Raw genomic sequence first — 55,012 nt, 5'->3', positions numbered from 1 at the left:
GCGAGGACCGAGTCGTAGAGCGTAAAGGCGCCGTCGAGCAGCACCATGTCGATGTCACCGCCGACGCCCGGTTTAAGGGTCTCGCGTGCATCGCCGATCCGGAACTGGACAAGATCGGCGAGACCGGCCGCAGCGACGTTCGCTTGCGCCCGCTCGGCTTTAGCGGGCTCGAGTTCGGTGCCGATGAGGACGCCGCCGCCCATGTCGCGCAGGGCTGCGGCCATGTAGATGGCGGAAATCCCCATGGACGAGCCGAACTCGACGATCCGCTTTGCCTGGCAGGACCGCGCCAGCATGTAGAGAAAGCGCCCGAACTCTGGATCGACGCTCAGGAAGTTGCCCGCGTAGCCGCGATACAGTCCGGTCAGGTCCTTGATCTCGGCGTCGACCACCCGTTGCATCGCTTGCTCGAAAGTGATCGCCTCGTCGACGACCGCCTGTATCAGCGGCGCATCCGCGGCGTCCGCTTCCCGATGGAGACGGCGGAGAACCTCCGCGATCGGGCCGCTGCTGAGTGAATCCATGTCCTAGCTCCCCGGAACTCGCCGGCCCGCCGCGCGGCGAGCTGGCGACACCATACGAAATTGCCAGGCCGCTAGCACCCGCCCAGCCGCTTCGATAGCACGACGACTTCGCTTGGCTCATAACCCAGGCACTCATAGAAGCCGCGCGCGCCCAGATTGCCGGTCCGCACCATGACATTGAGCTTTGGCACGCCGCGATCCTGCAGCCACTGTTCGGCCGCGGCCATCAGCGCCGCGCCGATCCCCAGCTTCCGGTGGTCGGGAAGCACGCCCACGTAATAGACCGCCCCGCGATGGCCGTCATGGCCGACCATGATGGCGCCGATCAGGACGCCGCCCTGCCGCCCTGCCAGGATGGTCGAGCCGGGACCACCCAGCGCGAACCGGGCGTCGGCATGGGGATCGTTCCAGGGCCGGGTGAGATTGCAGGCTTGCCATAAGGCCACGGCCTGCGGGATTTCGCTCTCGGCGAGCGTATCGATGACGAAGCCTGCCGGCATCACAACAGCCCCAACGACTTGAAACTGGAATGGGTGCCGCGGCCGATGATCAAATGGTCGTGGACGACGATGCCCAGCGCCGCGGCCGCCGCCACCACCTTCTTGGTCATCTCGATGTCCGCGCGGCTGGGATTGGGGTCGCCGGACGGGTGGTTGTGCACCAGGATCACCGCCGTCGCATCCAGCTCCAGCGCCCGCTTGGCCACCTCGCGCGGATAGACCGGCGTATGGTCGATGGTGCCGGTCTGCTGCACCTCGTCGGCGATCAGCGTGTTCTTGCGGTCGAGGAACAGGATGCGGAACTGCTCCCTGTTCTCATAGGCCATGGCCGCCTGGCAATATTCCAGCACGGCGGCCCAGGAACTCAGGGCAGGGCGGTTGAGTGCCTTGGCGCGGGTCAGGCGCAGGCCGGCTTCGCGCACCAGCTTGAGGGCCGCGACAATGCCGTCGCCCACGCCCTTGACCTCGGCCAGCCGCTCGGGCGGCGCGCTCAGTACGTCGGCGAGGCTGCCGAAGCGGTCGATCAGCGCCTTGGCGAGCGGCTTGGTGTCGCCGCGGGGGAGGGCGCTGAACAGCAGCATCTCCAGCACTTCGTAGTCGGGCATGGACGCGGCGCCGCCGCTCATGAAACGCTCGCGTAGGCGCTGCCGGTGTCCCAGATGGTGTGGTTTTTCGTCCGTCACGGCCCCCAACCCGACGGCGCCGGCGTCAGACGGCGTAGGGCGGCTTGTCCAGGCCGCGCGCCGAGGCGGTGAACACCTCGTAGCCGTCATCGGTCACGGCGATGGAATGCTCGAACTGGGCCGACAGCGACCGGTCGCGGGTCACGGCGGTCCAGCCGTCCGCCAGGATCTTCACGTCATAGCGGCCCAGATTGACCATGGGCTCGATGGTGAAGAACATACCGGGCCGCAGGATCACGCCCGAATGAGGCTCGCCGTAGTGCAGCACGTTGGGTGCGTCATGGAAGACCTTTCCCAGACCGTGGCCGCAGAAATCGCGCACCACCGAACAACGCTCGCCCTCGGCATATGTCTGGATGGCATGGCCGATGTCGCCCAGGGTGGCGCCCGGCTTGACCTGCCGGATGCCGTGCCACATGGCCTCGAAGGTGATGTCGCACAGCCTGCGCGCCTTCACCGAGACATCACCCACCAGATACATGCGGCTTGTATCGCCATGCCAGCCGTCGACCGTCGGCGTCACGTCGATGTTGAGGATGTCGCCATCCTTGAGCGCCTTGTCGCCCGGGATGCCGTGGCACACCACATGGTTGATGGAGGTGCAGATGCTCTTGGGAAAACCGCGATAGCCGAGCGGCGCCGGGATGCCGCCGCGCTCGATGATGAAGTCGTGGCACAACTGGTCGAGATGACCGGTGGTGACGCCCGGCTGCACATGCGGCGTGATGAAGTCGAGCGTCTCCGCTGCCAGCCGTCCGGCCGCGCGCATGCCGTCGTAGCCCTCGCGCCCGTGAATCTTGATGCCGCCGGCGTGCATCTCGCCAACTTTCTGATCGTTCATTGTGTGCCCTTCAAACCCGGCGCTTAGATAGCGAGGACCAGCTTCCGGTCAACGGTGATTTCTTCGGTGGTCAGTCTACAGGCGTAGCAAAGGACTTCAACGCCGCGCTCGCGGGCCACCCGCAAACCTTTATCATACGCGGCGTCCACGTCCCCGGCGATTGCAAATCGGTCGCAGTCCATGCGCTGAACCAGATAGAGCATGACCGCCCGGTGTCCAGCCTCGACCATGTCGCCGAGTTCGAGCAGATGCTTGGCGCCGCGCGCGGTGACCGCGTCGGGGAACTCCGCCAGGCTGCCGTCGCGGCGCAGATGGACGTTCTTCACCTCCACGTAGCACATCGGCCTGTCCGGATCCTCGAGCAGGATGTCGATGCGCGAGTTGCGGCCATATTTCACTTCCTGACGCAGGGTCGCATAGCCGGCAAGCGGTTCGATGGCGCCCGCGCGGATCGCCTCGGCGACGATGTGGTTGGGATGGGCGGTGTTGATGCCGACCAGGGCGCCGTCGGCCTCGATCAGCTCCCACGAATATTTCAGCTTGCGGTCCGGATTGGCGGCGGGCGACAGCCAGACGACGGAGCCGGGCGCCTTCAGTCCGGCCATGGCGCCCGAATTGGCGCAGTGCGCGGTGATGGTCTCGCCGGTGTCGAGCACCACGTCGGCCATGAACCTTTTGTAACGTTGAACCAGGGTGCCGCGCACCAGGGGAGCGTGAAATTTCATGTCCGGACCCTATAAGTGCCTGATGCGGCACGCAATCCCGGCATGAACGCGAATTAATCCGGATTCGGCTTCCATGAACCCGAGTTAACGGGAGTTTGCCGCTGGCAGGCGTAACATTTTCAACAGGTTAACTCGGCAATGACTCCTGGGGAGGAGATTCGATGCAGAGACTTTCAAAAGCTCGCCGCGCATGCCAGCCCGTCGCTCCTGCGGCCGCCTTCCGGGTGAACCCGATCATCACACCACAGACCGACAGGCTGCGCGGCGGCACCCTGTTCTCCGCTGCCGCAACAGCCGGTGCGGCGGGCTCGTTAGGGAACCCATTCGGCGGCGGCTTTCGCCACGGCGCCTATCTGGGCGATTTCGGCTACGAGCGCATCGCGGCGCTGGCCTCGGAAGGGCGCGGCGCCGACGCCCAGGGCTACCGCGTCGAGTTCGTCAATCTGGTGAAGACAGCCGCCGCGCTCGATGGCGGCGTCAGAACCAGCGAGGCGCCGCCAGCTGACTGAGGTTCAGCGCGCCTCTGTTTCCCCCTCCCTCGGGGGCGCGCGGCGAAACGGCCGGAAGTGAATTCTTCCGGCCGTTTTGCCGTGCCCCGCTGCGGGCGGATTGGTATAAAGACAGGCATGACAGAACAGAAAACCGTCACCGCCTGCCTGATCATCATCGGCAATGAAATCCTGTCCGGCCGGACCCAGGACGCCAATCTGGCGTATCTGGCCAAATGGCTGAACGACCAATGCGGCATCCAGCTGACCGAAACCCGCGTGATCCCCGATGTCGAGGATACTATCGTGGGCACGGTGAACGAGGTGCGGCCCAGATTCGACTACGTGTTCACCACCGGCGGCATCGGCCCTACCCATGACGACATTACCGCCGAATCGATCGCCAAGGCGTTCGGCGTGCCGTGGGAGTTGCATCCCGAGGCGCACGAGATCCTAAAGGAATATTACGGACCCGAAGGCCTGACCTCGGCGCGTGCACGCATGGCGTGTACCCCGCGCGGCGCCAGGCTGGTCGACAATCCGATTTCCAAGGCGCCCGGCTTCCAGATGGAGAATGTCTTCGTCCTCGCCGGCATTCCGCTGATCATGCAGACCATGCTGGAAAGCCTGAAACATCGGCTGACCGGCGGATTGCCGGTCAGATCGCGGTCGGTATTGCTGCATCTGGCGGAAAGCGCGATCGCCACGGGCCTCAGGGACATGCAGAATCGCAATCCCACGGCGGACATCGGATCGTATCCGTTCTATCGCCAGGGCAAGGGCGGCACCAGCATCGTCATTCGCTCTACGGACGAGGCGCTCAACGCCAGGTTGGCCCAGGAAGTGTTTGAAATGGCTGAAACATTGGGTGGAACACCCCAATTTGAGGAATCTGCCTGATTTCGAACACAATTTGAAGTTGCATAAAATTTGAAACGCTCGTAAATCTGATCCCCGGAGCCACCCTCGGCCAACACCATCGGGGTTCCGAAGATGCCGGATCGTTCATATGGGGGATGGATCCGGTATCACCCGAGTTTCTCGCCTGTTTCGGGCTTGGGCCGATGCTACGGCATCGGACTGGGACAGGGATGAAATCCATCTGAAATCGCCCGCCGGGACATCCGGCTGCGAGTTGGTCGAAAGGCGTGGCGCCTGTTCGCACAGCGCGGACATGGCGGGGTCAACATTCCCGTCTCACGCAACCGAAACGGCCAACAGCGGACAGGCGCGGCCTGCCCGCAACAGACGAGGACAACATCATGAAGTCGATCATCCCCGCCCTCGCGGCGGTTAGCCTCCTTGCGGCCTGCGCCGAAACGCCGGCGTCCAGCCACATCGCCGAAATGCAGGCGCTGACCACAAAGGTCACCGGGCTGCAATGCCCTTCGGCCCAGCCGACCGTCGTGTATGGCGACCGCGAAGGCGCCGCCTACACGCCCGCCGGCCCCATGAAGGGCGGCACGGTGATCATGCCGGCCCGCTTCGACCCGACCAGCGCCGAGGGCCGCAAGGCGCAGACCGGCCCGCAGGCGCACTGGCGCATGGCCGAGGAAGTGGCGCACACCTGCGGCGCCAACGAGACCCAGGCCCGCGCGGTCAAGTGCCAGTGGTGGATCTGCGGCTGACGCCGGCACCAGCCAAAGGATACCGGGACGGACCCAGCGCCGGCCCGGATACGGCAAAGGGACCGGACATCGTTCCGGTCCCGGTTGTCCCGCGAGGCCTCACGGGCAGAACGTTCGGCCTGCCGCGGTCTGCCCTGAATATGCCGCGTGGCACGCGCCGGATGGAGAGCCGACCCGCTCATACTCTCCGACCGCTCGCGGCACCGTTCAGGGCAGACCACGGCAAGTTCGCGATGATGCGGCCTGCGCTTTACGGAACCGCGCCGCTCGCATAGGTTTGCCGCATCGCGAGCGTGGTGGAACTGGTAGACACAAGGGACTTAAAATCCCTCGCCCGTCAGGGCTTGCGGGTTCGATTCCCGCCGCTCGCACCAGCCAATCTTGAGCAGCCTCATGACAGGCCGCAGAAACCGGCTGGCCCGGATCGATGACCCGGCAGATCGACAGCGCTGCTTTCGCGGGAGCGCGAGGTGCATGCGCTGCGGCATGTCCAGCCCAATTGACCTGAAAAGATTCTGCGCCTGTGCATGTGCTGGGCTATCCTGCCGCCAATGCGGCCTGGCGCCGCCGGTCAGAAACGGGAGAGACACATGGATCTTGGCGTAAAGGGCAAGAAGGCGATCATCCTGGGCGGCAGCCGTGGCATGGGCTGGTACACCGGCGAGCTGCTGCGCAGGGAAGGCGCCGATGTGGCGTTCTGCGCGCGCGGCGCCGACGGCGTCAATCAAGCTGCCGAGAAGCTGAAGGCGATCGGGCCGGGAACGGTGTTCGGCGCCGCGGCGAATCTGGAGAACGGCGAGGAAACCCGCCAGTTCTGCCGCGACGCCCTGAAGGCGCTGGGCGGCTGCGACATCCTCATTCACAATGCCAGCGGCTTCGACCTGACCGGCGGCGAGGCCGGCTGGGAGCGCAGCTTCCAGGTGGATATGATGGCCGGCGTGCGCGCGGTCGAGGAATGCGAGGCGGCGCTGATCGAATCAGACGCGGCCAGCATCACCTTCATCGGGTCGATGGCGTCGAAATATTATTTCGGCCGCTCGTCGTCCTACGGTCCGGCCAAGGGCGCCATGCGCGTCTATGCCAACGAGCTGGCGCAGAAATACGGCAAGCACAGGATTCGCGCCAATGCCATCTCGCCGGGCGCGGTGTGGTTTCCCGGCGGCTCGTGGGACAAGCGCAAGAAGGAGATGCCCGACTTCTATGCATCGGTGGAGAAGTCGATACCGCTGGGCCGCCTCGGCACCGGCGAGGAACTGGCACGGGTGATCTCGTTCGTCGCCAGCCCGGCCGGCTGCTGGATCAACGCCGCCCATATCGTCGTCGACGGCGGGCAGGTCGCCGCGGTCGACTGAGGCTACCTTGCCGGCGGGAACTCGCCGGGAAAGCCTTCCTTCACCTCGCGGGTGGGCCAGAAGAAATAGAGGCTGCTGCGCTGGATCTTCCAGCTGCCGTCAAGCTTGCGGTAGTCTTCGTCATACAGGCCCAGATAGTTGATCGGCGACTGGTCCGTCTCCTTGAAGCTGGCGCCGTTGAGCAGGTAGCGGCGGCCCACGGCGGTGTCCGGGCCGGTCATCTCGACCCAGTGATTGGTGTTGGCGCGGAGCACCTTCATGGGCATCCAGCCATTGCCCTCGGCGCGGGCGCGGAAGCCTTCGTAGATCGCCTCCCGACCTTCCCAGACGCCGTAATGGCCGAACTCGCAGCGGGCGTCGGGCAGGAACAGCTCGATCATCCGGTCCAGCTGGTTGGCGTCCATCAGCTGGGTGAACTTCACCATCAGCTTGCGGACGGCCTCGACCTCCAGCAGCTCCCGCACCAGGCCGATTTCCTCGGCCGTCAGTTCCGTCATGCCAACCTCCCCGTTGAATGCATCACGCCATGACCTTGCCCTGGGAGATTTCCAGGTCCTCGCGGTAATGGCGTCCGGCCAGATAGTAATGCCAGGCGCCCCACAGCCCCAGCATGGACACGATGAGCAGGGAATAGCGCAGCGAATCGGTGCCGTAATAGGGCAGCAGCAGGTCGCTGATGATGCCCACCGCGACCGGGCCGAGGCCCAGGCCGATCAGGTTGATCACGAACAGCAGGATCGCCGAGGCCTGCGCCCGCATCCGCAGCGGCGACAGGGTCTGCACCATGGCGAAGGTCGAGCCCTGATAGGTGGCGGCGAGCGCGATCATCGGGATGAACGCCAGCATGGCGATCCACAGATTGTCCGGCAGGTAGAACAGGAACACCAGCGGGATGGCTGCCACCTTCGAGACCGAGACCACCCACGGCGTCCAGCGCGGATCCTTCTCGCTCAGGCGGTCCGCCAGCCTGCCGGCGACGATGGCGCCGATGATCCCCATGAGGCCGCCCGCGGGCCCCATCAACAGGCCGACTTCCTTGCCGGTGAGGCCGTGCGAGCGCATCAGGAACGCCGCACCCCACGCCGAGATGCCATAGCCGACGAAGGCGACCAGGGTGCAGCCGGCGATGGTGTGGCGCAGGCTGCGGATACGCCACAAATGCACGAAGGCATCCGCCAGCCCCTGTTTGTCCGGCGCCGCGTGGACCGTGTCGGCCATACCGCGCGCCGGCTCGCGGATGGTGAAGCGCACCAGCAGCGCCAGCACCAGGCCAGGGATGCCGACGACCAGGAAGGCGGCGCGCCAGCCATAGGCGTCCTCGACCATGCCGCCGATCAACGCGCCGAACATCAGGCCGATATGGATGCCCCAGGAATAGATCGCCATCGCCGATGTCCGCTCGCGCAACGGATACATGTCCGCGATCATGGAATGCGATGGCGGGCCGGCGCCCGCTTCGCCGATGCCGACGCCGATACGCGCGGCCGCCAGCTGCCAGAAATTCTGCGCCGCACCGCACAGCGCGGTCATGCCCGACCAGATGGCGATCGCCCACGCAATGATGTTCCGGCGGTTGGAGCGGTCGGCCAGCATGGCGACGGGCAGGCCGAGACCCGCATAGAAGATGGCGAAAGAGAAGCCCGTCAGGAAGCCCATCGCCGTGTCGGAGACGCCGAACTCTTCCTTGATGGGCTGCACCAGGATGTTGATGATGCTGCGGTCGATGAAGCTCGACGTATAGACAACAACGAGCAGAAACAACGTATAGCGCCGCGACGATGCGTCGATCGGCTCTCCCTGGGCTCCAGCGTGAGCCATGCATCCCCTCCCGTTTTCCGGCTTGTTTGTTGTGCCCAGAAAAGCATCACCCGTGCTCGGGCGCCACCGGTTTCGTGCATAATATCTTGGCAGATACGAAAAATTCGCTATGGCGTCGATGAACGCGGGCCCATATAACCGCGCGTTCACAATACCCGGATAAGTATATCCCATGACTGACACGATCCGCCGCCTGCGTAACATTGCCATTATTGCCCATGTCGATCATGGCAAGACGACTCTTGTCGACAAGTTGCTCCGCCAGTCCGGCACGCTCGAAACGCGTGGCGAGCAGGAAGAGCGAGTCATGGACTCCAACGATATCGAGAAAGAGCGCGGCATCACCATCCTGGCCAAGAACACGGCCATCAGCTGGGAAGGCTGGCGCATCAATATCGTCGACACGCCGGGTCACGCTGATTTCGGCGGCGAGGTCGAGCGCGTGCTGTCCATGGTGGATTCGGTGCTGCTGCTGGTCGATGCGGTCGACGGTCCGATGCCGCAGACCCGCTTCGTCACCAACAAGGCGCTGCAGCGCGGCCTGTGCCCGATCGTCGTCATCAACAAGGTCGATCGGCCCGGCGCGCGCCCCGATTGGGTTGTCGACCAGACGTTCGAGCTGTTCGACCGCCTCGGCGCGACCGACGAGCAGCTCGATTTCCCGGTGATCTACGCCTCGGCTCTTGAAGGCTATGCGACCAAGGATCTGGACAAGCCGTCCGACGACATGCGCGCCCTGTTCGAGACCATCGTCGAGCACGTGCCCGAGCCCGATGTCAGCATCGAAGGCTCGTTGCAGCTTCAGGTCAGCGCATTGTCCTACTCGTCCTATGTGGGCGTCATCGGCATCGGCCGTATCCAGCGCGGCAAGATCAAGCGCAATACCCGCGTCACCGTGATTGGCGCCGACGGGGAGACCCGCAGCGGGCGCGTGCTGCAGATCCTGGGTTTCCATGGCCTGGAGAAGATCGAGGTCGAGGAGGCCGAGGCCGGCGCGATCATCGCCTTTACCGGTCTCGAGAAGCTGCACATCTCCGACACCATCTGCGACCCCGACAATGTCGAGGCGCTGCCGGCGCTGGTCGTCGACGAGCCGACCATCACTATGACCTTCCAGGTCAACGATTCGCCCTTCGCCGGCCGCGAGGGCAAATACGTCACCAGCCGCAACATCGCCGCGCGCCTGGAAGAGGAACTGATTCACAACGTGGCGCTGCGAGTCGAGCAGACCGACGATTCGAACCGCTTCAAGGTTTCGGGCCGTGGCGAGCTGCATCTGTCGATCCTGATCGAGAACATGCGCCGCGAAGGCTACGAGCTGGCCATCTCGCGTCCCGAGGTGATTCTGAAGACCATCGACGGCGAGGTCTGCGAGCCCTGGGAGTCGCTGACCATCGACGTCGAGGAAGAGCATCAGGGCGCGGTGATGGAGAAGATCGGCGAGCGCCGGGGCGAAATGCGCGACATGGTGCCCGACGGGCGCGGCCGCGTGCGCCTGGACTATTATATTCCCAGCCGCGGCCTGATCGGCTTCCGCTCGGAATTCATGGCGACGACGGCGGGCGACGGCCTGATCTATCACACCTTCGAACGCTACGCGCCGCGGGTGAACGCGACCATCGGCGGGCGCCACAACGGCGTGCTGGTATCCATGGCCTCGGGCAAGGCGCTGGCCTATGCCATCTTCAACCTGCAGGAACGTGGCCGCATGTTCATCGGCCACGCTACCGAGGTCTATGAAGGCATGGTCATCGGCATCCACGTGCGCGACAACGATCTGGTGGTCAACCCGTTGAAGGCCAAGCAGCTCACCAACATCCGCGCCGCCGGCACGGACGAGGCGCTGATCCTGGTGACGCCGATCCAGACCACGCTGGAATACGCGCTTGAGTTCATCAACGATGACGAGCTGGTCGAGGTGACTCCCAAGTCCATCCGTATCCGCAAGAAGCAGCTTCTCGAGCACGAGCGCAAGAAGGCGTCGCGGGCGGCCTGATCCCGGGCTTCGGCCCGTCCATCAGGCGACTAGTTTATAATAGTTCTAAAAAGAGATTGATCGAAGAGGCGGCACGGGACTACCCTTGCAGTGGGACTCACTGCAACTGGAGAGGAACCATGTCGACCGAATCCGCTTGCCCGGTAATGGGCGGAAAACGTGCATTTTCAAACCGCGACTGGTGGCCTGAACAGCTCAGCCTTCAGGCGTTGCACCAGGGCTCGAGCCTGTCCGATCCGATGGGCGAGGCGTTCGATTACGCCAAGGAATTCAAGAATCTCGACCTGAATGAAGTGATCAAGGACCTGCATGGCTTGATGACCGACTCGCAGGATTGGTGGCCCGCCGACTTTGGCCATTATGGCGGTCTTTTCATCCGGCTGGCATGGCACAGCGCGGGCACCTACCGGATTTCAGACGGACGCGGCGGCGCCGGGGCGGGGCAGCAGCGATTCGCGCCGCTGAACAGCTGGCCGGACAATGCCAACCTCGACAAGGCGCGCCGGCTGCTCTGGCCCATCAAGCAGAAATATGGCCGCAGGATTTCGTGGGCCGACCTGTTTGTTCTCGTCGGCAATGTCGCCCTGGAATCCATGGGCTTCAAGACGTTCGGCTTCGCCGGCGGCCGCGCCGACACCTGGGAGCCCGAGGAACTCTACTGGGGTCCCGAGAATACGTGGCTGGGCGACGAACGCTACAGCGGCGAGCGCCAGCTCGACAATCCGCTGGGCGCGGTGCAGATGGGCCTGATCTACGTCAACCCGGAAGGGCCGAACGGCAACCCGGACCCGGTCGCGGCCGCCAGGGACATTCGCGAAACATTTGCGCGCATGGCGATGAATGACGAAGAGACGGTCGCGCTCATTGCCGGTGGTCACAGTTTCGGCAAGACCCATGGCGCCGGCGATCCCTCGTTCCTGGGACCCGAGCCCGAAGGCGCGGTCATCGAGGACCAGGGCCTGGGTTGGCGCAGCAAGCACGGCGCGGGTTTTGGCGCCGACGCCATCACCGGCGGACCGGAGGTGATCTGGACGCAGACGCCAACGAAGTGGAGCAACCACTTCTTCGACAACCTGTTCAAGTACGAATGGGAGCTGGAAACGAGCCCGGCGGGCGCCAAGCAATGGCGGGCGAAGAACGCCGAGGCCTCGGTGCCCGACCCGTTCGATCCGTCGAAGAAGCGGGTGCCGACCATGCTCACCACCGATCTGTCGCTGCGCTTCGACCCTGCCTATGAAAAGATTTCGCGGCGCTTCTACGAAAACCCGGACCAGTTCGCCGACGCGTTTGCCCGCGCCTGGTTCAAGCTGACCCACCGGGACATGGGACCGGTCGCCCGTTATCTCGGTCCGCTGGTGCCGAAAGAGACGCTGATCTGGCAGGATCCGGTTCCGGCCGTGGATCATCCGCTGATCGACGATCACGATACCGCCGAGCTGAAGGCGAAGATCCTCGCCTCCGGTCTTTCGGTGTCGCAGCTGGTCTCGGCCGCCTGGGCGTCGGCGTCCACGTTCCGCGGCTCGGACAAGCGCGGCGGCGCGAACGGCGCACGCGTCCGCCTCGCCCCGCAGAAGGACTGGGAGGTCAACCAGCCGGCCCAGCTGGCGGCGGTTTTGCAAAAGCTCGAGCAGATCCAGCAGGCGTTCAATGCTTCTGCCTCCGGCGGCAAGAAGGTCTCGCTCGCCGACCTGATCGTTCTGGCCGGCGGCGCCGCGGTCGAGAAGGCGGCGAAGGATGCCGGGTCCGAAGTAACGGTGCGGTTCACCCCCGGGCGCATGGACGCGTCTCAGGAGCAGACCGACGCTGAGTCCTTCGCCCCGCTGGAGCCCACGGCCGACGGTTTCAGGAACTATTACCGTGCCCGTTCCATCATGGCGCCCGAGGAGGCCCTGGTCGACAAGGCGTCGCTGTTGAAGCTCTCCGGCCCCGAGATGACGGCGCTTCTCGGCGGGTTGCGGGTGCTCGGCACCAATGTTGGGCAGTCCACCCATGGTGTCTTCACCGACCGCCCGGAGACGCTGACGAACGACTTCTTCGTCAATCTGCTGTCCATGGCTACCACCTGGCAGCAGTCCGCCGGTATCGAGGGCGTCTATGAGGGACGCGACCGCAAGACGGGTGAACTCCGGTGGACCGGCACCAGGGTCGACCTCATCTTCGGGTCCCATTCCCAGTTGCGGGCCTTTGCCGAAGTCTATGCCTGCGCCGATTCGCAGGAGAAATTCGTGAAGGACTTCGCGGCGGCCTGGACCAAGGTGATGGAAGCCGATCGCTTCGATCTCCGCTGACCCGGCGCCAGTCCGGCAAATGCCCCAGTCCGGCAAATGCCAAAGCCAGGGCCGGCCCTTGACGGGGCCGGCCTATGGCGGGCTGGCCGTCAGGGCGCCATCCTGGGCGCAGGCTGGTAAAGCCGCCGGATCGAGAGCCACACCGAGAACAGGGCAACGGCGATGCCGGCAAATTCCTGGGCCGTCGGCACTTCGCCTACCGCGACGAACACATAGATCATGCCGAACACCGCCTCGAAGATGATCATCTGACCCAGGATGGTCAGGTCGAGCACCTTCGACGCCATGTTGAACAGCACCGTGCCCAGCCAGGTGGAGCCGCCGCCCAGCAGCAGGCTCCACAGCGCCAGCATGGCCAATTCCCCGCCGCCGATCTCGCCGGGCAGCCGGGCCAGCCCGGTCGCCCAGGCAACGGGCAGCGCCACCAGCGCGGCGGCCAGCGATACGATGCCGATCACCGAGCTCCATTCCTGCGGCGTCACCAGGCGGGTTTCCTGCAGGAAGCGGGCGTTGACCACCGCGTACCAGGTCCACATCACCAGCGCGAGAAAGATGGCGGCCACGCCCAGCGGCGCCAGGTCGTCCGAGGCGCCCGAAAAGTCGGTCTTGGCCGTATTGGCCAGCATCAGGCCGCCGCAGAACAGCGCCAGCGGGACGGCGATGGGCTTCAGCGCGCCAAAACCCTGCTGCAGCCGGCCGGCCAGGGTCACCGTCACCGGCGCCATGCCGATGACCAGCACACCCATGGACGCGCCCGCCCATTGCATGCCGAGGACCAGCAGGAAGTAATACAGCACGTTGCCGGTCAAGGCATAGACCAGCGCCCGCCACAGGACGCCGCGGGGCAGCCGGATCGCGCGGCGCAGGTCGAACAGCATCAGCGAGATCGCGCCATAGGCCATGGTGCGCCCCAATGTCACCTCGATGGCCGAGGCGTCCGGCAGTGCAATGGGCGCAACGAACGCCAGCCCCCAGACGGCGCAGGTGGCGATCATCAGCAGGATGCCGAGCAGGAACGGGTTCATGGGACCGGGGCGCGTGGCTCGTGGGAACAGGATCATAGCCGCGCGCGCCCCTCGGCGTCATGCCCGCACCGCGCCCTAGAGGCTGACCCTGATCCCGAAATACATCGTGATCGGCGGCCCCGGGCTCAGGCTTCGGGGGTTGTCCGCGTCCGGCGCCTGGATGATGGGCACCTCGTCGGTTGGCGAGAACGTGCCGAAGGTCTCGTATTTCGTGTTCAGCAGGTTCTCCGCCCGCAGGAACAGTTCCAGGTGGCTGCCGATGCGGTAGCTGGCGCTGGCGCCCACCACCACATAGGACGAGGTCTTCGGCGCGTTGTTGGCTTCGTCGCCGAACAGGAACTGCCCGCTGGAAAAGCGCGCATCGAGACCCAGCCGCAACCGGTCGCTGGCATCATAATCCAGCCGCGCCTTCAGCCGGTGGCGCGGGATGCCGGGCAAATTGTCGCCGCGATCGACGAATATCTGGCCGTCATTGTCGGCGAACGGGTTGTCCGGGCTGTTCAGCACCAGCGGGTTGCGAAAGGTCGCGTCCATATAGGCATAATCCACCGACGCCTGCAGCGCGCCATAACCCAGCGAGGCCGCCGCCTCGATGCCCTGGCGGCGGGTGCGTCCCACATTCATGAAGAAGGCGCGGCCCGGTATGTCGCTGGCGACGAAGCTGATGTCGTTCCGGTTGGTGGTGGTGAACAGGCCCAGCTTCCCCGACACGAAATAGCGCGGCGAGATCTGGAGCCGCCCGCGCAGCCCGGCCTCGACGGTGCGGGTCGTCACCTGTTCCAGCGGCGGGTCGCCCACGAAGAAGTTGGTCAGGCTGCAGGGCGCCTCCGGATCGGCGCAAGACAATTCCGCCGGGGTCGGTGCGCGGTTTGCCTCGGCATAACCCGCATAGGCGGTGATGATCGGCGTGAGTTTCCAGGTGATCCCGGCCTGCGGATTGAACCGGTTGTAGCGGTGGCGTCCGTTGAGCGCCGTACCGATCTGGTCGACGAGGTCGATGGCGGCGTGGTTGTAGCGGCCGCCCACCGACAGCGACACCGCATTGGTGATGTCCAGCGTGTCACGTAAGAACACGCCCAGATAATCCGCCGAGGTATGCACGGAAACCGGCGCGATGACGCCGTCCGGCTGGACGATGACGATTCCGGGTCCCTCGAAGCCCCGGTCCAGGCCCAGCGCGCCGATCTCGGATGTTGCCGAGAAGCGGGTGCGGCCGCCGTCATAGCCGAGTCCGGCAAGGAACTGGTTGGTCATGCCGCCGACCTTGCCCTGCCACGTGACCTGCGCCGACACGCCGAAGGAGTCCGTATTGGTCGCCGTTCGATTGAGCTGGGCGTAAGGGCCGCCCTCTTCGAACCGCTCGGCGAATGCCGGGAGCCCGGCATAGGGACTGTCGGTGATGAAGTTGCCGATGGCGCCGCCGCCCAGGGCGGTCAGCGCATCGCCGTCCTCGAGGCACAGCAATGCCTCGTCATCCTCGCACGGCTCCACGTCGGCGGCGTCGCCGTTGCGGGTACGCTGGCGCAGATGGCCGACATAGCCGCCGGCCTGCACCGACCACGCGTCGCTGAGCCGGAGGCTGGCATTGAGGTTGATGCGTCCGAACCGGTTCCTGGTTTCGTCCGGATGAGTAAAGACAGCCTTGCGCGAGGCCGCCAGCAGATCCACCGGCGCTGTGCCATTGCCGATCAGGGTATTGTCCGCGCCCAGCACACCCAGATGAATCTCGGCCCTGTCGCCGCGCCAGCCGAGGTCGGCGAACATCTGCCGCAGGTCCGACGGCGAATGGTCGCGCCAGCCCTTGTCGTGCAGGCCGCGCACGGCCAGATAGGCGGCGAACGGGCCGCTCTGCGCGCCATATTGCAGCGCGCCTTCGATGCTGCCCCGGCTGCCGCCGGTCAGTTCCGTCTCGGCGCCCCGATACGAGAACCCGTCCTTCAGCCCTACCGACAGGGCGCCGCCCAGCGCGTTGAGGCCAAACGCCGGGTTCGAGGTCTGCAGCACGGCGGCGTCGATGGCCTGCTCGGGTATCAGGTCCCAGTTGACCGTGTCGCCGAACGGCTGATTGAACCGGCCGCCCTCCACATAGACCGCCAGGCCCTGCGCATTGCCGGCGAGGGGCGATGCCTCGAAGCCGCGATAGACCAGGTTGGGCTGGAACGGATTGCCCTGAGCGTGGCCCAGGCCGATGCCGCCGATACCGCCGTTGAGCGCCTCGAGCAGACTGCCGGCTCGGCGGATGTCGTCGCCGGTCACCGTCTCGGTATTGGCCGGAATCTTGTCGCGGTCGATGCCCGGTCCGATGATCGGCGAGGTGCCGATGACCACGACCTCGTTTTCGGCAGGCATGTCGCCGTCACGCGGTGCGGCGGCCGACGGCGCGGTGTGAATGACGAGCGCGGCGGCGCACAGCAGGAGGGATCGGGACATGAACGGCAACGCTTCGCGGCGGAAATTGACGGGTCCGCGTGCATAGCATCAATCGAGAACGATTGTCACAGGGAGGTGTGCTGAGCGACATCACCCCGAACTCCGTGAATATGCCGTCCATCCGTGTGCGCCGAGCGCGTCACGCGGGAAAAGCGCGTCGGCCTGTCAGGCAAGCCATCGCGCCTGACTTTCCTTTTGGGCACGACTGACCATTGTGTTAGCGTTCGGGACCGCCGGATGCCTTGGGGAAAGGCCGTCCGCCACTGACGATCACCACGGGGAAGACCGATGAACATCTACGATCCGCAGCCGAACATGAAGCCGGGCGAGGCCCGTTGTCCGGGTCCGAGCACCAGGGACCTGGTCCTCTCGGACGGCTGGGAGCTGCCGGCGCAACTGCTCGCCGAGAACTACGTCTATATGGGCGACGAGGACATTCCGTTCGAACGCTACACCTCGAAGGAATTCTTCGACCTCGAGATGACGAAGATGTGGAACAAGACGTGGCAATGGACCTGCCGCGACGAGCACATCCCGGAAGTGGGCGACTATTACACCTACGATATCGGCAATTATTCGATCATCGTCGTGCGCGCGGCGCCGGACGAGGTGAAGGCCTATGTCAATTCGTGCCTGCATCGCGGCACCCAGCTGCGCCCCTCGGATTCGACCGGCAGCGTCCAGCATTTCCGCTGCCCGTTCCATGGCTGGACCTGGAACCTGGACGGCTCGCTGAAGGAAATCCCCTGCCGCTGGGATTTCCCCAAGGTCACCGACGAGGAGTTCAAGCTGCCCGAGGTGAAGATCGCCAAGTGGGGCGGCTTCTACTTCATCAACATGGACGAAAACGCCATGCCGCTCGAGGAGTGGATCGGGCCGCTGGCCGAGCACTTCGCCAACTGGCCGCTCGACAATCGTTACGTGCGGCTGCACATCCAGAAGATCCTGCCGGCCAACTGGAAGGCGTCGCAGGAGGCCTTCGTCGAGGCCTATCACAGCCTGGAGACGCACGCCCACGCCATGCCGTTCTCGGCCAATCTCAATGCCCAGTACGACATCTTCAGCGAACGGGTCACACGGTTCTTCCACACCTTCGGGTTCCCCGATCCGAGCTATACCAAGTCGCAGACCGAGCAGGAGCTGCTCGACGCCATGGGCATGCTGCCGCCGGGCACCAAGGTGCCGGACGGCGTGACGGCCCGGTCGTTCCTCGCCGCCCATTTCCGCAAGACGCTGGGCGAGGATCGGGGTATCGACCTGTCGACGCGGTCCGACAGCGAAATGCTCGATTCCATCGAGTATCACCTGTTCCCGAACATGTTCCTGTTCCCCGGCGTATCGCTGCCCATGGTCTACCGGTTCCGGCCCAACGGCATGGACCCGGACAGCGCCATCTTCGACCTGCTGTTTCTTGAGGAACTGGCGCCCGGTCAGGAGCGTCCCGAGGCGCCCGAGCCCTACAAGATCGACATCGGCACCTCCTATGAGACGGTACCCGGCATCGGCCCGTTCCTCGGCCATGTCTACGATCAGGACACGGGCAATCTCGAGATGCAGCAGAAGGGTTTCAAGGCCGCCCGGAAGACTGCTCAAACCCTTGGAAACTACCAAGAAATCCGAGTCCGGCGGCTGCACAAGACGCTGGATAGCTACCTGAACGCCTGAGGCCCGCCGCGTTCCTGGAGCGCGCGTGATACGATCGGCCTACCCAGTAACAAGCACTGGCAATCCTCCGCGCGCCCGGCGTAAAGTCGGGCGCGACCATTTTTTGGGGAAACGATGGCGCCCGATTGCGGGTTGCTTCAGGGAGAAGACCAGATGGCATGGGAATTTGAAACCGATCCGGAATTCCAGAAGGAACTCGACTGGATCGCCGATTTCGTGAAGAACGAAGTCGAGCCGCTCGAGTATGTGATCAAGCATCCGAACGACATGAAGGATCCGCTGCGCAACAAGCTGATCAAGCCGCTGCAGGCCGAAGTGCAGAAGCGCAAGCTGTGGGCCTGTCACCTGGGTCCTGACCTTGGCGGTCAGGGCTACGGCCAGGTGAAGCTGGGCCTGATGAACGAGATTCTCGGCCGCGCCAAATTCGCGCCGATCATCTTCGGCGCCCAGGCGCCCGATACCGGCAACTCGGAGATTCTCGCCCATTTCGGCACGCCCGAACAGAAGAAGAAATATCTGGAGCCGTTGCTCAACAACGAGATCGTCTCCTGCTATTCCATGACCGAGCCGCAGGGCGGCGCCGATCCCAAGGTGTTCCAGACCCGCGCGGTGCTGGACGGCAACGAGTGGGTCATCAACGGCGAGAAGTGGTTCTCGTCCAATGCCCGCTATGCCGAGTTCCTGATCGTCATGGTGGTGACCGACCCTGACGCCAAGCCCTACGAGCGCATGTCCATGATCCTTGTGCCGAAGGATCACCCCGGCGTGAACATCATCCGCAATGTCGGCATCGGCGGCGAGGAGCACGGCACTCACGCCTATATCCGCTATGAGAATGTGCGTGTGCCGAAGGAGAATCTCCTGGGCGAGCGCGGCAAGGCGTTCGCGGTGGCGCAGACCCGTCTCGGCGGCGGCCGCATCCACCATGCCATGCGCACCATCGGCAAGGCCAAGCTGGCCTTCGACATGATGTGCGAGCGCGTGCTGTCCCGCGAGACCCAGGGCGAGTTGCTGGCCAACAAGCAGATGATGCAGGAGAAGATCTCGGATTCGTGGACCGACATCCAGACCTTCCGTTTGCTGGTGCTGCAGACCGCCTGGAAGATCGACCGGTACAAGGACTACATGATGGTCCGCAAGGATATCGCCGCCGTGAAGGCGATGATGCCGCGCGTCCTTCATGATGTCGCCTCCCGCGCCCTTCAGGTGCACGGCTCGCTCGGCGTGTCGTCGGAAATGCCGTTCTCGTACCTCATCACCGAGAGCTTCCACATGGGGCTCGCCGATGGCCCGACAGAGGTCCACAAGATCACGGTCGCCCGTCAGGTGCTGCGCGAATACAACGGCACCAACGGTATGTTCCCGACCGCCCATATCCCGTCGAAGCGCGCCGAGGCGCTGAGCCGTTATGCCGATGTGATCGAGCGGGAAGTCGAGCACGTCTGAGACTTGAGCCGCTGATACGGCGCCTCTCGCCCCGAGCCTCTCTCCTGGGAGAGGATTCCGCGAAGCGGGTGGGTGAGGGGCGCTCGATCAGCCGCACCAATCGGGGGAAACATCGATGACGCAAATGCCGGCGATCACGCTCGTCGCCACGCCGGGTAGGCGTGTGAAGATGGTTGAACTGGCCCGGGAGGCCGAAAAGCGTGGCTTCACGGGCATCTATGTGCCCAGCCTGGCGGCGGCCATGCAGTTCTGCCAGTCGGTGCTGGAGGCGACCTCGACCATCGAGGTGGCGACGTCGATCCAGCCGATCTACTACATCAACCCGCGCGAGATGGCGCGCATCGCCAATTATCTGCACGAGATCGGCAATGGCCGTTTCCGGCTGGGACTTGGGGTCAGCCACGAGGTGTCCCGTGTTCAGTTCGGGGTCGAGGGGCGCAATCAGCCGGTCAGCGATACCCGCGACTACGTGGCCGCCATGCGTGCGGCCGAGGCGGATTCCGGGACGCTGCCGCCGATCATCCTCGCCACTCTGCGCTCGAAGATGCTGGCACTCGCCGCCGAAGTGGCGCAGGGCGCCGTCTGGGCAAATGCCGCGCGCAGCTACACGCCCACCCAGATAGCCGAGATTCCGCAATCGGCGCGTATCGCCGGGTTTACGACCGCGGTGATGATCCCGACCGTGATCAGCGACGACAAGGAAGCAGCGAAGGAAGTCCATCGCCGCACGCTGCGCATGTATCTGACCCTGCCCAACTACCGGAACTACTGGCGGGCGGCGGGTTACGAAGCGGAAATGTCCGCGGTCGAGCAGGCAATCGCCGACGGCAAGGGTGATACGCTCGCCCATGTGGCCGGCGACCGCTGGCTGTCCGACGTGACGCTGTTCGGCAGTGCCGCCGAGGTGCGCGAGGGCGTTGAGGCCCGGCGCGAGGCGGGCATCACCACACCCATCCTGGTGCCGTCGTCGACCTCCGGCGGCATGACCAAGGCGGCGGACGAGTTGTTCGCGGCGTTCGCCTGAGATCTGAAGGAGCTACCATGGCCGAAATGAAAGTATCCCAGGGCGAGACTGTCGACGTCGCCGAGCGCCACCGCTTCGATGCGAAGAAGCTGGAGCGCTACATGGAAGAGCATGTCGAGGGCTTTCGCGGGCCGCTGACCGTCGGCCAGTTCGCCGGTGGCCAGTCCAACCCCACTTACCGCCTCGATGCGCCGTCGGGCTCGTATGTCATGCGCCGCAAACCGCCGGGGAAGCTGTTGCCGTCGGCCCACGCCGTCGACCGCGAGTTCCGGGTTATCAAGGCGCTCAACCAGACCGACTTTCCGGTGCCGCGCGCCTATGTGCTGTGCGAGGACGAAACCGTCACCGGCACACCATTCTACATCATGAGCTTCATGCCGGGCCGGGTGTTCTGGGATCCGAGCATGCCCGACGTCAGCAAGTCCGACCGCTCGAAGATGTATGACAGCATGAACGCCACGATGGCCAAGCTGCATTCCTACGATCCGGTTGCGCTGGGTCTAGAGGATTTCGGCCGTCCGGGTAATTACTTCGCCCGGCAGATTTCGCGTTGGTCCAAGCAGTACGTGGCCTCCGAGACGGAGACCGTCGAGGCCATGAACAAGCTGATGGCCTGGCTGCCCGAAAACATCCCGGCAGGCGACGAGACCACGATCGTCCACGGCGATTACGCGCTCCACAACATCATGTTTCACCCGACCGAGCCCAGGGTAATGGCTGTGCTCGACTGGGAAATCAGCACCCTCGGCCATCCGCTGGGCGACCTGACCTACAACACGTTGAACTATTATGGGCCCAAGCCGAAGTCCGGCCGGCCCAACCTGGCGGGTGTCGATCTCGAGGCGCTCGGCATTCCGTCATTCGAGGACTATATCGCCCTCTACTGCGAGCGTGCCGGCCGTCCGCCGCTGGAGAACGTTCACTTCTACAAGGCCTACAACCTGTTCCGCATCGCGGCCATCGTGCAGGGGATTGTCGGGCGCGCCCGCGACGGCACGGCCAACGATCCCAACGCTGCCGCCAACGCGGCCCGCGTTCGTCCGCTGTCGGAAGCCGGCTGGGAAGAGGCGCGCAAGGCCGGCGCGGCCGGGTGAGGGATGCCGCCGCTCGCCTGCGCGAGCGGCAACGGCTGTCAGTCTGATGGAACCAGGGGCTTGTGGGCTGGCTTGGCCAGCCATTCGCGGCCCTTGAGCATGCCTCGCCAGTACAGGGCGGGCAGGATCCGGTCCTTCAGGAACCAGGCGGCCCGGCTCGGGCGGGTGCCGTCGATCAGCCATTTCGGGAAGCTGGGCAGGAGCTTGCCCCCATAACCGAACTCGGCCAGCACGATCCGACCGCGCTCGACGGTCAGCGGACAGCTGCCATATCCGTCGTAGACGGCGATCGGCGGTGCGCCATCAAGCACGGCGAGTGCGTTTTCGGCGACGACCGGGGCCTGCTTGCGTGCGGCGGCGGCGGTCTTTGCGTTGGGGGCGGAGCAGGCATCGCCAAGGCCAAAGACATTCGGGTAGCGCGCATGCTGCAGGGTCGCGTCATCGACCTCCACGAATCCGCTGGCGCCCGCGAGCGCGCTGGACCGGATGAAGTCCGGGGCCAGTTGAGGCGGCACGGCGTGCAGCATGTCGAACGGCTGTTCGGTGTGTGCGACGGCGCCGTCAGGACCCTTGTGCTCGAAGGTCGCGACCCTGGCGTTGCCGTCGACAGCAGTCAGACGTGATTCCAGGTTCAGCGTGATTCCGTACCGTTGAACATAGTCGTTCAATGCGGGCACGTAGGCCGCCACGCCGAACAGCACGGCGCCGGCCGTATGGAACTGGACATCGATGTTCCCGAGTTTCCCGGCGCGGCGCCAGAGATCGCAGCTCAGATACATCGCCTTCTGCGGCGCACCCGCGCACTTGATGGGCATGGGCGGTTGGGTAAACAGGGCGCGGCCCGAGGAAAGCTCGCAGGCAAGCTTGTAGGTATAGGGCGCGAGGTCGTACCTGTAATTGGACGTGACGCCGTTTTTGCCCAGCGTTTCGCTGAGTCCGGGGATGGCGTCCCAGTCCAGCTTCAGGCCCGGCGCTGCGACGAGAATCCGGTATTTGACCCGTGTTCCGTCCGCAAGCCGCACCGCGTTGGATTCCGGCTCGAATGAGGCTGCGGATTCCCTGATCCAGGTGCAACCGTCCGGAATCACGGTCGCGGTCGCGCGCCTTGTAACCTCCGGGGTGAAGACGCCGGCGCCGACGAGAGTCCAGCCGGGCTGGTAATAGTGAACATCGGAGGGTTCGATGATGGCGATGCTCAGGCCGGGCCTGCGCCGGAGCAGGCTGGCCGCCGACGCAATGCCGGCGCTGCCCCCGCCCACGATCACAACGTCGTACTGCGCCGGGGGATTCTTGTCCTGCGCCAGTTCCCACAGTTTCGCGGAGCGTGCGCCGGATCTGCAATAGGCCAGGATGGGACGGGGAAGTTCGGCCAGGGCCGCGGCCATCCGGGCCACGTCGGCGTCGCCAATGGCGCCGCCGACAACCGGGATCGCCGTGAACTGGAGACCGGCGGCTTCGGCGGCGGCCCGCATCGTCTCCGCGCTCGGCTGCCCCGGCTCCTCGCCGTCGGGCCGATTGCAGATGACCGATCGGAATCCGCGACTGGCAAGCTCCGCCAGGCGGTCGGGCGGCAACTGGGGCGAGACATTAAAGCCTGGTTCGACTTCTTTGTACTTCATCGGGTTTCTCCTGCCGGTATTGCCGTCCTGCCTTCGCCGCTATGTCTCACACCGCGTCCAGCGGGATCTTGAGATACCTCACGCCATTTTCCTCCACCGGCGGCAGATGCCCGCCACGCATGTTGACCTGCACGGATGGCAGGATCAGGCGCGGCATGCCCAGCGCCGCATCGCGGGTGGCCCGCATCTCGGCAAAGCTATCCTCGCTGATGCCCTCATGGACGTGGACATTGCCCGCACGCTGTTCGGCCACCGTCGTCTGCCACTCGTAATGGTCGCGGCCGGGCGCCTTGTAATCGTGGCACATGAACAGGCGCGTGTGATCGGGCAGGGACAGCAACAGCCGGATCGAACGGTAGAGCTGCCGCGCGTCGCCGCCGGGAAAGTCGGCGCGGGCGGTGCCATAATCGGGCATGAACAGGGTGTCGCCGACGAAGGCCGCGTCACCGATCACATAGGCCATGTCAGCCGGCGTGTGACCCGGCACATGCAGCGCGATGGCGTCGAGCCCGCCAATCCTGAATTGCTCGCCGTCGGTGAACAGCTTGTCGAAATCCGAGCCGTCCCGGGCGAATTCGGTCCCCGCGTTGAACAGCTTGCCGAACGTTTCCTGGACGACGGTTATCTGCGCCCCGATGGCCAGCTTGCCGCCCAGCACCTGCTGCAGATAGGGCGCGGCCGACAGATGGTCGGCATGGGCATGCGTCTCGAGCAGCCATTCGACTTCCAGGCCATGCCCGGTCACATAGGCGATGATGGCATCGGCGGAGGTGTGCGCGGTGTGGCCGGAAGCGGGATCATAATCGAGCACGCTGTCGATGATCGCCGCGCGCTTGGTCGCTGCGTCGTGCACGACATAGGAAACCGTGAATGTGGCGTCGTCGAAGAACGCCTTGATGACGGGAGTTCGCGCCTGGGCTTCCTTGATCTGGGCAGCGGCGCGACGGAGAGCATTGTCGATCATGGTTGATCTGCCTTGATGATTCCAATAATTACAGTATATATGTAACTATGAAATAGAGTTATGTCAAGGTGGTGGCTGTCGCAGACAGGCCGAGATGAACGGAGCACCGATGGACGAGCACAAACACACCATGAGCGAGCAGGCCGGCCCGCTGCGAATCGGGATGGCCGCACCCGGTTTTAGCGCCCGCACAACCATGGGCGACGTCACTCTCTCGGATTACCAGGGGCGCTGGCTGGTATTCTTTTCGCACCCCGCCGACTTCACGCCGGTGTGCACCACCGAGTTCGTCGCGCTCGCCAACGCCAGGGAACAGTTTCTGGCGCTGGATTGCGATCTTCTCGGGCTTTCGGTGGACAGCCTGTATTCCCACCTTGCCTGGACCCGTGCGATCCGCGACCTGTTCGGCGTAACGGTGCCGTTCCCCGTGGTGGAGGATCCGAGCATGGCGGTCGCGCGGGCCTATGGCATGGTCGACGAAAATGCCCGAGATTCCGCCTCCATCCGCGCCAGCTACTTCATCGATCCGGGCGGCATCATCCGGGCGTTGACCTGGTACCCTCATAATGTCGGGCGTTCGGTCGCCGAGATGCTGCGCATGGTCGCGGCGCTGCAGCGGGCCGAGGGCGATCGGGTCCTGACCCCGGAAGGATGGCAACCCGGACAGCCGGTGTTGCTGCCGCCTGCGACCAGCCTGGCCGCCGGGGATGGTTCGAAGGACTGGTTCTGCCGGTTGGCGGAGGAAGCATGACGGCGCTGTACCAGGACCGCGACCGGGCAGAGGCGGCGGCAAACACGCTGAAGGTCTACGCGCAGACGCAGCGGCTGATGATCCTGTCATGCCTGTTGCGCGGCGAGCGCACGGTCGGTGACATCGATTCGCTGACCGGCATCGGGCAGCCCGCGCTTAGCCAGCAACTGGCCGGACTCCGCCAGGCCGAACTGGTCAGGAGCCGCCGCGAAGCCAAGCAGGTCTATTACGACCTCGCCGGCGACCGCGTTCGCCTGTGCGTCCGGGCGCTGGAAGCGATCATGGGTGGCGACGACGTCGCCGCTGCGATGGAGGCGCTGCAGCCTGCCGCCGGCGACGATACGGCGGAGGCGACGCCGGCCGGATCGGCAGCCTTTGCGCGGGTCGGCTGAGCGCGATTATACCCTTTTCATCCCCGCCCGATCATGGCATCCACACTGGTCATGAAAGCCCATGACCTTCTGGACAAACTCCGCGCCGGCGAGCGCCGGGCACTGGCCCGGGCCATCACGCTGGTTGAATCGACTCGCGCCGACCATCGTCACGAAGCGCAGAAACTGCTCGACGCCGTCATGCCGGATACCGGCAAGGCCATCCGCCTTGGCCTGTCGGGTGCGCCCGGTGTCGGCAAATCGACTTTCATCGAGGCGCTGGGCAAGCATGTGACCGGACTGGGACACAAGGTGGCCGTGCTGGCGGTTGACCCGTCCTCGGCCCGCTCAGGCGGCTCCATCCTGGGTGACAAGACCCGCATGGAAGAGTTGTCGCGAGATCCCGACGCGTTCATCCGGCCGTCGCCCGCCGGCGTCACCCTGGGCGGCGTCGCCCGCCGGACCCGCGAGGCCATGCTGCTGGTGGAAGCAGCCGGTTTCGACGTGGTGCTGATTGAAACCGTCGGCGTGGGCCAGTCCGAGACAGCGGTCGCCGACATGGTCGACATGTTCGTGCTGCTGCAGTCGCCCGGCGGCGGCGACGACCTGCAGGGCATCAAGCGCGGCATCATGGAACTGGCCGACCTGATCGTGGTCAACAAGGCCGATGGCGCGCTGGAGCAGCCCGCCAAACTGGCGCAGTCCCAGCTGATCTCGGCGCTCCACCTGATGCGCCCGCGCAGCGCCAACTGGAAGCCGCATGTGCTGCTCACCTCGGCGCTGACCAACAAGGGCATCGGCGAGGTGTGGGACGCGGTCACCAATTTCGAGACCGTCATGCTGGAGACCGGCGAGCTGGAAGCCAGCCGCGCCGACCAGGCCCGGGCCTGGATGTGGAACGAGATTCGCGAGGGCCTGATCGAGGCCTTCAAGGCCGAGCCGGCCATCGCCGCCAAGGTGCACAAATACGAGGCCGATGTGGCGGCGGGCAAGATCACGCCGGGCGCCGCCGCCGACAAGCTGCTCAAGCGTTTCCGGCACGAATCCGATTGAGGATTTCGGGGTTTTCCCGCCTTGACGCCATCCCATGCCTGTCCTATACACCACGCCCTGACCCGGCGCGCGGATGTGTGCCGCAATCGTTTCTAGAGGATTGACCGATGTCGCGAGTTTGCGAATTGACCGGTAAGGGCGTTCAGACGGGTAACAACGTCAGCCACGCCAACAACAGGAGCCGTCGCCGGTTCCTGCCGAACCTGCGCAATGTTTCGCTGATCAGCGACGCACTGAACGAAACCGTTCGCCTGCGCATCTCGGCTAACGCCCTGCGCACCGTCGAGCATCGCGGCGGCCTGGATTCGTTTCTGCTGAAGGCGAAAGTTGACGAATTGTCGGCTGGCGCGCAGCTGCTGAAGCGCCGCCTGCGCAAGAAGCTGGAAGAAACCGCCTAGGTCTTTCGTTTCTCGGCCAAGATTTATCGGGGTCCGCGTGCGAACGCGGGCCCCGATTTCGTTCAGGCGCCCCTAATGGCCGGTTGCCGCCTCGGGCTCCAGCCGGAATACCAGCAGCACGGTGCGCTGCAGGCGTGAGAAGTTGTCGTCCGAAATCAGATAGACGATGGTCTCGCCCTTCTCGTTCTGACGCACCGCCAGGCCCTCCATGTTGTCGATGGGCTGGGGCGGTTGCAACTCGGCCACCGTCCGGCACTCCAGTCTGGCGCCGGGCTTGATGGTGGCGCCGGATATGACGCACAGCCGCGCGCCCAATCCCCCCAGCATGCTGAACCGGCGTTCCAGCACCAGCATGTCGCCGTCGGGCAGTTGCTTGGCGTCGGTCACGTCATAGGGCTCGGTGCGTTTGTACTCGAACGGCGCCCAGTTCTGATCCCGCACCAGCCAGCCGCGGTTATAGCCCGGTTCCGCCTGATAGCTTTCGGTCAGGGCGAACAATGTGCCATCCGCCATCAGGGCCAAGGCTTCGAGGCCGGCATTGTTCGGCGCGTGCGCCAGATCGGGCGGCGAGGGCAGGGTTTCCGGCGGCGCGCGCCTGAGCGAGGTGATGTCGGCGGGATCCGGCGCGGTATAGCGCACGATCCTGTGGTGGCGCTCAAACGACACATATACCGTGCCGGTGGCACTTGTGGCCATGCCCTCGGAATCCTGATCGCTCTCGGCCAGCGTCTGGCCCTGGGCGTCGGGCATGTCGATCAGCGCGTTGGCGCCGATCGCCTCGGGGATGCCGTCCTTGAGCTTCAGGCTCGCCGTCCACCACGTGCCGCGGTCGCTGGCAGTCAGCAGCCGGCTGCCGTCGGGGCTGATGTCCAGGCTCGAAAATCCGCCGAACAACCAGTGCTTGGACCACAGCCGGACGCCGTTCAGCCAGGTCAGCCGGCCCACCCGTGTTTCGGCCATGTTGTCCGGGTTGAGAATGAGCTGCTCGACCAGAACCTCGGGCTTTCTTGTCCTGGCTTCCTTGGCGGCGGCGGGGGCGGCGGCGCATGCCGCAGCCACGGCTGCACCCAGGATCAGGTGTCGCATCGGGATCAAGGGAATGTCTCGTTTGTGGCCTGTACCAAGCGGCGGCTATTATGGGGCGGCTGGGGGAAAAGGGAAGGAGCTTCAAATGGGATCAGACCAGTTGGACGGCCGGCCGAGCCGCCGCGACCTGCTGAAGACCGCGGCGGCTTTGCCGCTTGCCGCGGTGCTCGCCAATCCCGCGCTGGCCGGGATGGCTGCCGCGACAACCGCCCAGCAGACACTAAAGACCCATGTGCTGGGCAAGCAGGTGACGGCGAGTCTCGCTGTCCCGGCTGTGACGCCCGCGCCGGCCTTGATCGTGATTCACGAGTTCTGGGGGCTGAACGACTACATCAGGTCCATGGCCGTGGAGTTCTCCAAGCTAGGCTTCCTGGCCTTGGCCATCGATCTCTACGGCGGGAAGGTGGGCAGCACCCAGAAAGAGGCCAGCGGCTATATGAGCCAGGTGAAGCCCGATGAGGCGACAGACACGCTGGTGAGCTGGGCCCGCTGGCTGGCGGCGCACAAGCAGTCCACCGGGCGTGTCGGATCCGTCGGCTGGTGCTTCGGGGGCGGCTGGTCCATGGAAACCGGTATCGAGGCCGGCACCGACGCGACCGTTGTCTATTATGGCAAGGTGGACCAGCCGGTCGAGCGGCTGAAGAAACTGCGCGGGCCGATACTGGGGCATTTCGCCAGCCGGGATGCCTTCATCAACCCGGCCATGGTGAACGGTTTCGAGACCAACATGACGGCGGCGGGCAAGGACGCGATTGTGTACCGCTATGAGGCCGACCACGCTTTCGCCAACCCCACCTCGGCGCGCTATGACGAGGCGGATGCCAGGCTGGCCTGGGAGCGCACCACGTCGTTTCTCGGCGAGGTGCTGTTCGCCCCGAAGGGCTAGGCGATGCTAGGGAAGCCGCGTGGCCGGCGAACAGGTAGCCGGTTTCTCGTCATCGGCGCCATGCCGGCACACCACCACCCGGCCGTCGTCGCGGTTATAGAACCAGGCGACGCTGGGCAGGGCGGGATCGCCTGTGGTGTTCATGCCGACGGGGATCCAGCCGCCTGAAAACGCCAGCGCGGCGCCAGACGAACCTGGCGATTGGGCATTGCCCGGTGTCCACAGCATCGCCGCGCCGATGGCAACGGCCAGCGCCAGCCCTGCGCCTGCAAGTTTCAAGTGCCTGTGCCCCATATTTCATCCTCCGAAGGTTGAACGGGGACCATAGCGCGAATTGCCTGCACGGGCGAGGCGGCCCACTGGGCCGGCGCGGGTGCGCGCCATCGGCGCTTGCCGATCTTCAGACCCGGCGATAGTCTCGAAAAATCCAGAACCGTTGGGCCGGTGGGGAGTAAAATCCCGGGATTTTATTCTCATTGGAATGTTGTCCGAGGGTTGGATTGATGTCGGTGGCAAAATGAGCCGCATTATAAGTGTGTTCTTGGGGGCCGTTGTTGGGCAACGGGCTTATTTTTTTGGGAGGAAACCATGCGTATCAAATATCTGGCTGTCGTTCTGTGTGTGCTGTCCATCGGCATTACTCCGGGAGTAGCAAGTGCCGAAGAGCCGCCTGCGCCGGTGTCGGCCGATTCCGTCAGCAAGGCGACCGAGGCATTCTACGCCGCGCTGAACCAGATGTTCGTCGGCGAGCTCGCCCCGATGGAGGCCGTGTGGTCCCACAAGGACGACGTGGTCTATGTCGGTCCCTCGGGCGGCATGCACACCGGCTGGGCCAATATCCTGCCGATCTGGAAGGAACAGGCCGACCTGAAGCTTGGTGGTGAAATCAAGATCAAGAATATGCATGTCATCAATGGCGAGGACATTGCCGTAGTCACGAACTACGAGGTTGGCGAGAACACGATCAATGGCGAAGTCCAGAAGGTCGAGCTGCGCGCCACCAACATTTTCCGCAAGGAAGACGGCGAGTGGAAAATGATCGGCCACCACACCGATCTGCTGCCCTGGCTGGTCAAGAAATAGGTCGATGGCCTGGGCCGGCTGAATGCCGGCTCAGGCCGCCGCCCGGCGCTTGGCCTTGTCCCTGGGACGCTTGCCGTCTTCCTCGAACAACGAGGCGAGCTGGTCGGTCATCGCGCCGCCCAGCTGCTCGGCGTCGGTGATGGTGACGGCGCGTTTGTAATATCGGGTCACGTCGTGGCCGATGCCGATGGCGATCAGCTCCACCGGCGACTTGGTCTCGATCCAGTTCACCACATGGCGCAGATGCTGCTCCAGATAGTTGGCCGGATTGGCCGACAGGGTGCAGTCGTCGACTGGCGCACCGTCCGAGATCACCATCAGCACACGGCGATTTTCCGAGCGGGCGACCAGACGGTTGTGCGCCCACAGCAGCGCCTCGCCATCGATATTTTCCTTCAGCAGGCCTTCCTTGAGCATCAGGCCCAGATTCTTGCGTGCCCGTCGCCACGGCGCGTCGGCGCTCTTGTAGACCACGTGGCGCAGATCGTTGAGCCGTCCCGGATTGGCGGGCTTGCCGTTCGCCAGCCATTTCTCGCGTGACTGGCCGCCCTTCCAGGCGCGGGTGGTGAAGCCCAGGATCTCGACCTTGACGTGGCAGCGCTCCAGTGTGCGTGCCAGGATGTCGGCGCAGATCGCTGCGATGGTGATCGGCCGGCCACGCATGGAGCCCGAATTGTCGAGCAGCAGCGTCACCACCGTATCGCGGAAATCGGTGTCCTTCTCCCGCTTGAACGACAACGGGTAATACGGGTCGATGATGATGCGGGTGAGCCGGGACGTATCGAGCATGCCTTCCTCGATATCGAACTCCCACGACCGATTCTGTTGCGCCATCAGCCGGCGTTGCAGCCGGTTGGCCAGCTTGGCGACGGCGCCCTGCAACGCGTCGAGCTGGCGGTCCAGCTGGGTGCGCAGGCGGTGCAGCTCCTCGGGATCGGCCAGTTCCTCGGCGGCGATGACCTCGTCGAATTCCTCGGTAAAGGTGGTGTAGGCGCGGTCGCGCTTGTCATTGCGGCCGTGTTCGGGACGATAGGGCGCCTCGCCCTGGTTTTCCTGGTCGCCCTGCTCGCCGTCGGTCTGCTGTTCGGACTCGATGGTGACCGTTTCCAGCGACTCATCGTCGGTCAGCTGCTCGCGCATCTCGACGTCGGACACGGACTTGCCGTCGGGGCTCGAATCCTCGGAGTTGTCGCCCTCTCCGTCCTTCTGCATCTGCTGGGACTCGGTTTGCTCCTCGCCCTCGGCATCCTGTTCCCGATCTTCGCCAAGCTCGTCGCCCAGGTCCAGATCGGCGATGATCTGACGGGTGATGCGGGCGAACCGCTTCTGGTCCTCGAACGAACCGTCAAGCTCGTCCAGGTCCTTGCCTGCCTTGACCTCGATCATGGCACGCAGCAGGTCGACCATCTCGCGCGCACCTTCGGGCGGCGTTGCGCCGGTCAGCCGCTCGCGCACCATGAAGCCGACCACGTCCGCAAGCGGCACGTCGTCAGTAGTCCTGATCTGGTCATAGCCCTTGATCCGCGAACGCTCGACCAGCGCCGCCTCGAGGTTCATGGCGACGCCGTCCATGGTCTTGGCGCCGATCGCCTCGATGCGCGCCTGTTCCGCGGCATCGAAAATGGCGCGCGCCGTGCCGCCCACAGGCAGCAGGGTCGAGTGCACGTCGCGGTCATGGTGTTTGATACGCAGGGCGAGGGCGTCGGCCGCGCCGCGCACCAGTGCTGCGTCACGCGCAGTCAGGTCGCGCGACGGCGTGGGCAGGCGGCCGGGACCGGGACTATTCTGGGCGCTGAAGGTCAGCTCCAGCTCGCGGTCCTCGGAAATCGCCCGCGCCGCGCCGACAACGGCCCGCTTGAACGGTTCTACGGGGCTTTCTGGAGCGGCCATTGGGTCCCCTTAGGCGTTGACCACCTTCTTGGCCGCGCCGGCGGCCTGGGCCACGGCGGACTCGGGCAGTTCGACGCCGAACACCCGTTGGTAGTACTCGGCGACCAGCGGGCGCTCCAGCTCGTCGCATTTGTTAAGGAAGCTGACGCGGAACGAGAAGGCGAGATCCTTGAAAATCTCGTCGTTCTGCGCCCAGGTGATCACCGTCCGCGGCGACATGACCGTCGACAGGTCGCCGGCCATGAAGCCGGCGCGGGTCAGATCGGCGATACGCACCATGCGGTTGATGACATCGCGGCCTTCGGCGGTGTTGTAGGCGGGCGACTTGGCCAGCACGATGCCGACCTCGGCCTCGTGGGACAGATAATTCAGCGTGGCGACGATGTTCCAGCGGTCCATCTGGCCCTGGTTGATCTGCTGCGTGCCGTGATAGAGGCCTGTCGTATCGCCGAGGCCGATCGTATTGGTGGTCGAGAACAGGCGGAACGACGGGTGCGGATGGATCACCTTGTTCTGGTCGAGCAGCGTCAGGCGGCCTTCGACCTCCAGCACGCGCTGGATCACGAACATCACATCCGGGCGGCCGGCGTCGTATTCGTCGAACACCAGCGCCACCGGGTTCTGGATCGCCCAGGGCAGGATGCCCTCGCGAAACTCGGTGATCTGCTTGCCGTCCTTCAGGACGATGGCGTCCTTGCCGATCAGGTCGATACGGCTGATGTGGCTGTCGAGGTTGACGCGCACGCACGGCCAGTTGAGGCGCGCCGCGACCTGCTCGATATGGGTCGATTTGCCGGTGCCGTGATAGCCCTGGATCATCACCCGGCGATTGAACGAGAAACCGGCCAGGATGACCCTGGTCGTGTCATGGTCGAACAGATAGGCGTCGTCCAGTGGCGGTACATATTCGTTGCCGCTCGAGAACGCCGGCACGACCATGTCACTGTCCAGGCCGAAGACTTCTCGAACCGAAACCTTGGTGTCCGGCAATCCATTGTGTCCGGGCATATTATTTTCCGACGTCATCGACCTTCTTCCACACTGTCCTTGTACAGGCCGCTGTCCATGAGGTGGGAATAGGCCTGTATCACGTTTCGGAGACGCTCTTCGATGGCGCGGCTAGGCTTTTGCGCCGGCCCCGTGGCGTCCGGATGGTATCGCTTGACCAACTGCTTAAAGCGTTTCTTGATGTCTTGCAACGACGCTGTCTCCGGCAGTTCCAGCGCCGCCAGCGCCTGCCGGTCCCGTTGCTTCAGCCGCGATCTGGTGGCGACGCGTTCGGGTTCGTGCAGTGTGCGGGCGCCGGGATCCGGGTCGCCCATGAAATCCGCAACCGCCTCTTTCGCGGCCCAGAACGGCCAGGCGCTGCGGTCGCCGCCGCGCCCGCCCAGCGGCCATGTGGGGCGTTCCCATGTGGCCGTCGAGCGCAGCATGGTCTCGAACTCGGCGTCCTTCATGCCCGCGAAATAGTCCCACGAGCGGTTGTACTCGCGGACATGGCCCAGACAGAACCAGTAATAGTCCTCCAGCCGGTCCCGGCCCTTCGGCGCGCGGTGCCCGCCATGCTCGTCGCAGCCGGGCCATTCGCAGACTCGGCTGTCGCTCGCGCCATGGGAAGCGCCGCTATGGGGATGCGCATTGTCCATCACCGGATTATGGTGGCGACCAACCGGGATGGAAAGGGCAAGGCAAAAGAATGAGCGTAGCGGCACGTATCAGGACGAAGCTGACCGAGGCGCTGGCGCCATCGGCGCTGGAAGTCATCGACGAATCCCACAAGCACAAGGGCCATATGGGTGCGCGCCCGGAGGGCGAAACCCATTTCCATGTCGCGGTCACATCGGAGAAATTCGCGGGCATGATGCGCGTCGCCCGCCAGCGTCTGGTTTACAATATCCTGGCCGACGAACTGGCCGGCCCGGTACATGCCCTGTCGCTGGAGACGATTGCGCCGGGAGACCCGAAGCGAAGCGCTTCCTGATCAGTGGCGTGTCTGGTTCTTGGTGCGCGCCCACACAAAGCGTTCGACGATCGGCCGGTCAAGGCCCATGCGCTTCATCTCGGCGGGCAGGCGTCCGGTGACCAGAAGAATGCACATATGGACATCGCCGACGGCGCTCCACAGCGGGTTCTTGGCAATGGTGGGGTGATTGCCTTCGATCAGGTAATGGCTCGAAAAGGCAATGCTCAGGGCGATCAGGATTCCGGCCGGGGCCAGCAAGGGTTCGCCGAGACCAATCGCGCCAAAGACTCCGATGGCCCCCACCGTGGATGCGATCAGGTGAATCCGCTGAGTCCAGGTCCCACGATGCGCGGCCAGGTAAATGGGCCAGAAGTCTTGATAGCGTCCCATTGAATGTTCCTCGTTTAGGATTGGGCCGGCTACGACTCCCCTGCGCGCCGAGTGGTGATGTTAACGGGCAGATTGCGGAAGGGATACCTAAATCGAGATTTTGTACGATTTCGTACAATAAAGTATTGGCGTCCGGCGATTTACAGCCGCAGAGCGTAGGTCATCAACAGGGGCATGGTGGCGAATGAAATTGCCGTGGACAGGATCACCGTTCCCGCGACTTCCTCGGCGTGATCGCCGTATCGGGCGGCGAACAGGTAGTTGAATACTGCAGGCGGCATGCTGCACATGATGATCACCACGCCGGCAACAGCGCCCGTAAGCGAGAATGCCCAGATCAGCCCGGCGCCGGTGGTGAAGCCGATGCCAAGCCGCAGCAGCGAAACGATCATGCTGTTGCGCAGGCTGACGACCTTCAGCCGGGCAAGCGATACGCCCAGGGTAATCAGCATCATCGGAATCGATATGTCGCCAAGCAGCTTGGTGGTGTTGTAGAGCCAGTCCGGCAGCGGGATGCCGCCGCCGAGGAAGAGCAGCGAGGCGGCCGAGGCGTAGATGACGGGCGACTTCAGCATCTGGCGCAGCGAGAAGCGGCCCGATGCAATCCACGGCGCCAGCGTGAACTGGGACGTGGCGGCCACGATGAAGAAGCCGATGCCCAGGCCGATCCCGACGTCGCCGAATGCGAAGAGGCAGAGCGCGAGGCCCATATTGCCATTGTTGGGAAACATGATCGGGCCCACCGAGGCGGTCAGCGGCAGCTTCAGCATCCTGGCCGCCGCATAGCCGGTGATCGCGAAAATGACGATGGACAACGCCGCCAGCCCGGCGATCGTGGCGAAGGTCGACACCGGTTCCGTCAGCGATGCGACCCTGCTGAAGATCAGGCAGGGCGAGGTGACGTTGGTCAGCAACACCGTGACCAGCATGGTGTCGAACGGCTGCTCCATTCTGGCCCAGACGAAACCCAAAGCGGCGATCAGGAAGACCGGCGCAATGATGGAAAAGACTTCGGCTAGCATGCGCGATCGGTCATAGGGGATCGACCGGTACGCTCGGGGGCGCGGTGATGCGGAGCAGGGTCAACTGGTTACGGCGTTTCTGCAGCACTTCGAACTTGAAGCCGCCGAACTTGAACAGCTGGCCCGCCTCGGGAATGGTCTGCGCCTCGTGGATGACGTAGCCGGCAATGGTTGTCGCATGCTCGTCCGACAGGTCCCAGTCCATGGCCCGGTTCAGGTCGCGGATGGTGGTCGTGCCGTCGACGATCAGCCTGCCATCCGCCTGCGGCCGGATGCCGCTCCGCGTCACGTCGTGTTCGTCGGCGATGTCGCCGACGATTTCCTCCAGGATGTCCTCGAGGGTCACGAGTCCCTGGAGCACGCTGTATTCGTCGATCACCAGCGCAAAGTGAGAACGGCGGTCGCGGAAGGCGTTGAGCTGCTCGCGCAGTGAGGTGGTCTCGGGCACGTACCAGGGCGACAGCATCGTGGCCTGGATCTGCTCCATGGTGAGCTTGCCGTGCTGGCTGATCAGCGCGCGCAGCAGCGCCTTGGCGTGCAGAACGCCGATGATGTTCTCGGGATTGTCTTGCCACACCGGAATGCGGGTATAGGGGCTCGCCACCACGTCCTCGACAATGGCCTCAGCGCCGATGGCCGCGTCGATCATCTTCATGTTGCGGCGGTGGACCATCACCTCCGACACTGCCAGTTCATCGAGGTCCAGGATGCTGCCCAGCATGTCGCGGTGGGTCTTGATGATTTGGCTGCGGTCCTGTTGATCGATAGCGCCGCGAACCACGTCGTGAACCGAAAACACCGGCTGGCTGGCCGCAATGCGAAGGCCGAACAGACGCAACGCGCCGCGCATGAGTTTCTGACAGAACGCGGTAACGGGCGACAGCAGTCCGACCACCATTTCCATGGACGGCGCAAGCTTGAGTGCGGCACGGTCCGCATCCCGGACGACCAGCGTCTTGGGGGCAACCTCGGCCAGCAGGATCACCAGCACCGCGACCAGCGGCGCGGCGACCAGCAGCGCATAGGGTCCCCAGAAGCTGGCGAACAGGCCGGTAGCCAGCGCCGTCGCCATGATGATCACCAGCGTGTCGCCCAGCAGGATGGCGCCGGCGAGCCCCTCATTGTTCCGCTGCAGCCGCTCGACGCACTGGGCGCGGGCATCGCCGTCGCGCGCGAGCTTCTGCATGCGGCGGCGAGAGGCCGCGTAGAGCGCGGTTTCGGCGGCGGAAAAATAGGCGGATATCGCCAACAGGACGATGATGGCCAGCACGGTGATGAATGCGGCCGCGGACATGCTGGTCAGGCGGCCTGCAGGGCGTCGTTCAGCATGTCCTCGACGGCGCCGGACTCGACGTCGCTGGTCAGGAACGCGTCGCCAATGCCGCGCGCCAGCACGAAGGTGATTCGGCCATCCTTGACCTTCTTGTCCTGGGCCATGTGCGCGATCAGGGTCTGGGCGTCCATGGTTGTGCCGGGAATGTCGCCGGGAGAGGCGGGCAGGCCGAGCCGGCGCAGATGGCTGCGGATGAGGCCGGGCGCCTGCCGGTCGCACAGGCCGAGCCGCGCCGACAACTCGAAGGCCAGCACCATGCCGATGGCGACGCCTTCGCCGTGGAGCAGCCGGTCCGAATAGCCGGTTTCGGCCTCGAGCGCGTGGCCGAAGGTATGGCCCAGGTTCAGCAGCGCCCGGTCGCCGGTCTCGAATTCGTCAGCCGCCACCACCAGGGCCTTGGCCCGGCAACTGGTGGCGATGGCGTAGGCGCGGGCGTCGGCGTCGCCGTCCATCACGTCGGCGCCGTGCTGCTCAAGCCAGTCGAAGAAGGCCACGTCGCGGATCAGCCCGTACTTCAGCACCTCGGCATAGCCCGCGCCCAGTTCGCGGCGGGGCAGGGTGTCGAGCACGCCGGTGTCGGCCAGCACCAGGCTGGGCTGGTGGAAGGTGCCGACCAGATTCTTGCCATGGCGCGTATTGATGCCGGTTTTGCCGCCCACCGAGCTATCCACCTGCGACAGCAGGGTTGTTGGCACCTGAATGAAGCCGATGCCGCGCCGCAGGATGCTGGCGGCAAATCCGGTAAGATCGCCAATCACGCCGCCGCCCAGCGCAATGACCTTGTCGCGCCGCTCAAGCCGGGCATCCAGCATGGCGCCGATCAGCCCTTCCAGGTGCGCGAAGCTCTTGGTCTTCTCGCCTGCGGGCAGGACATGGACGCCGGACTCGATGCCAGTGGTGTCCAGCGCCTCGCGCAGCGTGTCGAGATGCAGCGCGGCCACGTTCTCGTCGGTGACGATGAAGGTCCGGGGGCGCTGCAGGAAGGGGGCGATCAGATCGCCCGCGGCGCGCACCAGACCGGTGCCGACAACAATGTCATACGACCTGTCGCCAAGGCCGACAGTAACGCTTTCGTGGATCATGATTACGCGGCCCGACGTTTCTTGAGCGCCTCGACGACGGCCTCGACCACCGTTTCGTGGGGACCGTCGCGACTCTCCACATGGATGTCGGCCTCTGCATAGAACGGATTCCGCTTCTCCGCCAGATCGCGGAGGATCGCTTCCGGGTCTCCGGTCGACAGCAGCGGCCGCGTGTCCCGCTTGCTGACCCGGGCGACCAGCGTCTTGATGTCGGCTTTCAGCCAGACCGAAACACCCGATTCCTTCACCCGCCGTCGCGTCTCGGCGTCCATGAACGCGCCGCCGCCCGTCGCGACCACCTGTGGCGGCCCTGCCATCAGCCGGCAGATCACGCGCCGCTCACCCTCGCGGAACGCCGCCTCGCCATAGCACTCGAAGATATCCTTGATCGAACAGCCGGCGGCCTTTTCGATTTCGGAGTCGGCATCGATGAAGGAAACGCCCAGACGCTTCGCCAGGCGACGGCCGATCGTGGTCTTGCCAGCCCCCATGAGGCCGACCAGGACGATGGATTTTTCCAGATGAATGGGCGGCGGAACGTCGACCGTGCCCTCGTCGTTAACCTTGTCCATGTGCTTCAATGCATCTCGTTTCAGCGTATGTTATATGCATTCGCTCTGAAAATCAGCCTTACAGGCAACAAAGGGAGAGAGCCGCTCTTGAACAAGATTCGCACCCTCGTCATCGCGCTCGTCATCCTCGTGGTGTTGGCTGGCGCTGGCCTTGCCTTCCTGCAGTTCTGGGATCCGCCGGCACCGTCGGTCGAGGTGGAAAAAGACCTGCCGAATGAAACGCTGCAGAAGTAGCCGGGGTCCGATGCGCCGGTATGGTTTGGTGGCCGCGGCCCTGTTCGCGGCCACGGGTTCGGCGTGGGCGCAGTTCGATCCCACGATCGAACCCGATCAGCCGGCGCAGCCGGCGCCGCCGTCCGGACCGGCGATCCGTCAGACGCCTCTCGGTTCCGCGCCGCCCGCTGGCGGCGAAGATCTGCGGACGCAGGGCGTCTATCAGCAGGGACTGGACACGCTCGATCCGTCGTCACCCGGCATCCTGAACACGTCCAATGGCGGCTTTCCGGCCAGCATGTGGCGGGGGACCGAACGACCCGCTTTGGTGGCGCTGTTGCCGCGCATGTCCATCGGCAAGGGTTCGCCGGCCATGCGGTCGCTGGCGGAACGGTTGCTGCTGAGCCAGGCACAGGTGCCGGAGGGCGACACCAGGAACGTCTATGACGTGTTCCAGGCCCGAATCGATCGGCTCTCGGCCGCCGGCTATGGCGCAGAGATCGCCGATCTGTTCGGCCGCGTTCCCGAAAAGATTGCAGATGCCAGCCTGTCCCGCGCCCGGGTGGATGCGCTGCTGCTGACCGGCGATGCCGATGCCGCCTGCGACGAAGCGCTGAGCGCCAATCAGCGCAGCGAGGAAGCGTCGTGGCTGGAGACAGTCGCTTATTGCAAACTCTTGAAAGACGACGCGGATGGCGCCGCCTTCGCCGCTGACATGCTGCGCGAGACCGGTGCCGGCGACGCGGACTTCTTCGCCTTGCTGGGCTGGCTTGCCCTGCCGGAAGACGCAAGGAGCGACAGACCCGAACTGGCGAACGACCAGCCGCTGACACCCCTTGGCCTTGTGATGCGCAAGGCGACAGGCAGCGACATCGAGTCATCGACCCTCGAGGCGGCAAGCCCGGTGGTACTGGTTACCGTGGCCAACGACACGGAGCTTGCGCCGGACCTCAGGCTTGAAGCGGCCGAACGCGCCGCCCGCGCCGGGGCCATCGGGGCCAGAGACCTGGCAGCCGCCTATGCGGGAATGACACTTGAGGCGCCCGACCTGGCGGATCCGGTCGCCGCGGCGGCAGGCCAGCCCGGAGGCCGCGGCAACGCGCTGCTTTACCAGGCTGCCATGCAGGCGACCGATCCGGTGGCGAAACTGAGCATCCTGCAGGCGGCATGGGCCAGGGCAAGGGCCGACGGCACCTATCTGCTGGCCGCGCGCGTCAATGCCGAGGCGACCAAGTCGCTGTTGCCAGCCCCTGTTCCGCCCGAACCCGAACCCGGCCTGGCACTGGCTGACCAGGCTGCCGATTCGCTTGCCGACGGCGCACCCATTTCGCTGGTGCCCGACGATGTCCTGCCGGCAATTGTGCCCGAGCCGGAACCCGAGCCGACGCCGCCTCAGCTGCTGGCTGCGGCGCTGGAAATCGCCCGGGCGCAGCTCGTGGCCGGCGATATCGAGGCGGCCCGTGCCTGGTACGCGGCCGTGCAGGATCAGGCCGCCGGCGGCAACCCCAACGCGACCGCAACCCAGATCCAGCTCTGGCCGCTGATGGTGGTCGCCGATGCGGACACCGGGTTCGATGAGCCTGGCTTCGAAGCCTGGTGGCAGGCTCAGTCGTCGCTGGCGGCCGATGACCGGCGCCGGCGCGGCACCGTGCTCATGGCGGTGCTGGAAGGCCTTGGTCAGCCGGCGCCAGCGGCATTCTGGGGCAGCCTCTACGATGGCGCTGCCGCCGTCGATGGCAGGATGCCGCCACTGGCCGTCTGGCGGGGCCTGGATGCCGCCGCAGGGGCAGGACGGCTGGGCGAGACGGTCCTGCTGTCTCTGGTGGTTCTGGGCGATCCCGGCCCGGGCAAGGCAAACCCCGCGGTTCTGGGCGACGTCCTCAGGGCACTGTCCAGTGTCGGTCTCGAGCGGGACGCCCGCGCCATTGCGCTGGAATCGCTTGTCATGTCCGGCTTCTGAGCGGGCGCCCGGGATGGCCAGCGATCCTTACCTGATCGAGTCGTTCCTTGAGATGATGGCAGCCGAGCGGGGCGCGGCGCTCAATACGCTTGAGGCCTATCGCCGCGACCTTTCGGCTTTCAGCGATTTTGCTGCTCGGCGGGGCGGATTGACCGGCGCCGACACCGAAGCGATCCGGGCCTATCTGGCACGGCTCGACGATGCCGGCTTCGCGCCGCGCACCGCCGCCAGACGGTTGTCGGCGCTCAAGCAATTCTTTCGCTTTCTCTACGGCGACGGCATCCGCACCGACGACCCGGCGGTGTCGCTTGAAGGCCCCAAGCGCGGCCGTCCGCTTCCCAAGGTGCTGACCGTTTCCGAAGTCGACAGTCTCATGCAGGCCGCGCAGGCGCGGCTGATGGCCAGCAAGTCGCCGCGCCATGTGCGCCTCGTCGCGTTGCTGGAGGTAATCTATGCAACCGGCCTGCGGGTCTCCGAGCTGGTCAAGCTGCCGGTGTCCTCGGCGCGCGGCGATGCCCGTGTTCTGCTGGTGACCGGCAAAGGGGGGCGCGAGCGGCTGGTGCCGCTGAGCCCGCCATCGAAGACAGCCCTGACCGAATATCTGAAGGTGCGGCCCGTATTTCTGGAACAGGCGGGAGACCGGGGCGGCGCTTATCTGTTTCCCTCGCGCGGCAAGGCGGGACATCTGACCCGTGTCCGCTTCTTCCAGCTGCTCGACGGACTCGCCGTGGAGGCCGGCATCGACCCGCGCCGGGTCAGCCCGCATGTGCTGCGCCATGCATTTGCCAGCCATCTGCTGAACAATGGCGCCGACTTGCGCTCGGTGCAGCAGATGCTGGGGCACGCGGATATCAGCACCACCCAGATCTACACCCATGTGCTGGAAGAGCGCCTGCAGGCCTTGGTCCGCGACGGACATCCCTTGGCGAAAGTCACCTGAACCCATTGGGCTTAGGCCGCGGCGCGCAGGCGGACGACGGGCAGGGTTGAGCGGTCGGCGTGGTCCGTTCGATTGACTCGCCCAGATGCGCTGGATAGCGTGCCTCCAGACTTCAATGGCCCACCCAAAAGAGGCGATCATGGCATTTCTTCCCGTCGAACAGGCTCCGGCCCGCATCAACCGCAGCGAACTGGCCGTCCCCGGCTCCAATTCCCGATTCCTCGAGAAGGCGGCCCAGTCGGATGCCGACGTGGTCTTCCTCGATCTCGAGGACGCCGTGGCGCCGGATGACAAGGAGCGTGCCCGCAAGCTGGTGATCGACGCCATCAACGATCTGGACTGGGGCCGCAAGACCGTCTCGGTGCGCATCAACGCCACCGACACTCACTACATGTACCGCGATGTGGTCGACCTGATGGAAAAGACCGGCGAACGGCTCGACCTGATCATGCTGCCCAAGGTGGACGTGCCCGAGGACGTCTACGCCCTCGACATGATGTGCACCCAGATCGAAACCGCCATGGGCCGCAAGAAGCGGGTCGGCTTCGAGCTGATCATCGAGACCGCCCGCGGCCTGATGAATATCGACGCCATCGCCGGCGCGTCCAAGCGCAACGAATCGCTGCATTTCGGCGTCGCCGACTTCGCCGCCTCCATGAAGATGCGCACCACCCAGATCGGCGGCCCGCACCCCGATTACGTCGTGTTGTCGAACGCGGATGATGCCGGCAATCGCGAGACCTATTGGGGCGACATGTGGCATTACGCCATCGTGCGCATTGTGGTCGCGGCACGCTCGCATGGCCTGCGTCCCATCGACGGTCCGTTCGGCGATTTCTCCGATCCCGACGGCTACCGCGCCCAGGCCAACCGCGCCGGCGTGCTCGGCTGCGAGGGCAAGTGGGCGATTCACCCGTCGCAGGTGGCGCTGGGCAACGAGTTGTTCAGCCCCTCGGAAGGCGAAGTCACCAAGGCCAAGCGCATCCTCGAGGCCATGGTTGTCGCCCAGAAGGAAGGCCGCGGCGCCGTTGCGCTGGACGGCAAGCTGATCGATCTGGCGTCGATCCGCCAGGCCGAGGTTTTGATCGCCACCGTCGAGAAGCTCAAGGCACTGTAAGCCTCGCGCCTCGCAGCAATCCAAAGAACCGCCGCCCCGCTTGTGCGAGGCGGCGGTTTTGTTTTCTGGAAAAATGGTGCTCGGACCCGGCAGCCGGCTCTGCCGGATGCGATCGTTCGGTCAAAGGCGGGCGGTTATTCCGCGGCCTGGATGGCCTGTTCGGCGGCGTGGTCGATCGCGCGCAGCAGCATGTCGGTTTCCTGCGCGCCCACCATCACCAGCCGCTGGTCGATGATGAAACAGGGCACGCCGGTGACGCCCATGCGGCGCGCGACGGCTTCCTCGCGCAGCACCAGCTCCCGGTCGGCGTCGCCGGCCAGCAGCTGGGCCACCACGCCTGCATCCATGCCCGCCGCGCGCGCAACGCCCACCAGCACAGCCGGATCGCCGATGTCGGCACCGTCGATGAAATAGGCGCGGAACAGACCTTCGACGACGGCGTCCTGAACGCCGGCCGTGTGGGCCCAATGATTGAGCCGGTGGGAATCAAGGGTGTTGGGGACGCGCTTCTGTTTCTCGAGCGCGAGTTCCAGGCCTTCTTCGCGAGCATTGGACTGGACAATCTTGTAGACGCCCTTCGCCTGGTCGGAGCTGCCGAACTTGGCCTGCATATAGGCCTTGCGGTCATAACCCTCGTGCGGCGTATCAGGGTTCAGCTGGTAGGGCCGCCACAAGACTTCGAACGAAATGTCCGGGCGCGCTGCGATAGCCTTTTCCAGGCGCCGCTTGCCGATGAAGCACCAGGGGCAGATGGAATCCGATATGACGTCGATTTGCATGTTGTCACCATACGCCCGCTGTCCGGGCCGTGTGAGTCCAAATTAGCCACAACGCAGGTGCGCCTGCGCACCAGGTTGCCCGATCCGGGTTAGCAAGTTGGATCGGTTTCGGGTACAAGACTTGCTCCGGCGCCGGGCCTGCGTCCATCCAAAACGTTCAGGTCTGCGCACCGTTCCTTTGAAACGAACAGTCTTCGAAACGATATCCTCCACATGGAAGCAGTACTCGAATTCGAAAAGCCCATCGCGGAACTTGAAAGCAAGATCCGCGAATTGAAGCGCCTCTCCGACGGCGGCGGGGTGAACGTGGTCGGCGAGGTGGCGCGCCTTGAAGGCAAGCTGGAGCAGTTGCTGCGCCAGACCTACAAGGATCTCAATCCCTGGCAAAAGACCCAGGTCGCGCGCCATCAGCGCCGGCCCCATTGGAGCGACTATCTCGCGGGCCTGTTCACCGATTATACGCCGCTGGCGGGCGATCGCGGCTTCGGTGACGATCAGGCGATCCTGGGCGGCCTGGCGCGGTTCCGCGACGAGGCGGTCATGGTCATCGGCCATGAAAAGGGCAGGGATACGGAAACCCGCCTGAAACACAATTTCGGCATGGCCAGGCCCGAAGGCTATCGCAAGGCGGTGCGCCTGATGGAACTGGCCGACCGGTTCCGGCTGCCCCTGATCACGCTGGTGGATACCGCGGGCGCCTATCCGGGCGTGGGCGCAGAAGAACGGGGCCAGGCCGAGGCTATCGCCCGGTCGACCGAGGCCTGCCTGAACCTGGGCGTGCCGCTGATTTCATGCATCGTGGGCGAGGGCGGCTCCGGCGGCGCGGTTGCGCTGGCGGCCGGCAATCGGGTGCTGATGTTCGAGCATGCGATCTACTCGGTCATTTCGCCGGAAGGCTGCGCATCCATCCTGTGGCGCAGCCCGGATTTTGCCGAGGAGGCCGCAACCGCCCTGAAGCTGACCGCGCAGGACCTCAAGCGGTTGAAGGTGATCGACGACATCGTCGCCGAACCGCTGGGCGGCGCCCACCGGGACGCCGCCAAGGCCATCGACCGGCTTGGCGCGGGCATTGCCGCTGCACTCGACTCGCTTGCCGGCAAGAGTCCTGACGTGCTGCGCGACGAGCGCCGCCGCAAATTCCTGACATTGGGGACCGCTGGTGTGGCGTAATCGCATGATATTGCTCGGGGCGCTGCTCGGCGCCTCCACCGCCGCGAGCGCGCAGGTCGATCTGACGGCGCCGCCGACTGAAGTTCCGTCCGGCGAAGCCGGGCAGGCGCAGCGCGATCCGACCATCACCATGTTCGACAATTTTTCGATTTCGGGCGTGGTGGCCGGTATGTGCAAGCCACCCGACGAGGCGACCATGGGCCGGTTCATGCAGAACCTGGATGTGGTGCATCAACTTACGCTGCGGCACATGCACCAGCAGATGCCGGACAAATCGTCGAAGGAAATCGGCGATATTTTGCTGAGCCGCATGCGGAGTCTGAACCAGCTGGCGTCGGGCGCGGTCCAGACCAAGGGCTGCACCGACCCGGAGATCATCCGGCTGGTCGATGCATTCGCCGCCAATGCGGCGCTGGATTTCTCTACAAAGCAATGAATGCGCCGTTCGCAATTGCCGGGCTGGACCATGTGGTCCTGCGTGCGCGGAACGTTGGCGAGATGGTCCGATTCTACCGCGACGTGCTGGGTTGTGCGGTGGAAAAGCAGCAGCCGTCGCTCGGCCTGACCCAGCTGCGCGCGGGCACATCGCTGATCGATCTGGTGGATGTCGGTGGACCGCTCGGTCGGGCGGGCGGCGCGGCGCCCGGGGAGACGGCCCGCAACATGGACCATTTCTGCCTGCGGATCGATCCGTGGGACGAGACCGCGATCCTTGCCCATCTACAGGCATCCGGCGCCGTGCTGGGCGAAACGGGACGGCGCTATGGCGCCGAGGGCTACGGACCCTCGATCTATGTCAGCGATCCGGAAGGCAACGTGGTCGAACTCAAGGGCCCGCCCGAACCAACGCCTTAGGCGTTGGCGAGCGCACCATGACAATGCTTGTACTTCTTGCCCGATCCGCAGGGACACGGGGCGTTGCGTGACACGCGCCCCCAGGTCGTCGGATCGCCTGCGTCCTTCGGACGGCCCGGTGCCGTCAGCATCTCCCGGGCGGCGTCGAACTCGTTTTCGCCGGTAACCGGGTCGATGTGGGTCGGCTCGCCGCGGGGCTGGCGAAGATCGGCCGGCGGCGGATCGTCGAAGCGCAGTTCCACGTGCGACATCAGCAGCGTCGTCTCGGTACGCACGCGGCCCATCATGGCCTCGAACATCTCGAACGCCTCGCTCTTGTATTCGTTGAGCGGGTCGCGCTGGCCGTAGGCGCGCAGGCTCACGGTCTGGCGCAGATGGTCGAGCTGCAGAAGATGGTCCTTCCACTGGCTGTCCACGGTCTGCAGCAGCATGTTCTTTTCCAGCCAGTTCATGGCCTTCGGCCCGAAGCGCTCCGCGCGTTCCGCCATATACGCATCGACCAGCTTCTGAAGCCTGTCGCCGATCTCGATCTCGCTGATGCCGTCTTCCTTGAGCCACTCGGCGATCGGCGGTTCGATGTTGAATACCCGGTGGAATTCCACGCGCAGGCCGTCGGTATCCCACTGCTCGACGAACGAACGCGGCGGGATGTGCTCCTGAAGGATGTTCTGGACCACGTCCTCGCGCATATCGGTGATGGTGTCGGAGACGTCCTCGGCTTCCATCAGCTCGCGGCGCTGTTCATAAATTGCCTTGCGCTGGTCGTTCATGACGTCGTCGTATTTGAGAAGGTTCTTGCGGATGTCGAAGTTGCGCGCCTCGACCTTCATCTGCGCCTTCTCGAGCGCCTTGTTGATCCACGGATGGGTAATCGCCTCGCCGTCTTCCAGGCCCAGGCGCACCAGCATGCTGTCCATGCGCTCCGACCCGAAAATGCGCATCAGGTCGTCTTCCAGCGACAGGTAGAACTTGGAATGGCCGGGATCGCCCTGGCGGCCCGAACGGCCGCGCAGCTGGTTGTCGATGCGCCGGCTCTCGTGCCGTTCGGTGCCGATGACGTAGAGGCCGCCGGCGGCCTTCACCCTGGCGCGCTCTTCCATCATCTCGGCGGTGATCGCGTCGGCGAGACGTTTGCGTTCGGCCTCGTCGGCAATGTCGGCCGTCTCGGCCGCGATGCGCATCTCGATATTGCCGCCCAGCTGGATGTCGGTGCCGCGGCCGGCCATGTTCGTGGCGATGGTGACGCCGGCCGCGCGGCCGGCCTGCGCGATGATGTAGGCTTCCTGCTCGTGGTACCGCGCGTTCAGCACGTTGTGGGCGATATTGCGCTTCTTCAGCAACGAGGCCAGCAATTCGGATTTCTCGATGCTGACCGTGCCGACCAGAACCGGCTGGTCGCGCTTGGTGCATTCCTCGATCTGCTTGATGATCGCGTCGTGCTTCTCGCGCTCGGTCCGGTAGACCTCGTCGTTCTCGTCGATGCGCTGCACCGGCAGGTTGGTGGGAATCTCGACCACGTTCAGCCGGTAGATGTCGGCGAATTCGGCCGCCTCGGTCGAGGCGGTGCCGGTCATGCCGGAAAGCTTCGGATACAGCCGGAAATAGTTCTGGAAGGTGATCGACGCGAGCGTCTGGTTCTCGTTCTGGATGCGGACGTGCTCTTTGGCTTCCAGCGCCTGGTGCAGCCCTTCCGAGAACCGGCGGCCTTCCATCATGCGGCCGGTGAACTCGTCGATGATGATGACCTTGTCGTCATTGACGATGTAGTCGACATCACGCGTGAACATCTTGTGCGCACGCAGCGCCTGGTTGACGTGGTGCACGATCGATACGTTTTCGATGTCGTAGAGGCTGCCGCCTTCGATCAGTCCCGCCTTCGTCAGGATCTGTTCCATGTGCTCGGTACCCACCTCGGTGAGGACCACGGTCTTGGCCTTCTCGTCCTTCTCGATGTCCTCTTCCGTGAGGTCGCCGATATAGAGGTCGATCGTCCGGTACAGCTCGGAATTGTCCTCGGTGGGGCCGGAGATGATCAGCGGGGTCCGCGCCTCGTCAACCAGGATGCTGTCGACCTCGTCGACGATGGCGAAATTGAACGGCCGCTGCACCATGGCGTCGAGCGAGAACTTCATGTTGTCGCGCAGATAGTCGAAACCGAACTCGTTGTTGGTGCCGTAGGTGATGTCGCAGGAATAGGCGTAGCGGCGCTCGTCGTCATCGAGACCGTGGACGATGCAGCCCACGTCGAGGCCCAGGAACTTGAAGATCTGGCCCATCCACTTCGAATCGCGGCTGGCCAGGTAGTCGTTGACGGTGACCACGTGGACGCCTTTGCCGCCGACGGCGTTCAGATAGGTTGCCAGCGTGGACACCAGGGTCTTGCCCTCGCCCGTGCGCATTTCGGCGATGCCGCCTTCATGGAGCACCATGCCGCCGATGAGCTGGACATCGAAATGCCGCTGGCCCAGGACCCGCCAGGCGGCTTCGCGGACCACGGCAAAGGCTTCGACCAGAAGTGAGTCGAGAGGTGTGCCGTCATCGATGCGCTTGCGGAATTCTGCGGACTTGCCGCGGAGTTGATCGTCGCTCAGCGCCTTGATCTGCGGCTCAAGGTCGTTGATCGCCTCAACGCGCGACGCATAGCCCTTGACAACGCGATCGTTGGCCGAGCCGAAGAGACGCTTGGCGAAGTTGCCTAATCCGAGCATGCAAAACCCTGCTTTCTCGCCCGATGGCCGGGCGACCCACACCTCGGGGACACATAAGACCGGTATCAGGTGATGTCAATGAACGCTGGCGCCCGGTGCTTATCTGGATTTGAAGGTGACGCCGGAAGCAGGCAGAATGTCCAAGTCCAACAAGGGGTAAGGGAGTCAGCCATGAGCGACAATCTGAACGCGCCTCAAACCAGTTCCACGGATATGACCCTGGTCGCCTACATCTGCTATGCGGCGGCCGTCGTCGTCGGCGTGTCGGGAATTGTCGGAGTGGTGATTGCCTATATGCAGCGACCGCAGGACGCCGGAACCTGGAAGGAAAGCCACGATACCTGGCTGATCCGTACCTTCTGGCTCTGGCTGGCGGGCGCGGCCATTGGCTGGATTCTGGTGCCTGCCTTCGGTCTCGGCATCCTGGTGCTCATCGCCGTCTACATCTGGTACATCGTGAGACTGGTGAAAGGCTGGATGGCCTATGATAAGAAGCAGCCCCTCGCCAAGCCGGACGACCTGTTCTTCGGGTAAACGGCCGGGTGTCCGGCCGTTAAACGGAACATGATCCTGGAGTTGCATGATGGTCGAGACGACGCTGTCTCCGCTCGCGCCCGAAAGCTTTCCCGACATGCCGCCTATCACTGGCGTGCGCCTGGGAACCATTGCGGCTGGCGTGAAGTACAAGGACCGGCCCGACGTCACCTTCGTCACCTTTCCCGAAGGCACCATCGTTGCCGGCGTATTCACGCGCTCGCTTACGCCGGGCGCGCCGATCCTGTGGTGCCGCGACGCGCTCAGAATATCTGGCGGCCGGTCGCGGGCGCTGGTGGTGAATGCCGGCAACTCAAATGTCTTCACCGGCGACGAAGGCTATAACGCATCGGCTGAGACGGCCCGGGCGGCGGCACGCCTGCTGGGCTGTCCGCCGGAAAACGTCATGATCTCCTCGACCGGGGTGATCGGCGTGCCGCTGCCCTACGAGAAGATCGTCGGCGCGCTGCCGTCGGTTGTGCTTTCCGAGGATTGCTGGGAAGCCGCGGCCCGCGGCATCATGACCACGGACACGTTTCCCAAGGGCGCCACTGCGACGGCCTCCATAGGCGGCACCCGCGTCACCATCAATGGCATCGCCAAGGGCTCGGGCATGATCGAACCCAATATGGCGACCATGCTGGCCTATGTAGTCACCGATGCGGCGATCGGGCGCGAGGCGCTGGATGCGGTGCTGCGCGACGTCAACGAGCGCAGCTTCAACGCCATCACGGTGGACAGCGACACCTCGACCTCGGACACCTTGCTGCTGTTCGCAACCGGCGCCGCCGGCAACGCGCCGGTGACCGACGCGGCCGACCCGGTGCTGGCCGGCTTCAAGGCCGGGCTGGAGGCGGTGATGGGCGATCTTGCCCGCCAGGTCGTGCGGGACGGCGAGGGGGCACAGAAGTTCATTGCCATCCATGTCGCCGGCGCCGAGGACGACGCGGCGGCCAAGCGGGTCGCCCGGATGATTGCCAACTCGCCCCTGGTGAAGACCGCGATCGCCGGTGAGGATGCGAATTGGGGCCGTATCGTCATGGCGGTCGGCAAGTCATACGAGAAGGTCGAGCCCAAACGATTGAAGGTCACCTTCGGGGGCCAGGTGCTGACCGAAAACGGCCGGGTGCGTCCCGGCTATGACGAGGACAGGCTGACCCTTCATCTGAAGGGCAGGGAGATCGACATCGAGGTCGACCTGGGCGTTGGATCCGGCAAGGCGACGATGTGGACCTGCGACCTGACGCACGGCTACATCGCGATCAACGCCGACTATCGCAGTTGATCCCCATTTGTCGCCGGATCGAGACCGAGCGTCTCGTCTTGCGCCCCTACCAGCGCGCCGACCTGCCGTTCATTCCGGCGTTGATCGGTGATTGGGACGTGGCGCGCTGGCTCTCGCGCGCGCCCTATCCCTATACCGAGCGCGACGCGAAGGATTGGCTTGGCATCTCGCGGCGCATCCGCTGGTGGCGGCGAGGCCTGCCCTATGTGGTGATCCGGCGCGAGGACGGCGCCGTCATGGGCGGCGTCGGCGTCAGCTTCGACGACAACGAGACCGGCTATTGGCTTGGCCAAAAATACTGGGGAAATGGCTATGCAACAGAGGCGGTTAGAGGAATATCCGAATGTGTTTTCTCGCATTTCGGTCTCGACTATCTCTGGGCCGGCGTGATGCAGGGTAACGAACGGTCGTGCCGGGTCCTCGAAAAGGCGGGATTCCAATGGAAGGGTATGCGCCGCTACCGGCTGCGTGACGGCGAGGGCGACGTGCATTATTACCGGCGGGAATTCGAAGTCTGGAGCTGAGCCACGTGAGCGACCCCAACCCGATCAATTCCAGGCCCATCGTCCTCGTGGCCGCTGTCGCGCTGGTGGATGTGGACGGACGTGTGCTGATCGCCCAGCGTCCGGAAGGCAAGTCCATGGCGGGCTTGTGGGAGTTTCCAGGCGGCAAGGTCGAGCCGGGAGAAACGCCCGAGGCGGCGCTGATCCGGGAACTCGAGGAAGAGCTGGGCATCCAGACCTGGGCAAGTTGTCTGGCGCCGTTCACCTTCGCCTCGCATACTTACGAAAAATTCCACCTGCTGATGCCCTTGTTTGTCTGCCGGAAATGGGAGGGCACGGTCATGGCGCGCGAGCATACCGCGCTGAAATGGGTGCGTGTCACCAGGCTGTCCGACTATCCCATGCCGCCCGCCGATGTCCCGCTGGTGGCCATGCTGCGGGATCTGTTGTGATCCTGCGGCGCTGGCTGGTCCGCCTGCTGGGCGGTCTCGCTGGCGCCGTGCTGCTGTACTGGGCCGTTGCCAGCGTCGGGATGTTCATTCCGGTCAATAGTGATGTCGCTGAAACGCCTGATGGCATTGAGATATTTCTATGGTCGAACGACGTCCACGTGGATGTCGCGGTGCCCGTTGTCCATCCGGTCAAGGACTGGCGGATCGAGGGCCTGGTGACCCATCCGGACACGGCATATCTGGCGTTCGGCTGGGGCGAGCGGGATTTCTATCTGCGCACGCCGACCTGGGCCGACTTCAGTCTGGTTGTGGGCGTGAAGTCGCTGCTGTGGCAGCCGGCGCTGATGCATGTCGTCGAGTGGCCGTCGCGCCGGCCGAATGCCATCCGGCTGACCGTATCCGCGGACCAGTATGCGAGGCTGGTCCGCGGCATCAGGTCGGGCTTTGCGCCAGGGCCCGTTCGTATCCTGCCCGGAAAGGGCTACGGTCGAAGAGACAATTTCTATGAGGGAGCAGGGGCTTACAGCATGTTCATGACATGCAATCAGTGGACGAATCGCAGACTGGCCGATGCCGGCATACGCGCCGTCCTGTGGTCGCCCCTGCCCGAAGGCGTGATGCGCGCCCGCTAGCTTCCCAGTGGTTGCTTGCCGATGTCGAGTCCCTCCAGGTGCTTGGGAAGCTCGGGCTCGGGTATGTTGGTGAGGTCCTTGCCCAGTTCGGCGCGCACGCGCGAGCCGATGTGGCCGTTGGACAGCTTGCGGATTTCTCCCAATGTCCGCGGGGCGGCCACCAGAAACAGGTCGTCGAATTTACCCTTGAGGGCGGCGGCATCAAGATAGCCGACCAGATCCTTGACGAATTTGTGCTTTTCGATGGATTGCGGATCGCTGTGCGGTTCCATGCTCGAGCGACGGGAACTCGCGCTTGCAAAACTTCGGCCGGGCTTGTCGGACACCAGTTCCTGGGTCAGGCGGCGAGCAGCCTCGGAATCCAGTTCGTTAACCAGCGTGAGCTTCAATCCCGGTCCGGATGTGGCATAAATTCGCGCCTTGGCGCTGTCCGCGATCGCGATCCAGGACTTGATCTTCTTTCCATGCATGTCGCACCTAACCCTCTGTCGTTGTTCACTTAACCTACATCGGTGCCGTTAGGGGCGTTTCCAAGGCCGTGGCGGGGCTTTTTCCCCTGCCGTGTGTTCTTTCGTGCCCAGAACCTGAGCAAGGCGCATTGTAGCACTGCCGGGCGCCAGTGGCTTCTGCTGACTTTCATGGGGTGCCCAGCCGGTCAGGAAGACCACGTCGAAGGTCGCCGGAATGCGTCCGTCGCGCCGGGCGAACAGGTCGTGATAGGCCTCGACGGCAGCGAACAATGTCCGGCGCTTCAATGGCGCCTTGTGTCGCTCCAGCACCGCGTTGGTCTCGGCCATCCCCTGGAGATCCCGCATCAGGCTGAAGGCGTCGGCGTAGTCCACGGTGATCCGCTCCACATCGGCCACCGGCAGCGCGAAGCCGGCCCGCTGCAGCAGGCCGCCGGCATCGCGAATGTCGGCGAACGGCGAGACCCGCGGCGCCACGCCGGGCTCCACCGCCAGTTCAGCCTGCATCATGGCCTGGCGCAACTCGGTCAGGGTGTCGCCGCCCAGCATGGCGGCCAGGAACAGGCCATCGGGCTTGAGCGTGCGGTTGAGCTGGATCAGGGCGCCGGGCAGGTCGTTCACCCAGTGCAGCGACAGTGCCGACACCGCCAGGTTGAACGATTCCTCGGCAAAGGGCAGCAATTCTTCATCGGCCGCGGCCCGCAGCCCCGGGGCCTGCGCCGCCATGCGGGGAGACAGATCAGCCGAGACCAGCGTCTCCACGTCGGGCCGCGCCGCCAGCAGCCGTCCCAGGGCGCCGGTGTGGCAGCCCAAATCGAGCGCGACGGGGAAGGGGCGGTTGATGTCGAGCAGCCGGTCGGCGATCCGGTCCGCCACCTCGGCCTTGAGAAACTGGTATCCGGCGAAACCGGATGCCCGCTGGTCGCGGCGTTGGCGCACGAGCGGACGGTCGAAAATCTGCATGGCGGTGCTCATCAGGCGTATATGGCACGCCTGCCGTCCCCCGGAAAGTCTGATAGACTGGCGCCATGCTGGGGACTGTTTCGCAGTTCGGACGTCACGTGCTCGATGCGGTCTTCCCGCCGCAATGTCCCGTTTGCGCCGTGCTGGTCCAGGACCATGCCCAGCTGTGTCCGGCCTGCTGGGGCCAGGTGCGGTTCATCGGCGCGCCCTATTGCGCCTGCTGCGGCGTCTCGCTGGAATTCGATGCCGGCGGCGATGCACTCTGCCTGCAGTGCCTGACTGACCGGCCCGCCTTCGACCGCGCCCGGTCCGTGATGGTCTATGACGATTTCAGCCGGAGCCTGGTGCTGCGCTTCAAACACGGCGACCGGCTCGATACCGCCCCGGTGTTTGCCCGCTGGATGGCCCGTGCCGGGCGCGAACTCCTTGACGAGGCCGACATCATCGCACCGGTGCCGCTGCACTGGACCCGGCTGCTGGCGCGCCGCTTCAACCAGTCGGCGATCCTTGCCCGCCACATCGCCAGGCCCGGCGGGCCTGACTTTGTCCCCGATCTGTTGAGCCGTATTCGCCGCACGCCCAGCCAGGGCGCCCTTGGCCGCAAGGAGCGCTCGCGGAACGTGCGGGGAGCCTTTGCCCTGTCGCCGCGTTACGGGAATATGGTCAAGGGCCGCCGGGTCGTGCTGGTCGATGACGTGCTGACCACCGGCGCCACGGTGGGCCATTGCGCCCGGGCGCTGCGCAGTGCAGGTGCCGGGCGGGTTGACGTCCTGACGCTGGCACGAGTTGCGCTGCCGGACCAGGCGGCTATATAGGGTAAGACGGACAGGAGTTGCCCATGGCTGACATCATTATCTACACCTCGGCGTTCTGCGGCTATTGCGCCCGCGCCAAGCGGTTGTTGAAGGAAAAAGGCACTGAATTCAATGAGATCGGTGTCGACATGAATCCATCGCTGCGCGAAGAGATGAGGCAAAAGGCAGGGGGCAGCCATACCGTGCCGCAGATTTTCATTAACGGCCGCCATGTCGGCGGGTGCGATGAATTATTCGAACTCGAGGCGCGCGGCGAACTCGACAAGTGGCTGGCCGCCTGATGGGCGAGCCGTTCAACGTCGCGCTGGTTCAGACCACGTCGGGCAACCAGGTCGCGCCGAATGTTGCGAGCGTCAGCGAGATGATCCGCGCCGCCCAGGGGGCGGGTGCCGATCTGGTCATGCTCCCCGAGACCGTATCCCTGATGGAGACCCGTTCGAAGCTGGTCTTCGCCCAGGTCAAGCCCCAGGACGAGGATGAAGCCCTCAAGGCATTCAGGGGCTTGGCGGACAGTCTTGGTATCTGGATTCATACCGGGTCGCTGCCGATCAGGCTGTCCGATACCAAGATCGCCAACCGGTCCTTCCTGATCGATCCGTCCGGGGCCATCAAGGCGACCTACGACAAGATCCACATGTTCGACGTCGACCTGCCGGGCGGCGAGACCTACCGGGAATCGAAGAATTACCAGCCGGGTGAGCGTGCCGTGGTGGCGGACCTGCCCTGGGGCAGGCTGGGCCTGACCATCTGCTACGATTTGCGCTTCCCGCATCTCTACCGGGCGCTGGCCAAGGCGGGCGCCGATTTCATCTGTGTTCCGGCGGCCTTTACCAAGGTGACCGGCGAGGCGCACTGGCATGTGTTGCTGCGCGCCCGCGCCATCGAAACTGGCTGCTTCGTGTTCGCCGCCGCCCAGACCGGCACCCATCAGAACGGCCGCCAGACATTCGGCCATTCGCTGATCATCGATCCCTGGGGCGAGATCATCGCCGATGGCGGCGGTGATGTGGGCATCGTCACCGCCCGCATCGACCCGGCCAAGGTGGCCGAGGCGCGCGGCAAGGTGCCGTCGCTGAACCACGACCGGGATTACGCGCTGGGCGCATAGATCAGGCGGACGGCTTCACCGCGCAGATGTGCTGGATGATGGCGGGCTTGGGGATGTCGGTATAGGTCTGGTCGAAGCCGGACACCTGCCAGTCGCCGAACCAGTCCATCAACTCGCCGTCGCGCAGCAGGAAGTCGGGATTGGACGGCTTGCCGTATTGCTCGTTGCCGGTGGCGAAGGTCTCGTAGATCACTACACCGCCCGGCGCGACCGCGTCGCGGATGCGCGGGAACAGCAGCCGCCACAGATAATTGGTGACGATCACGCCGCCGAACTGGGCATTGCCCAGCGGCCAGGGCCCATTTTCGAGATCCGCTTCCAGCATGGCCAGGCCCGGGTGGCCCGACAGGTCGTCGATGCCCGAAATATTGAGATCGACCGCCATGACCCGAAAGCCGCGCTCCAGTAAAAAGCGGGTGTGGCGTCCCGATCCGCACGCCAGGTCGAGAACGTCGGTGCCGGGCGCGAGGCGCTCCGTGTGTTGGACAACCCAGGGGCTGGGGGTCTGCTGCAGGCGTGTG

At 64.7% G+C, this 55,012-nt stretch carries 58 protein-coding genes and 1 tRNA gene (2 of these 59 running past the window's edge); 33 read left to right on the top strand and 26 right to left on the bottom strand.

What is annotated here, in order from left to right:
* The 5 genes from WJU21_RS04575 to sfsA all read right to left on the bottom strand — a co-directional run.
* Positions 1-524, bottom strand: partial view of a class I SAM-dependent methyltransferase gene (locus WJU21_RS04575; RefSeq protein WP_346322195.1) — the 5' portion only. 169 nt of this gene lie to the left of the window's left edge; 524 of the gene's 693 nt are visible here — the first part of the coding sequence; it begins with the start codon at positions 522-524; the stop codon falls past the left edge of the window.
* Between the two features lie 71 nt (positions 525-595).
* Positions 596-1,024: a GNAT family acetyltransferase gene (locus WJU21_RS04570; RefSeq protein ID WP_346322194.1), complete on the bottom strand. Its 429-nt coding sequence runs from the start codon at positions 1,022-1,024 to the stop codon at positions 596-598.
* A complete protein-coding gene (gene radC, locus WJU21_RS04565; RefSeq protein WP_346322193.1) occupies positions 1,024-1,716 on the bottom strand; it encodes a DNA repair protein RadC in 693 nt (230 codons plus the stop codon). The genes WJU21_RS04570 and radC overlap by 1 nt, the downstream gene beginning before the upstream one ends.
* Before the next feature lie 16 nt (positions 1,717-1,732).
* The gene (gene map, locus WJU21_RS04560) at positions 1,733-2,548 is read right to left on the bottom strand and encodes a type I methionyl aminopeptidase (protein ID WP_346322192.1); all 816 of its coding nucleotides are present in this window, start codon (positions 2,546-2,548) and stop codon (positions 1,733-1,735) included.
* A 23-nt stretch (positions 2,549-2,571) separates the two neighbouring features.
* Positions 2,572-3,273 (bottom strand): DNA/RNA nuclease SfsA, encoded by a 702-nt coding sequence (gene sfsA, locus WJU21_RS04555; protein WP_346322191.1) that lies wholly within the window; start codon positions 3,271-3,273, stop codon positions 2,572-2,574.
* 161 nt (positions 3,274-3,434) lie between these two features.
* Between sfsA and WJU21_RS04550 the strand changes: the two genes are divergently transcribed.
* The 5 genes from WJU21_RS04550 to WJU21_RS04530 all read left to right on the top strand — a co-directional run bounded on the left by WJU21_RS04550 (position 3,435) and on the right by WJU21_RS04530 (position 6,741).
* Complete coding sequence (locus tag WJU21_RS04550) at positions 3,435-3,782, top strand: YfbK domain-containing protein (protein WP_346322190.1); 348 nt, start codon at positions 3,435-3,437, stop codon at positions 3,780-3,782.
* 117 nt (positions 3,783-3,899) lie between these two features.
* Complete coding sequence (locus WJU21_RS04545; RefSeq protein WP_346322189.1) at positions 3,900-4,661, top strand: competence/damage-inducible protein A; 762 nt, start codon at positions 3,900-3,902, stop codon at positions 4,659-4,661.
* Between the two features lie 362 nt (positions 4,662-5,023).
* Positions 5,024-5,389 carry a hypothetical protein gene (locus WJU21_RS04540; RefSeq protein WP_346322188.1) on the top strand — a complete coding sequence of 122 codons (366 nt, stop codon included), beginning with the start codon at positions 5,024-5,026 and terminating at the stop codon, positions 5,387-5,389.
* 287 nt (positions 5,390-5,676) lie between these two features.
* Positions 5,677-5,763, top strand: a tRNA-Leu gene (locus WJU21_RS04535).
* A gap of 216 nt (positions 5,764-5,979) precedes the next feature.
* Positions 5,980-6,741 (top strand): SDR family oxidoreductase, encoded by a 762-nt coding sequence (locus WJU21_RS04530; protein ID WP_346322187.1) that lies wholly within the window; start codon positions 5,980-5,982, stop codon positions 6,739-6,741.
* A 2-nt stretch (positions 6,742-6,743) separates the two neighbouring features.
* Here the strand turns inward: WJU21_RS04530 and WJU21_RS04525 are convergent, their stop codons facing one another.
* Positions 6,744-7,238, bottom strand: a complete 495-nt coding sequence (locus WJU21_RS04525; protein ID WP_346322186.1) for a nuclear transport factor 2 family protein — start codon at positions 7,236-7,238, stop codon at positions 6,744-6,746.
* A gap of 22 nt (positions 7,239-7,260) precedes the next feature.
* Complete coding sequence (locus WJU21_RS04520) at positions 7,261-8,559, bottom strand: MFS transporter (protein WP_346322185.1); 1,299 nt, start codon at positions 8,557-8,559, stop codon at positions 7,261-7,263.
* A 172-nt stretch (positions 8,560-8,731) separates the two neighbouring features.
* Here WJU21_RS04520 and typA point away from each other — a divergent pair, with 172 nt between their 5' ends.
* A complete protein-coding gene (typA, locus tag WJU21_RS04515) occupies positions 8,732-10,555 on the top strand; it encodes a translational GTPase TypA (protein WP_346322184.1) in 1,824 nt (607 codons plus the stop codon).
* A gap of 119 nt (positions 10,556-10,674) precedes the next feature.
* Positions 10,675-12,843 (top strand): catalase/peroxidase HPI, encoded by a 2,169-nt coding sequence (katG, locus tag WJU21_RS04510; protein WP_346322183.1) that lies wholly within the window; start codon positions 10,675-10,677, stop codon positions 12,841-12,843.
* Positions 12,844-12,932: 89 nt separating this feature from the next.
* Here the strand turns inward: katG and WJU21_RS04505 are convergent, their stop codons facing one another.
* Positions 12,933-13,904, bottom strand: coding sequence for a DMT family transporter (locus tag WJU21_RS04505; protein ID WP_346322182.1), 972 nt, complete (start codon positions 13,902-13,904; stop codon positions 12,933-12,935).
* A 39-nt stretch (positions 13,905-13,943) separates the two neighbouring features.
* Positions 13,944-16,298: a TonB-dependent receptor gene (locus WJU21_RS04500; RefSeq protein ID WP_346322181.1), complete on the bottom strand. Its 2,355-nt coding sequence runs from the start codon at positions 16,296-16,298 to the stop codon at positions 13,944-13,946.
* A 288-nt stretch (positions 16,299-16,586) separates the two neighbouring features.
* Here WJU21_RS04500 and WJU21_RS04495 point away from each other — a divergent pair, with 288 nt between their 5' ends.
* The 4 genes from WJU21_RS04495 to WJU21_RS04480 all read left to right on the top strand — a co-directional run bounded on the left by WJU21_RS04495 (position 16,587) and on the right by WJU21_RS04480 (position 21,527).
* Positions 16,587-17,963 carry an aromatic ring-hydroxylating dioxygenase subunit alpha gene (locus WJU21_RS04495; RefSeq protein ID WP_346322180.1) on the top strand — a complete coding sequence of 459 codons (1,377 nt, stop codon included), beginning with the start codon at positions 16,587-16,589 and terminating at the stop codon, positions 17,961-17,963.
* A 153-nt stretch (positions 17,964-18,116) separates the two neighbouring features.
* Positions 18,117-19,409 carry an acyl-CoA dehydrogenase family protein gene (locus WJU21_RS04490; protein WP_346322179.1) on the top strand — a complete coding sequence of 431 codons (1,293 nt, stop codon included), beginning with the start codon at positions 18,117-18,119 and terminating at the stop codon, positions 19,407-19,409.
* A 115-nt stretch (positions 19,410-19,524) separates the two neighbouring features.
* Entirely contained in the window at positions 19,525-20,433 is a 909-nt protein-coding gene (locus tag WJU21_RS04485) for an LLM class flavin-dependent oxidoreductase (protein WP_346322178.1), read from the top strand.
* Positions 20,434-20,450: 17 nt separating this feature from the next.
* A complete protein-coding gene (locus tag WJU21_RS04480) occupies positions 20,451-21,527 on the top strand; it encodes a phosphotransferase family protein (protein WP_346322177.1) in 1,077 nt (358 codons plus the stop codon).
* Positions 21,528-21,565: 38 nt separating this feature from the next.
* Here WJU21_RS04480 and WJU21_RS04475 read toward each other — a convergent pair whose 3' ends face one another.
* Together WJU21_RS04475 and WJU21_RS04470 are read right to left on the bottom strand one after the other, a co-directional pair.
* Entirely contained in the window at positions 21,566-23,146 is a 1,581-nt protein-coding gene (locus WJU21_RS04475; RefSeq protein WP_346322176.1) for a TIGR01244 family sulfur transferase, read from the bottom strand.
* 46 nt (positions 23,147-23,192) lie between these two features.
* The gene (locus WJU21_RS04470) at positions 23,193-24,110 is read right to left on the bottom strand and encodes an MBL fold metallo-hydrolase (RefSeq protein ID WP_346322175.1); all 918 of its coding nucleotides are present in this window, start codon (positions 24,108-24,110) and stop codon (positions 23,193-23,195) included.
* Between the two features lie 130 nt (positions 24,111-24,240).
* Between WJU21_RS04470 and WJU21_RS04465 the strand changes: the two genes are divergently transcribed.
* From WJU21_RS04465 to rpmB, 4 genes are all read left to right on the top strand, one after another.
* Complete coding sequence (locus WJU21_RS04465) at positions 24,241-24,861, top strand: peroxiredoxin (protein ID WP_346322174.1); 621 nt, start codon at positions 24,241-24,243, stop codon at positions 24,859-24,861.
* Positions 24,858-25,253 (top strand): metalloregulator ArsR/SmtB family transcription factor, encoded by a 396-nt coding sequence (locus WJU21_RS04460; RefSeq protein ID WP_346322173.1) that lies wholly within the window; start codon positions 24,858-24,860, stop codon positions 25,251-25,253. The genes WJU21_RS04465 and WJU21_RS04460 overlap by 4 nt, the downstream gene beginning before the upstream one ends.
* Before the next feature lie 51 nt (positions 25,254-25,304).
* On the top strand, positions 25,305-26,285 hold the full coding sequence (meaB, locus tag WJU21_RS04455) for a methylmalonyl Co-A mutase-associated GTPase MeaB (protein ID WP_346322172.1): 981 nt from the start codon (positions 25,305-25,307) through the stop codon (positions 26,283-26,285).
* Between the two features lie 107 nt (positions 26,286-26,392).
* Positions 26,393-26,683 carry a 50S ribosomal protein L28 gene (gene rpmB / locus WJU21_RS04450; RefSeq protein WP_346322171.1) on the top strand — a complete coding sequence of 97 codons (291 nt, stop codon included), beginning with the start codon at positions 26,393-26,395 and terminating at the stop codon, positions 26,681-26,683.
* A 72-nt stretch (positions 26,684-26,755) separates the two neighbouring features.
* On the opposite strand, the gene WJU21_RS04445 is transcribed toward rpmB, so the two are convergent.
* Positions 26,756-27,769 (bottom strand): esterase-like activity of phytase family protein, encoded by a 1,014-nt coding sequence (locus WJU21_RS04445; protein WP_346322452.1) that lies wholly within the window; start codon positions 27,767-27,769, stop codon positions 26,756-26,758.
* Positions 27,770-27,854: 85 nt separating this feature from the next.
* Between WJU21_RS04445 and WJU21_RS04440 the strand changes: the two genes are divergently transcribed.
* Positions 27,855-28,655 carry a dienelactone hydrolase family protein gene (locus WJU21_RS04440; RefSeq protein ID WP_346322170.1) on the top strand — a complete coding sequence of 267 codons (801 nt, stop codon included), beginning with the start codon at positions 27,855-27,857 and terminating at the stop codon, positions 28,653-28,655.
* A 6-nt stretch (positions 28,656-28,661) separates the two neighbouring features.
* Here the strand turns inward: WJU21_RS04440 and WJU21_RS04435 are convergent, their stop codons facing one another.
* Positions 28,662-28,934, bottom strand: coding sequence for a hypothetical protein (locus WJU21_RS04435; RefSeq protein WP_346322169.1), 273 nt, complete (start codon positions 28,932-28,934; stop codon positions 28,662-28,664).
* A gap of 309 nt (positions 28,935-29,243) precedes the next feature.
* Between WJU21_RS04435 and WJU21_RS04430 the strand changes: the two genes are divergently transcribed.
* Positions 29,244-29,738, top strand: coding sequence for a nuclear transport factor 2 family protein (locus WJU21_RS04430; protein ID WP_346322168.1), 495 nt, complete (start codon positions 29,244-29,246; stop codon positions 29,736-29,738).
* 30 nt (positions 29,739-29,768) lie between these two features.
* On the opposite strand, the gene cobT is transcribed toward WJU21_RS04430, so the two are convergent.
* Genes cobT through WJU21_RS04415 form a run of 3 tightly spaced genes read right to left on the bottom strand, consistent with a single transcriptional unit; the run spans position 29,769 to position 33,274 of the window.
* On the bottom strand, positions 29,769-31,628 hold the full coding sequence (gene cobT, locus WJU21_RS04425; RefSeq protein ID WP_346322167.1) for a cobaltochelatase subunit CobT: 1,860 nt from the start codon (positions 31,626-31,628) through the stop codon (positions 29,769-29,771).
* A 9-nt stretch (positions 31,629-31,637) separates the two neighbouring features.
* Positions 31,638-32,654: a cobaltochelatase subunit CobS gene (cobS, locus tag WJU21_RS04420; protein ID WP_346322166.1), complete on the bottom strand. Its 1,017-nt coding sequence runs from the start codon at positions 32,652-32,654 to the stop codon at positions 31,638-31,640.
* Positions 32,651-33,274 carry a J domain-containing protein gene (locus WJU21_RS04415; RefSeq protein WP_346322165.1) on the bottom strand — a complete coding sequence of 208 codons (624 nt, stop codon included), beginning with the start codon at positions 33,272-33,274 and terminating at the stop codon, positions 32,651-32,653. The genes cobS and WJU21_RS04415 overlap by 4 nt, the downstream gene beginning before the upstream one ends.
* 50 nt (positions 33,275-33,324) lie before the next feature.
* Between WJU21_RS04415 and WJU21_RS04410 the strand changes: the two genes are divergently transcribed.
* The gene (locus tag WJU21_RS04410) at positions 33,325-33,609 is read left to right on the top strand and encodes a BolA family protein (RefSeq protein ID WP_346322164.1); all 285 of its coding nucleotides are present in this window, start codon (positions 33,325-33,327) and stop codon (positions 33,607-33,609) included.
* Here the strand turns inward: WJU21_RS04410 and WJU21_RS04405 are convergent, their stop codons facing one another.
* From WJU21_RS04405 to WJU21_RS04385, 5 genes are all read right to left on the bottom strand, one after another.
* Entirely contained in the window at positions 33,610-33,981 is a 372-nt protein-coding gene (locus WJU21_RS04405) for a DUF962 domain-containing protein (protein ID WP_346322163.1), read from the bottom strand.
* A gap of 140 nt (positions 33,982-34,121) precedes the next feature.
* Entirely contained in the window at positions 34,122-35,003 is an 882-nt protein-coding gene (locus WJU21_RS04400) for an AEC family transporter (protein WP_346322162.1), read from the bottom strand.
* Positions 35,004-35,013: 10 nt separating this feature from the next.
* On the bottom strand, positions 35,014-36,297 hold the full coding sequence (locus tag WJU21_RS04395) for an HlyC/CorC family transporter (protein ID WP_346322161.1): 1,284 nt from the start codon (positions 36,295-36,297) through the stop codon (positions 35,014-35,016).
* 5 nt (positions 36,298-36,302) lie between these two features.
* Positions 36,303-37,418 (bottom strand): 3-dehydroquinate synthase, encoded by a 1,116-nt coding sequence (aroB, locus tag WJU21_RS04390; RefSeq protein ID WP_346322160.1) that lies wholly within the window; start codon positions 37,416-37,418, stop codon positions 36,303-36,305.
* A 2-nt stretch (positions 37,419-37,420) separates the two neighbouring features.
* Positions 37,421-37,990 carry a shikimate kinase gene (locus tag WJU21_RS04385; protein ID WP_346322159.1) on the bottom strand — a complete coding sequence of 190 codons (570 nt, stop codon included), beginning with the start codon at positions 37,988-37,990 and terminating at the stop codon, positions 37,421-37,423.
* An 87-nt stretch (positions 37,991-38,077) separates the two neighbouring features.
* Here WJU21_RS04385 and WJU21_RS04380 point away from each other — a divergent pair, with 87 nt between their 5' ends.
* The 4 genes from WJU21_RS04380 to WJU21_RS04365 all read left to right on the top strand — a co-directional run bounded on the left by WJU21_RS04380 (position 38,078) and on the right by WJU21_RS04365 (position 42,220).
* Positions 38,078-38,224: a hypothetical protein gene (locus WJU21_RS04380; RefSeq protein ID WP_346322158.1), complete on the top strand. Its 147-nt coding sequence runs from the start codon at positions 38,078-38,080 to the stop codon at positions 38,222-38,224.
* Positions 38,225-38,252: 28 nt separating this feature from the next.
* On the top strand, positions 38,253-40,163 hold the full coding sequence (locus WJU21_RS04375) for a hypothetical protein (RefSeq protein WP_346322157.1): 1,911 nt from the start codon (positions 38,253-38,255) through the stop codon (positions 40,161-40,163).
* A 13-nt stretch (positions 40,164-40,176) separates the two neighbouring features.
* Positions 40,177-41,103, top strand: a complete 927-nt coding sequence (gene xerD / locus WJU21_RS04370; protein WP_346322156.1) for a site-specific tyrosine recombinase XerD — start codon at positions 40,177-40,179, stop codon at positions 41,101-41,103.
* A gap of 139 nt (positions 41,104-41,242) precedes the next feature.
* Positions 41,243-42,220 carry a CoA ester lyase gene (locus WJU21_RS04365; protein ID WP_346322155.1) on the top strand — a complete coding sequence of 326 codons (978 nt, stop codon included), beginning with the start codon at positions 41,243-41,245 and terminating at the stop codon, positions 42,218-42,220.
* Between the two features lie 134 nt (positions 42,221-42,354).
* Here WJU21_RS04365 and WJU21_RS04360 read toward each other — a convergent pair whose 3' ends face one another.
* Positions 42,355-42,999, bottom strand: a complete 645-nt coding sequence (locus tag WJU21_RS04360; RefSeq protein ID WP_346322154.1) for a DsbA family oxidoreductase — start codon at positions 42,997-42,999, stop codon at positions 42,355-42,357.
* Between the two features lie 213 nt (positions 43,000-43,212).
* Between WJU21_RS04360 and WJU21_RS04355 the strand changes: the two genes are divergently transcribed.
* From WJU21_RS04355 to WJU21_RS04345, 3 genes are read left to right on the top strand one after another with little or no spacing between them, the layout of a single operon-like run.
* Entirely contained in the window at positions 43,213-44,169 is a 957-nt protein-coding gene (locus tag WJU21_RS04355; RefSeq protein ID WP_346322153.1) for an acetyl-CoA carboxylase carboxyltransferase subunit alpha, read from the top strand.
* 4 nt (positions 44,170-44,173) lie between these two features.
* Positions 44,174-44,605 carry a hypothetical protein gene (locus WJU21_RS04350; protein WP_346322152.1) on the top strand — a complete coding sequence of 144 codons (432 nt, stop codon included), beginning with the start codon at positions 44,174-44,176 and terminating at the stop codon, positions 44,603-44,605.
* Complete coding sequence (locus WJU21_RS04345; RefSeq protein WP_346322151.1) at positions 44,602-45,024, top strand: VOC family protein; 423 nt, start codon at positions 44,602-44,604, stop codon at positions 45,022-45,024. Before WJU21_RS04350 ends, WJU21_RS04345 begins: the two co-directional genes overlap by 4 nt.
* Here WJU21_RS04345 and secA read toward each other — a convergent pair.
* The gene (secA, locus tag WJU21_RS04340; protein WP_346322150.1) at positions 45,021-47,732 is read right to left on the bottom strand and encodes a preprotein translocase subunit SecA; all 2,712 of its coding nucleotides are present in this window, start codon (positions 47,730-47,732) and stop codon (positions 45,021-45,023) included. The two genes, WJU21_RS04345 and secA, sit on opposite strands and share 4 nt — an antisense overlap.
* 171 nt (positions 47,733-47,903) lie before the next feature.
* Between secA and WJU21_RS04335 the strand changes: the two genes are divergently transcribed.
* Genes WJU21_RS04335 through WJU21_RS04315 form a run of 5 tightly spaced genes read left to right on the top strand, consistent with a single transcriptional unit; the run spans position 47,904 to position 51,138 of the window.
* A complete protein-coding gene (locus tag WJU21_RS04335) occupies positions 47,904-48,266 on the top strand; it encodes a hypothetical protein (RefSeq protein WP_346322149.1) in 363 nt (120 codons plus the stop codon).
* A 49-nt stretch (positions 48,267-48,315) separates the two neighbouring features.
* Positions 48,316-49,551 (top strand): bifunctional glutamate N-acetyltransferase/amino-acid acetyltransferase ArgJ, encoded by a 1,236-nt coding sequence (argJ, locus tag WJU21_RS04330; RefSeq protein WP_346322451.1) that lies wholly within the window; start codon positions 48,316-48,318, stop codon positions 49,549-49,551.
* Positions 49,548-50,075, top strand: coding sequence for a GNAT family N-acetyltransferase (locus WJU21_RS04325; RefSeq protein WP_346322148.1), 528 nt, complete (start codon positions 49,548-49,550; stop codon positions 50,073-50,075). Before argJ ends, WJU21_RS04325 begins: the two co-directional genes overlap by 4 nt.
* A gap of 5 nt (positions 50,076-50,080) precedes the next feature.
* Positions 50,081-50,506: an 8-oxo-dGTP diphosphatase MutT gene (mutT, locus tag WJU21_RS04320; RefSeq protein ID WP_346322147.1), complete on the top strand. Its 426-nt coding sequence runs from the start codon at positions 50,081-50,083 to the stop codon at positions 50,504-50,506.
* Positions 50,503-51,138 (top strand): TIGR02117 family protein, encoded by a 636-nt coding sequence (locus tag WJU21_RS04315; RefSeq protein WP_346322146.1) that lies wholly within the window; start codon positions 50,503-50,505, stop codon positions 51,136-51,138. The genes mutT and WJU21_RS04315 overlap by 4 nt, the downstream gene beginning before the upstream one ends.
* Here WJU21_RS04315 and WJU21_RS04310 read toward each other — a convergent pair.
* Positions 51,135-51,608 carry a host attachment protein gene (locus WJU21_RS04310; RefSeq protein WP_346322145.1) on the bottom strand — a complete coding sequence of 158 codons (474 nt, stop codon included), beginning with the start codon at positions 51,606-51,608 and terminating at the stop codon, positions 51,135-51,137. The two genes, WJU21_RS04315 and WJU21_RS04310, sit on opposite strands and share 4 nt — an antisense overlap.
* Positions 51,609-51,656: 48 nt before the next feature.
* A complete protein-coding gene (locus WJU21_RS04305) occupies positions 51,657-52,580 on the bottom strand; it encodes a methyltransferase domain-containing protein (protein WP_346322144.1) in 924 nt (307 codons plus the stop codon).
* Between the two features lie 53 nt (positions 52,581-52,633).
* On the opposite strand from WJU21_RS04305, the gene WJU21_RS04300 reads away from it, so the two are divergent.
* The 3 genes from WJU21_RS04300 to WJU21_RS04290 are packed head-to-tail and all read left to right on the top strand — an operon-like array spanning position 52,634 to position 54,491.
* On the top strand, positions 52,634-53,383 hold the full coding sequence (locus WJU21_RS04300; protein WP_346322143.1) for a ComF family protein: 750 nt from the start codon (positions 52,634-52,636) through the stop codon (positions 53,381-53,383).
* A gap of 23 nt (positions 53,384-53,406) precedes the next feature.
* Complete coding sequence (gene grxC / locus WJU21_RS04295; RefSeq protein ID WP_346322142.1) at positions 53,407-53,664, top strand: glutaredoxin 3; 258 nt, start codon at positions 53,407-53,409, stop codon at positions 53,662-53,664.
* On the top strand, positions 53,664-54,491 hold the full coding sequence (locus tag WJU21_RS04290) for a carbon-nitrogen hydrolase family protein (RefSeq protein ID WP_346322450.1): 828 nt from the start codon (positions 53,664-53,666) through the stop codon (positions 54,489-54,491). The genes grxC and WJU21_RS04290 overlap by 1 nt, the downstream gene beginning before the upstream one ends.
* 1 nt (position 54,492) lies before the next feature.
* Here the strand turns inward: WJU21_RS04290 and WJU21_RS04285 are convergent, their stop codons facing one another.
* A protein-coding gene (locus WJU21_RS04285; RefSeq protein ID WP_346322141.1) for a class I SAM-dependent methyltransferase crosses the window boundary here: on the bottom strand, positions 54,493-55,012 show its 3' portion. It continues 5 nt past the right edge of the window; 520 of the gene's 525 nt are visible here — the last part of the coding sequence; its start codon lies beyond the right edge, outside the window; it ends in the stop codon at positions 54,493-54,495.

This window comes from Emcibacter sp. SYSU 3D8, from assembly GCF_039655875.1.
GTDB lineage: Bacteria > Pseudomonadota > Alphaproteobacteria > SMXS01 > SMXS01 > RI-34.
This window is presented reverse-complemented; position numbering and strand designations above follow the sequence as displayed.

Bases quoted from the DNA above. Each gene is read 5' to 3' on its own strand.
- WJU21_RS04495 (WP_346322180.1), top strand. From the start codon at position 16,587: ATGAACATCTACGATCCGCAGCCGAACATGAAGCCGGGCGAGGCCCGT.
- WJU21_RS04405 (WP_346322163.1), bottom strand. From the start codon at position 33,981: ATGGGACGCTATCAAGACTTCTGGCCCATTTACCTGGCCGCGCATCGT.
- typA (WP_346322184.1), top strand. From the start codon at position 8,732: ATGACTGACACGATCCGCCGCCTGCGTAACATTGCCATTATTGCCCAT.
- WJU21_RS04485 (WP_346322178.1), top strand. From the start codon at position 19,525: ATGACGCAAATGCCGGCGATCACGCTCGTCGCCACGCCGGGTAGGCGT.
- WJU21_RS04415 (WP_346322165.1), bottom strand. From the start codon at position 33,274: ATGGACAATGCGCATCCCCATAGCGGCGCTTCCCATGGCGCGAGCGAC.
- WJU21_RS04570 (WP_346322194.1), bottom strand. From the start codon at position 1,024: ATGCCGGCAGGCTTCGTCATCGATACGCTCGCCGAGAGCGAAATCCCG.
- argJ (WP_346322451.1), top strand. From the start codon at position 48,316: ATGGTCGAGACGACGCTGTCTCCGCTCGCGCCCGAAAGCTTTCCCGAC.
- WJU21_RS04310 (WP_346322145.1), bottom strand. From the start codon at position 51,608: ATGCATGGAAAGAAGATCAAGTCCTGGATCGCGATCGCGGACAGCGCC.
- xerD (WP_346322156.1), top strand. From the start codon at position 40,177: ATGGCCAGCGATCCTTACCTGATCGAGTCGTTCCTTGAGATGATGGCA.
- WJU21_RS04385 (WP_346322159.1), bottom strand. From the start codon at position 37,990: ATGGACAAGGTTAACGACGAGGGCACGGTCGACGTTCCGCCGCCCATT.
- cobS (WP_346322166.1), bottom strand. From the start codon at position 32,654: ATGACGTCGGAAAATAATATGCCCGGACACAATGGATTGCCGGACACC.
- WJU21_RS04460 (WP_346322173.1), top strand. From the start codon at position 24,858: ATGACGGCGCTGTACCAGGACCGCGACCGGGCAGAGGCGGCGGCAAAC.
- WJU21_RS04335 (WP_346322149.1), top strand. From the start codon at position 47,904: ATGAGCGACAATCTGAACGCGCCTCAAACCAGTTCCACGGATATGACC.
- WJU21_RS04505 (WP_346322182.1), bottom strand. From the start codon at position 13,904: ATGATCCTGTTCCCACGAGCCACGCGCCCCGGTCCCATGAACCCGTTC.
- WJU21_RS04355 (WP_346322153.1), top strand. From the start codon at position 43,213: ATGGAAGCAGTACTCGAATTCGAAAAGCCCATCGCGGAACTTGAAAGC.
- map (WP_346322192.1), bottom strand. From the start codon at position 2,548: ATGAACGATCAGAAAGTTGGCGAGATGCACGCCGGCGGCATCAAGATT.
- WJU21_RS04475 (WP_346322176.1), bottom strand. From the start codon at position 23,146: ATGAAGTACAAAGAAGTCGAACCAGGCTTTAATGTCTCGCCCCAGTTG.
- WJU21_RS04525 (WP_346322186.1), bottom strand. From the start codon at position 7,238: ATGACGGAACTGACGGCCGAGGAAATCGGCCTGGTGCGGGAGCTGCTG.
- WJU21_RS04410 (WP_346322164.1), top strand. From the start codon at position 33,325: ATGAGCGTAGCGGCACGTATCAGGACGAAGCTGACCGAGGCGCTGGCG.
- katG (WP_346322183.1), top strand. From the start codon at position 10,675: ATGTCGACCGAATCCGCTTGCCCGGTAATGGGCGGAAAACGTGCATTT.
- WJU21_RS04440 (WP_346322170.1), top strand. From the start codon at position 27,855: ATGGGATCAGACCAGTTGGACGGCCGGCCGAGCCGCCGCGACCTGCTG.
- WJU21_RS04520 (WP_346322185.1), bottom strand. From the start codon at position 8,559: ATGGCTCACGCTGGAGCCCAGGGAGAGCCGATCGACGCATCGTCGCGG.
- WJU21_RS04365 (WP_346322155.1), top strand. From the start codon at position 41,243: ATGGCATTTCTTCCCGTCGAACAGGCTCCGGCCCGCATCAACCGCAGC.
- grxC (WP_346322142.1), top strand. From the start codon at position 53,407: ATGGCTGACATCATTATCTACACCTCGGCGTTCTGCGGCTATTGCGCC.
- WJU21_RS04400 (WP_346322162.1), bottom strand. From the start codon at position 35,003: ATGCTAGCCGAAGTCTTTTCCATCATTGCGCCGGTCTTCCTGATCGCC.
- aroB (WP_346322160.1), bottom strand. From the start codon at position 37,418: ATGATCCACGAAAGCGTTACTGTCGGCCTTGGCGACAGGTCGTATGAC.
- WJU21_RS04490 (WP_346322179.1), top strand. From the start codon at position 18,117: ATGGCATGGGAATTTGAAACCGATCCGGAATTCCAGAAGGAACTCGAC.
- cobT (WP_346322167.1), bottom strand. From the start codon at position 31,628: ATGGCCGCTCCAGAAAGCCCCGTAGAACCGTTCAAGCGGGCCGTTGTC.
- WJU21_RS04445 (WP_346322452.1), bottom strand. From the start codon at position 27,769: ATGCGACACCTGATCCTGGGTGCAGCCGTGGCTGCGGCATGCGCCGCC.
- meaB (WP_346322172.1), top strand. From the start codon at position 25,305: ATGAAAGCCCATGACCTTCTGGACAAACTCCGCGCCGGCGAGCGCCGG.
- WJU21_RS04480 (WP_346322177.1), top strand. From the start codon at position 20,451: ATGGCCGAAATGAAAGTATCCCAGGGCGAGACTGTCGACGTCGCCGAG.
- WJU21_RS04550 (WP_346322190.1), top strand. From the start codon at position 3,435: ATGCAGAGACTTTCAAAAGCTCGCCGCGCATGCCAGCCCGTCGCTCCT.
- secA (WP_346322150.1), bottom strand. From the start codon at position 47,732: ATGCTCGGATTAGGCAACTTCGCCAAGCGTCTCTTCGGCTCGGCCAAC.
- WJU21_RS04350 (WP_346322152.1), top strand. From the start codon at position 44,174: ATGATATTGCTCGGGGCGCTGCTCGGCGCCTCCACCGCCGCGAGCGCG.
- WJU21_RS04540 (WP_346322188.1), top strand. From the start codon at position 5,024: ATGAAGTCGATCATCCCCGCCCTCGCGGCGGTTAGCCTCCTTGCGGCC.
- sfsA (WP_346322191.1), bottom strand. From the start codon at position 3,273: ATGAAATTTCACGCTCCCCTGGTGCGCGGCACCCTGGTTCAACGTTAC.
- WJU21_RS04305 (WP_346322144.1), bottom strand. From the start codon at position 52,580: ATGAGCACCGCCATGCAGATTTTCGACCGTCCGCTCGTGCGCCAACGC.
- rpmB (WP_346322171.1), top strand. From the start codon at position 26,393: ATGTCGCGAGTTTGCGAATTGACCGGTAAGGGCGTTCAGACGGGTAAC.
- WJU21_RS04530 (WP_346322187.1), top strand. From the start codon at position 5,980: ATGGATCTTGGCGTAAAGGGCAAGAAGGCGATCATCCTGGGCGGCAGC.
- WJU21_RS04300 (WP_346322143.1), top strand. From the start codon at position 52,634: ATGCTGGGGACTGTTTCGCAGTTCGGACGTCACGTGCTCGATGCGGTC.
- WJU21_RS04395 (WP_346322161.1), bottom strand. From the start codon at position 36,297: ATGTCCGCGGCCGCATTCATCACCGTGCTGGCCATCATCGTCCTGTTG.
- WJU21_RS04290 (WP_346322450.1), top strand. From the start codon at position 53,664: ATGGGCGAGCCGTTCAACGTCGCGCTGGTTCAGACCACGTCGGGCAAC.
- WJU21_RS04430 (WP_346322168.1), top strand. From the start codon at position 29,244: ATGCGTATCAAATATCTGGCTGTCGTTCTGTGTGTGCTGTCCATCGGC.
- WJU21_RS04360 (WP_346322154.1), bottom strand. From the start codon at position 42,999: ATGCAAATCGACGTCATATCGGATTCCATCTGCCCCTGGTGCTTCATC.
- WJU21_RS04545 (WP_346322189.1), top strand. From the start codon at position 3,900: ATGACAGAACAGAAAACCGTCACCGCCTGCCTGATCATCATCGGCAAT.
- WJU21_RS04345 (WP_346322151.1), top strand. From the start codon at position 44,602: ATGAATGCGCCGTTCGCAATTGCCGGGCTGGACCATGTGGTCCTGCGT.
- WJU21_RS04500 (WP_346322181.1), bottom strand. From the start codon at position 16,298: ATGTCCCGATCCCTCCTGCTGTGCGCCGCCGCGCTCGTCATTCACACC.
- WJU21_RS04465 (WP_346322174.1), top strand. From the start codon at position 24,241: ATGAGCGAGCAGGCCGGCCCGCTGCGAATCGGGATGGCCGCACCCGGT.
- WJU21_RS04470 (WP_346322175.1), bottom strand. From the start codon at position 24,110: ATGATCGACAATGCTCTCCGTCGCGCCGCTGCCCAGATCAAGGAAGCC.